Source organism: Psychroflexus sediminis, assembly GCF_900099815.1.
In the GTDB taxonomy this organism is placed as follows: domain Bacteria; phylum Bacteroidota; class Bacteroidia; order Flavobacteriales; family Flavobacteriaceae; genus Psychroflexus; species Psychroflexus sediminis.
Genome location: NZ_FNCW01000001.1, coordinates 236,618 through 294,288 on the forward strand (window position 1 = coordinate 236,618; position 57,671 = coordinate 294,288).

The window sequence follows — 57,671 nt, forward strand, 5'->3', positions numbered from 1 at the left end:
TCACATTTATTATCTCCACGTTATCTCTATTATTTTCACCTTTGATGGCAGAACCCAATAAGTCGTTCTCATTAAGCATCCAAGGATAATATTCCTCCGTTCCATTAGTATTGGATATCTTTATGTCAAGATTATTCACGAGCTTACTCGTAGTATCGTTCAATTCACCGCTGCCTGACTGTCCAGCCGGATCATTCCAGACTAATCCAACGGTTATTTCTTGATTTTGTGAAGTAGTAAAATTTATCTCAAATCTTGAATTTTGTGTTGTTAGTTGACTTTCATAAATTGATTTGGTACTACTATTATTTATTATTAGTTCTGCTGCTTTTTTAGCGTTAACTAAACCCCAACCGTTTTCAATATCTGGTCCATTAATTCCAACATCAGAAGCTGTTGAACATAGTAATGCTTTTACTGTTGAAGCTTTCATGTGCTTGTTATTCAAATTGTAATATAGTTCTTGTAGAAGTATAATAGTTCCAGACACGTTAGGTGCTGACATTGATGTACCTTGTAGTCTTGCGTAACTATCTGTAAATTCATTTGTAAGGGTGTCTTTTATTACAGAGGCTGAGTATAGTGATTCTCCTACTCCTAAAAGGTCAGGTTTTATCCTTAAATCATCTGTTGGACCTTGACTACTAAAACCGCTTACTATATTTGCATTGCCAAACAAAGAAGGAATTATATTTCCCTCACTATCTAAATTAATTTTCTCAATATTTCCACTCCCGACGACTAATGTATTTTTAGAATTTTTTGCACCAATTAATTTTCCATAATTAGGAATTATCCCATCTTCAAATTCTTCATTCCCATCGTTTCCAGCAGAAAACACAGGTAAATAGTATGGTAAACTATTTGCTATAACATCCCATTCTTCAGCACCTACATTATACTTGCCTGGTAACCAGGTATTACTGCCAATATTCCTTAATGGAACACCATAAGAGTGATTTGATACTAAGATTGCAGTAGTTAGACCTAAATTCAAAGCTTCATCACTATCATTGTCTGCATTATATACATAGGCTCTTGATTTTGGTGCCATGCCTTTAGCATCTCCAATAATACCTGACGCTAATATTGTTCCAGTTACATGTGTTGCATGTACACTGGGTGTGTCTTCCTCATCTGATAATATAATCTTATTATCAATGTTTAAGAATTCAACATGATCAGGTTTTGCAATGCCACCAACCTCCCATATTCCAATAAACTTATTCTCACCCTCCAGATTTAAGTTTAGACTTCCATTTGGTTGTAGATAATTTGTTCTTGAGCCTTTAGCAGCTTCTGTATTAAAGTTTTCCTCATAAATCACCTCTCCGTTTATGACGTCATATATCTTTTTTGAGTTGTTCTTACTTTGAAATCTTTTGATCCTGGATTTTCTTGCATCTGATATTTCTTTTTGTCTTTTCAACAAACTCTCCAATCTATTTTTGTCAATAGTTTTGGTATAATTAGTTTGAGCATAGCCACTACAAGAAAAAATTAGAAAGCTTAAAATTAAAATTTTCATATTTTTCAAATTAAAAAAGCCCGGCATAAACCGGGCTTTAAAATTAAGCAAATAATAGATTAGTTCTTAGTCAAAACTTCATTATATTCTCCAAATGTTCCTGCCGCGACAGTAAATTCTAAGATCATATTCATTTCTCCGCAAGTATCCAGAGTTCCTCCGCCTTCAATACTTAATAAGCCGTAATTTACTGCAAATGTAGCATTAAACGCGCCTTGCTTTTCAACGTTTAACTCAAAGGTTGTATCATCAATTTGTACAACATTTATGATTATATCTTGAGTATTTGGAAAGCCTGTTGGTCCATACAAATCTTGGGCTATATAAGTGAATTCATCCTCTCCTGCAACAATATTTACTGTATACGATGTATCCCAGAATTCACTGTTTAAAGTCCATTCACCAACCAAGCTAGCTTGACTATATTCGCAAAACCTGAAAAATGTTAATTCAAATTGATTGTCAAAATCTGCAATTGAAGATCCATTGATTTCAACAAGATCTATAACAATTGACTCGCCGTCAACAACATTATCAAAATTTCCATTGACCACTACTTCGCCTATATATTCTCCAGCTTCAATAGTAAATGTGTTTTCAAGTGAGTAAGCATTAGGAGAAGCAGTTGTTTCTTCTTCATTTACACTAACCGTAAACTCTCTATCAACATCAGATGCATCTGTTACGCCAACTTGTATTCTGTATTCACTTTGTCCCGGTGCAACAAAATAATTTGCTGAAGTGGATTCTGTAAAATAAGTAAGGCTTTCAGACTGATAAATATCTGGGTCTGCATTTTGCTCACAGGATATTAATCCTATAAAACCTAAAATTATTAGTATTTTTTTCATTTCTATTGAGTTTAATAGTTTCTATTTTGTTCTATGTTTTCGTTGGCGAAAATCTCTTGCTGTGGTATAGGAAGTGCAAATAAATGACTGTCGCTTTCTAGATCACATGCTCCTGCGGCATTATCACAATCTTCATCCAATCTACTAACGCCTAAATCATATCTTTTTAAATCAAACATTCTATGTCCTTCATAAGCTAACTCAAATCTTCTTTCGTTAAGAATGTCATTTAAACCATCTGCCACATCTGCGTAATCTTCTCTAGGAATGACATTATCATTTCTTGCATTCTTAAGCGTTTCCATATCGATAGCAGCTGCTTCCAAATCTGGATTCTGTTTTCTTAAGTTAGCTTCAGCTCTTATTAAATATTGCTCAGAGGTTCTTAACAATTTAATATCATTAAGTCCAGGATTAGCATCGGTACCTAAATATTTTCCAACTATTAGATTATCTAATGATTCTGAATTATCAAAATCTACAATTACGCCATTTCTGTAATCTCCAGCGTTTAATTCACCATATAACTCAAGCGATACATTGAAGAAAATATCCCCATTGGTATCAGTAAATAATGTACCTATTCTTCCTTCTCCAGCATTTCTAGATAATTTGAAAAGAACTTCTTCATTATAGGTATCATTCCAGATTCCCAGATAATCTGTTCTAGTAGTTGCAATTGTGCTATTGTTGATTACCTGAGTAGATAAAGCCACAGCCTGCTCATAATTACCAGCGTATAAGGCTAGTCTAGCTCTTAAAGCTTTTGCAGCAAGTCCAGACATAAATTCATTAGAATCTGGCATTAAGTCTAGTCTAGATTCAGCTTCAATTAAATCTGCTTCGATAAAATTCAGAACCTCTTCAACAGTATTTCTAGACGGTTGATCAAAAACAAATACTCTGTCAACTATTGGGATAGATAATGCATTGAGCTCATAGCTTTGAGAAAACATTCTATAAAGGTCAAAATGAGATAAAGCTCTTAGAGCATAACACTCTCCCAATATTCTGTTTTTTCTTGCTATATCAGCGTCATTTTCTGTTACAATTCTATCAGAGGCCTCAATTAATCTATTTACCCGATTAATAACTCTGTAGATATTATTCCATATTCCAGCAGGTTCATTAGTACTGGCTACTATTGACCAAGTGAAAACTTGAATTCCTTGACCTCTATTGGAAGCGGCTATTTTAAGATCATCTGTAAATCGAGAAGAATAGCCTATCACATTTGATCCTGAAACTGCCGAATATGCTCCAATTAAACCACGCTCCAAATCATTAATTGTATTCAAAGCATTTTCTTCCAAGACTTCGTCGTCTGGTTCTACTTCATATGCATCACTGCAAGAAGTCATTACAAATCCTGTTAAAATTAGGATGTATAAAAATTTTATATTTTTCATTTTTTTTTATTTAAAAAGTTAAATCAACTCCAAAAGTGAATACTCTAGGTGTAGGATATTCAAACTGTGCAATATTGTTATCATCCTCTGGGTCAAAACCTGTAAACTTTGTCCAAGTGTAAAGATTTTGAGCCTGACCATAAACTCTCAAGTTTGAAATACCTATATTTTCTAAACTTTCTTGAGAGAAGTTATATGCTAGTGTTACATTTCTCCATCTTATAAAAGAAGCATCCTCGATATCTTTTGATGAAAACTCTCTATTATATCTAAAATTTTGTATTTCAGTTATATCTCCAGGCTGTTGCCACATAGTCAACATTTTATTAGACAAATTGAAATTAGCAAAATTTGGGTTTTCCTGGAAAAAACTTTGATTGTTAAATCTGAAATATTCTGCCTGATATGTAAATAGAGTGTTTAAAGTCCAATTTTTATATTTTATATTTCCACCAAATCCACCAACATATTCTGGATTAAATGAACCAAAGTCTGCTCTTGCTTCATTTGGTAAAAATTGGTTAGTCACATTTCCTTGCGCATCTGTGTAAAGGGGTTCCCCATTAGCAGGATTTACTCCCGACCAGCCTACGACGTAATGCGTTCCTAGAGGTAATCCAACTCTTATAATTGAGGTACCAGATTCAAATTCATTAACTTGACCTAAGTCAGTAATCTCATTTTTATTAAAGTTCAGGTTACCATTTAAAGTTATTAATAGATCCTCTGTTCTTACCAAAACACCTGATAGTTGTAAATCAATTCCTTTATTTACCATTTCTCCATCGTTACTCTGTATCGAGTTACTACCTGAAGTTGCGCTAAGCGTTCTGGTTATAAAAAGATCAGTAGTAAGGTTATTGTAATATTCTAGATTACCACTTATTCTATTTTCCAGTAAACTGAAATCCAGACCTATATTGAACTGATTAGATTGTTCCCATGTTAAATCTGGATTACCTAAACCTCCTGGTGCTAGACCAGAAGTGCCATCATAAGTTACTTGTCCGTATCTTGTCGCGTAAGCATAGTCTGGTATGGCATCCTGGTTACCAGCTGTTCCATAACTAGCTCTTAATTTTAAATTGTCTATAAAATCAATATCATCCATGAAATCTTCATTCGATATATTCCATCTTGCCGCTACTGAAAAGAATGTTCCCCATCTGTTAGCTTCTGCAAATTTTGATGATGCATCCCTTCTTATAGATCCACTAAAACCATACTTTGAGTCAAAATCATAATCAGCAAGTCCAAAATATGAAAATAAACCTCTTTCAACAACGCTACCACTAACTGTAGGAATTAATTCATTACCGACTGTCCCTGGTGAAATCCCTGCAGGATAACCTACAAGTAATGGGTTTATACCAAAACCTGTAAATCCGCTGGATCTAAAGTGAGTTTTCAGGTATTCGCTGTATGCACCAGCACTTAATGTGTGTTTGCCCCAAGTATTGGTGTAATTTAAACTTGTAGTTGCTGTTATATTTGCAAAATAGTTATTACCCTCACTATATAAACCTTGTTCTCCTGGCTGCGTAGTGCTACCTATTCGTGTATTAGGGTCACGAGAGGTAATTGTGTTTCGCTGTCTGAAGTCAGCTCCTAAGTTGATTTTGGCAGTTAAATTCTTGACAATTTCTCTTTCAACAAATGCAGAACCCACAAATTTAAAATCATTTCTTTCTCTAATGTTTACCAACAAATTTTCAAGTGTATTAGCACCAGTTCTTCCACCTCCAGTTAAAAAATTACCATCATCATCATAAGGTCTATTGTAAGGAGATCCTAAATATGCTGCAGCAAAAGGATTATATAAGGCAACAGCAGCTTCTGAGCCTATTCTATTAGATTTCGAATAACTAGTTGTGGTATTAATACCAACTTTAGTTTTATCATTTGGTCTATGCTCAAGGTTCATTCTTAAACTAAATCTTTGAAGATTTGAATTTGGACTGATACCTTCTTGATCAAAGTATTGAATACTATTAAAAAACCTTGTTTTTTCAGAACCACCGCTCATACTCAATTCCTGACTTTGAGTAACTCCAGTTCTGAAAAAGACTTCACTCCAGTCTGTATCTACCTGAGACAATTCAGTGATTTCTTCATCACTTAATCCTGCACCTCTATTTCTGTTGATTGTTCTTTGAAATTCTAACAATTCACGTGAATTCATCATTTCAAATCTAGCATCACCAACCTCAGTAACTCCATATTGAGACCTTAACGTAACATTCGTTTTAGTGTTAAATGTTCCTTTTTTTGACGTAATTACTATTACACCGTTTGCGCCTCTAGATCCATAAGGTGCAGTTGCTGCTGCATCCTTTAATACAGATACGTCATCAAAATCATTTGGGTTTAAATTCGCGAAATCACCAGCTGTTATTTGAATTCCGTCCAAAATATATAATGGTTCATTGCTTCCATTAATAGAGCCATTACCTCTAATTCTTACTCTTGAAGGAGCACCTGGCTGTCCTGAACCACTTGTGACCTGAAGTCCGGCAGCTTGCCCTTGGAGAATTTGATCAAAAGATGCAAATGGAACTGATTCAATTTCTTCTGACGTTACGGAAGATATAGATCCAGTATATTTCTCTTTATCAACATTTGAATAACCAGTAATTACAACTTCATCCAATTCACCGGATTTAAGTTCCAAGGAAACATTAATCCTATCTTTATTCCCAACAATCACTTCCTCAGTTGCAAATCCAATGTATCTAAATACTAAAGTCTGCTCTGGAGTTGCTCTGATTGAATAATTTCCATCAAAATCAGATTGAGTACCTGTGCCTTCACCTTTTACTAAGATGTTGACACCGGGTAGTGGTAAGCCTTCTTGATCCGTCACATTACCTGTGACAATTTTGGTTTGTGCAAATCCTATTTGCACCACTAACGCCAAGAATAGCGTTAAAATTCCATTAATTTTAAATTTCATGTTTTTATTTATTTGAATTAGCCAGTGCCAAAAATGAAAATATAAAGTTAATCTCACAAGAACTATTGGGTTTATTTTAATATAACAGCTGTTAAAACTTAACATGCAGGTAACATTTAATTTTAAAAGCATTGAATCGAGTCTCACATTTAATACTACAGAGTCTCTGGATTCTGGTGAGTTATTTTTTTAGGCTTTTATTATTTCTATTTGTTTTGCTTTCAGTTTATCAAATCTCCCCCTCAACCTTCAGCATATTTGAAACGTTTTAAGTCTATCTTACATTTTTTACCTCTCTTTTTGAAATATGATTGTATTAATCAAAGAGGTTTATCTTTCTAATTTAATTGTTCAGGACGGCATCCTCATCATAAAATTTCGCATGAGTTGTATGCCTTTGTGAGTTTCACCACGAATTATACCTTGTGTTTTGAACAAAAAAAAGCTGCTGGATTTATCCAGCAGCTTTGATTATTTTAAAATAATTTAAATTTAATTCACATCCCAGAACAAGGCGGTTTGTTGAGTATCTCCACCTATGGCTTGAGAAGCAGCTTGATAATTTGCTTCGTTCAAGTTTTGTTCATTGATGGGATAGGTATATCTTAAAGGCACTGGATTTCCGGTGGATCCAGGCAGGTTTAGGCTCGGTTCATCATATTTTCTCCATACAGACCAGCCTTCCAATGGATTATCAAACATAGCTATCCAAAACTGTGTTCCTATCAATGCATTAGAGTTTACAGAATTATAAACGACATCTGGTTTTGTCAGATAAGCACTTATTACAGTCGGATCCTCAATACCAGCGTAGTTCATAGAGGCTGTAATTCCATTGTTATAATGCGTCATAGCATCACCAAAGACATTGTAATTGAGTTCTGATGCCGTTGCTAAATGGAATGACACCTCAGCAAAATCCAATAGTATGCCGGGATGCGTTGGATTTTTAAAGCTTTCACCAATATGTGTGGATCCTGAAAATGGATTTTGAGCTCCATAAATACCACCTTCATAAACACCTGCGCCTAGATTTTCATCAAAATAATACATGCGTCGTGGGTCTTCCAAATCGTTCATGATATCCACGATTGTATTGGCAGCCACATAATCTGAACGTCCACTCTGTACCAGGTCCTCCCATAATGGATTAGTATTAGGGGGTGAGCTTTGGTAATTGAGAAGAGCGTTGTCTTCGTTTCCTGTTAAAACGCCTTTGCTGGCAGCATCCTCTGCTGCACTTTGAGACAGGCCAGGATTACTGTCAGAAATTCTCATGGCTAATCTTAGTTGCAATGAATTATTGAACTTCATCCATTTATTCATATCACCGCCATAGATGACGTCAGCACCAGAAAAACCCTGTCCGGAACTTAACAATCCACTTGCAGTTTGCAGTCTTTTGATAAGATCTTCATAGATTAATTCTTCTGCACTATCATAAGCGGGTAAGAAATTGCCATCATTGGCTTCCAGTGCTTCTGTATAAGGGATGTTACCAAAAGTATCAGCCAATACTTGATAAGTATAGACTTGTAATACTTCGATTTGACCTATTCTAGCGTCTTTCTCACCTTGAGTAAGCAATTCATTAGTGTTAACATTAGATTTGGCATCTTCTAAGTCTAATAATACATCGCGATATAGTTCAGACCATTGGGACTGAGGAATATTACGATTTGTTAAATCGTAGTTAGGTTCATCAACATAGGTTGTCGCCGTTAAATACTGACTGATAAATCTAAAGATGTTAATATTGACATTAGGGCTTGCCATAAAATCACTTAAACTGACAGTTGCCGATGTAAATAAAAAGTCTTCAGAAACTTCAACTGGATTTTTTGGATCGATATTAAGTCTTTCATATTTTTCGTCGCTTGCGCAGGAAAATAAAAGACTAAGCGTTAAAAAGCTTATTATATATTTTTTCATTTCTATTTATGTTTAAAAATTAAACTTAAGGTTTACTCCATATTGTTTCATAGCCGGGTAAGCTCCAGACTGGTAGCCTTGAATATTACCGGAACTTAATCCAGCTTCTGGGTCAGAATATGGTAGATTCTTATCTATAATCCACAGGTTTCTACCTATCAATGAAAGAGATGCATTGGTGAATGGTAATTTATCTAAAGCTTCAGGACCAAAATCATAGGTTAAGCTCATTTCTCTTAACTTGATAAATGATGCATCATACACATGGCCTTTGTTGGCATCGCGAGCATATCCATACGGATTGGCATAGGTGTCAAAAGGGACTCTAGTTTCATTTTGTGCACCATCCGCATTGACTCCGGGAAGAATAATACCACCACTATCAGGACCATTGGTTAAGGGTGCTCTCATTTCGTTTCCTAAGTCATTGATACCAGCGGTTACGTCATAAACTCCTGTTGCCATACCGTACCAGGTGTCAAGTGAAAATATATCTCCACCTTGCTGAATATCCAGTAAAAAGCTGAATCTGAAATTTTTATAGGTCAATGTGTTCGTTATACCTGCATTCCAGTCGGGCTGGATGTTACCAATAATATTATTGTTGGACGATGTGGTCTCATAATACCCACTGCTATTCACAATTTTATTACCGGATTCATCATAGACATAATCCGAACCTCTTATCGCACCATAAGGTTCTCCTGGAGCTGCATTAATAGATACACCACCTTGAAGACTTGCTAGCTGAAGGTTTTCTATACCCTTTGTTAGGCTTATGACCTCGTTGCGATTTCTAGACCAGTTCATAGATACATTCCAGCTGAAATCATCCAATTTGACAGGAGTACCACTTAATAGGACTTCAATACCTTTATTTTCAATTTCTCCAGCGTTTAGGAGTTTTCTCAAATATCCTGAAGCATTGGAAATGGGCACTGGAGTAATTTGATCTTCTGTTCTGGTTCTATAGTAAGAGAAGTCTAAATTAAGTCTGTTGTCCAAAAAGCTTCCTTCAAGACCAACTTCATAGGACTTTGAGGTTTCAGATTTTAAATTCAAGTTGTTTAATGTGCTAGGGTTACTTGCAATACCTTGACCATCAAATGGAGTGGTCATATTATAGGTGTTGAATACATTATAAGGTTCTGTAGCACTACCTACCTGGGCATAATTAGCTCTGAATTTGGCAAAGTTTAACCAGTCCTGATCTATGATATTTGAAAGTAATACACTTGTTGAAACGGATGGGTATATATAGGTATTATCTGATTGGGGTAAAGTTGAAGAGCGGTCTCTTCGAACAGTGGCCTCCAGAAAATACGTGTTTAGGTAGCCCAAACTTGCACGGGCAAATAAGCCGTCCACCATTTGGTCTGCTTCATATTCAATAGGTGGGTTTATCGGATTTCTACTGTTGCTTAAAGCATATAAACCAGTTTCAAATAGTCCGCCATTAGTTGCTGCTCTGATAAAGGTTTGCTCATTTCGTCTTAAGTTGAAACCAAGATTACCGTCAAGATTAAGATCATCAGTTAAATTTTTATTGAAATTCAAAATCAGATCATAATTATATTCAGCAACTCTGTTATTAAATCTAGAGTAACCTGATACACCCACAGATCCAACATTTTTACGCTCTTCCTGTAATTCGCTGTAAGTATCAAATGTAAAACGTCCTAACAAGCTAAACACATCATTGATTTGGTAAGTCAGATTGATGTTACCAAAATAACGATTACGCGTATCGGTTTGATAATTTTCATATCTCGTAAAATAAGGATTATCGGTGTATATTGGGCTCAAGTTATCAGGTCCATTTGGGTTCCAGGTAATGTTTCTTCCTGTGGCAAAATAGGCGTCCCGTTGTTTATAGAGGTCAACATTGGCTTGATTCCACTGTCTGAACGACTGCATAATATTCAATGCATCGTAGCCTGTTCCGTATCTACCTTTACCATCTGTTTTAATAAAGTTGAAATTGGAAGCTACTTTAAACTTATCAGTAAAGTCATGAGTTGCTGAAAGATTTATATTATTTCTTGTAATACTACTATTTGGGAGACTTCCTTCTTGATCTAAATTTGTAAACCCGATTCTATAGGTGCTTTTATCAGTCCCTCCATCTAAAGCAACAGAGTTGATCATGGTGTAACCGGTTTCCCAAATGTCATTTGGAGTATGCTCTGCAGCATCCCATGGTGAAGCCTGCTGATACGTATCCAATCCAGGATAGATAGAGTTCCACTGATAAATCATTCTGTCTGGATCAAAAGCTGCTCCAAAAGAGGCATCTTCCGTAAACGGGGTAGTCTCATCTAAAGTACCATCACCATTCACGTCATAAAGATTAAAATAGCCGTCATCCGATTGATAATAAGGTCCGTAACCAGCACCATATTTCTGCTGGTAATTTGGTAAGGTTTTTTCATCAGCGTTCGAAAACATCACAGAGGATCTTATACTCACCCCTATTCCTTTGTTTTTTTGACCTCTTTTGGTTTCAATAATGATAACTCCATTTGCAGCTCGTTCTCCATAGAGTGCAGAAGCTGCAGCACCACGAAGGACGTTGATGGATTTGATGTCGTCTGGGTTGATATCCGCTGCGGCATTACCATAATCGTATCCGCCACGACCGGCTCTTTGTCCTGCTGTATTCGTATTTTGATTAATAATCGGTGTTCCATCCACTACAAATAAAGCCTGGTTGCTACCGGTTAAAGAAGCATTACCTCTAATGACTACGTTGGTAGAACCACCCATGGTACCAGAGGATTTTACTTTAAGTCCAGCTACCTTACCAGATAAAGCATTGGTGAAATTCTGAGTTGCAACATCAGAAACTTCATTACCATCCACCTGTTGTGTGGCATATCCAAGAGATTTCTTTTCTCTTTTAATGCCCAGTGCAGTTACAACCACTTCGTCAAGCTGTCCTGTTGCCGGTTTAAGCGTCACATCAATGGATGCCCGATTGTTCACAGGAATGCGTTGCTCTTTCATCCCTAAATAAGAAAACACTAAAACAGCAGCTTCACCAACTTGAATAGAGTATTCTCCATCAAAATTAGTTTGTGTGCCGTTAGCCGTTCCTTCTTCGATTACATTGACACCCGGTAAGGGTAAACCAGTGTTGTCAACTACGGTTCCTGTTACTTCTTGATTCTGCGCAAACCCCACCTGGGAGATGATTGCGAAAATGAATAAGAAGATCCAATTTGCATTTTGTTTCATTTGTTATTTGTTTTTAGAATTAGCCGAGGCTAAACTAATGCCCCAGAAAGGGCTTGAAGATTGCCTGACGTTAAAACCTGCATACCCCCTAAACATTTACACAATCTCACCTTTATCGGCTTGGTTCTGTTTTTATACATCTAGACTTCAGAGCTATGAAGAAGCCATTATATTTTGAGTATTTAACACGGAATTGTGATATCCCCGTCAAAACCTTCTTTCTTGCCAATAATCAATAAGGTTTTGAATCTTGTATAGGATTTTTAAAAGAAAATCAGTCAGGCAGGAGCAGGGATAGCTTAATCATTTTCTTTTAACTTTAATTATGAGAACTTCCATAAATAAAGTCTGATCTATTAAGAAAAACTTCGTTTTGAATTCAGGTCAAAATGATAATCGGCCCGTTTAGCCCTTAAAATAAGGTTTACAGAAATCCGGATTTTTTAGGATTGACCTTTTGGTTTAATCAGATTTCAAGCGGAGATTTTAGTGGTGTGTTGCCTAGAAATCCTCTCAGTTCTTTCTTGATTATATCCTGTCTAAGAGAAATATCTCAGTTGAGATATTCGGTTTCTTCGACTACCTGAAGCTTAAAAGAAAGCGAGTAATCTTTTTGGGATCGTTTTGTATACCCCGTCTCTGTTGGCTTTTTCATTACTCTAAGTTTTAGTATATCGCTATTTTAGGACGGGACATTATTTAAAACAAAAAAGGCTGCCTGAAAGGCAGCCTTTATACTTAGTAATTTTTAAGTGTTTTAATTTTGATCGCTAGGACTAATCTCTGGATTAGCATTAATTTCATCAAATGGAATTTTAAAAATCCAGTCATCGTTAATTGATGGTCTTTCTTGGAAGTAACCATCTTGATAAAGGACTTGAGAAGCACCAGAACCCCCATCTGCAGCATGGTCAATACCTTCATCCCAGCGGATGTGGTCTGTGTAACCAAAACCTTCTCCCCAAAGTTCCAAGCGTCTCTGGAATTTGATTTCTTCCATCAATTGTTCTCTGCTTGTAAAATTTGTAGCATCAAACGCGGAATCGCGAGTACCAACAATAGCTTGAAGCGCATTTTGTGCTGGGACAATGTTCTCTAACATCGCTTCAGCTTCGGCTTCAATTAAATACATTTCAGCAGTACGCATGTAGATAATATCATCTGGATCAATACTACCAGGATTCTGTTGTTTTAACTTAAAGGCCTGATATGGGTGTGTGTTATGACCAGATACTAAGCCGTACTCTGCTTTTATACTAGCTATAGCGTTTTCAAATTCTTCTTCAGTTTGGTAAAGGGGATTGGTGTTATTCTCCCAACCTCCTTCGCCATTGGCTGCAGATGTATTTGAGTTTGGTGCATCTGGTAAAAATACGTCCCCTCTGTAATCTGTAGCTGGTATAGCGTCAACTAATCGTCTGTCGGCAATTTTTGGATTATTTCTAATATGGCTACCATTAAAGGTATTGCTGGCAATATAAAAATAAGAACGGAAAAAGGTTGTTTCTGTAGAAATCACATTACTACCCCAAATTACCTCAGATAAATCGTTGGTATTGAATCCGGACTTCCATTCGGCTTCACTCATTAATGGAAACCCATCACGAGCTAAGGCTGCATTATCTGCAGCTGCTCTCCAGTCGCCTTTAGATAAAGCCCATCTTGCTTTTAAGCCATAAGCCACATTGATGTTTAATTGTGATTTACCTTTGGTACTATTTTCTCTTGGTGCAGCATTTTGAAAAGCAGCAATGGCATCATTTAAATCTATTTCAATTTGATCGTAGACTTGTTGAACAGTTCCTCTAGGTCCGGATTCATAAGGTACTGTAATTACAGGAACTCCAGGGTCTGTTGCAGGATCGCCAATTAGATATCCTTTGCTGTAATGTTGTACTAAGGATAGCAAAGCATAGGCTCTGTAAGCATAAGCCTGACCCTTTATAGCAAGTAGCTCAGGTGTTTCCACTAAATCGCCTTCGGCTATACGTTCTAATATCAAATTAGCATGTAAGATGATATTATATCTATGATACCAAAGAAGTTCAGTGGTTATGTCATCAGGGAGTGTATGGTTATTCCATTGTACCTCATCTCTTAAACCAAGGTTGTTTGCATTTGCTGAATGGATGATACCTCCTGTTAAAAGATCACCCATTGGTACCCAGTAATGATTGTTTGCTCTAGCTGTATTTCCTCCAGGGAATACAGTTTGTGACTGTGAAAAAAGGCCACGATGGATACCGTTTATCACTTTTTGCATTTCGTCCTGATTTTGTAAAGCAACCGCAGGAGTTACCGCATCAGTCGGGACTGTTTCTAAAAATTCTTCTTCACATGATGTTAAGGTAAAGAATAATATTAACAGTGGCAGTTTTAATATTTTATAATTCATAATTAATTTGTTATTTGTTAAAATCCAATATTAAGTCCAAATGAAATTATTCTAGAGGGATTAAAATCATTTCCAGATTGTGTACCGGCTAAATTATACTGCGGGTCAAGACCGTCTCTCTTGGTTAGCAATAATAAGTTTTCACCTGTAATAGAAAGGCTTAAATTACCAACACCTATTGCATCAGTAACGCTATCATCAAAAGTATAACCAAAGCTTACGTTTCTTAAAGATAAGTATGAAGCATCTGTTAAAAATCTATCTGATAAACTTATAACTAAGTCTTGGTTACCGTTTTCTAGTCTTGGTACGTCAGTAATATCACCAGGTTGTCTCCAGGCATTTAAAATATCTGGATGTTGCGAGCGTCCAAAGTCACTGCTACTCATCATTGCAGCATAGGCGTAATCTATAATTTTACCTCCAAGCTGGTAAGTCACTAAAAAGTCTAATGTAAAGCCTTTATATCTCAAACTATTTTGAAAAGATCCAATTAAGTCAGGTATAGAAGAGTCCCCGGTGTAGGCACGTTCAGTTTCTGTCCAGTCGTTAGTGACTTCATGATTACCATCAGCGTCTAATACAGGTATGCTTTCATTGTTTTCGTCGAATTCATACAAAAAGAAGAGTTGATCTCCCGTATCAGGATCTACGCCGGCTGTTCTTCTCAAAAAGTAATCAAATCTAGAAACACCTTCAGCCCATCGTTTGGAACCAGTAATTACTGGATCTGGTATGGATGTAATTTCATTTTTTAGTGTAGATGCCAAGGCTGTAAAATCCCAACTGAAGTCATCTGTGTCAATCGCATGTGTTGTTAAACTGAATTCAAACCCAGAGTTATACATGTCTGCAATATTATTAGGTTGTACATTAATACCAATACTTGGTTGTAATGGTAAATCAAATAATAAGTCTGTAGAATTTCTTCTGTAATATTCTATAGATCCATCAAATAGATTATCAAAAAGACCAAACTCTAATGCGATATCGAAGTTTTCAATGGTTTCCCATTGTAGTAAAGGGTTTCCTAAATCATCCAACTGGTAAGCTGGATCTGTAGCGTTAGAGGTAATTCCAAATCTGGCTTGGTATAAATAAAAATCACCCCCAATTTGATCATTACCAACTTCACCCCATGATGTTCTTAATTTTAATCGATCTATGAAGGATACATCTTCCATAAAACTTTCTTTATGAACGTTCCAGGAGGCACCTACAGAATAAAAAGTACCCCATCTGGATTCTGTATCAAATAAAGAACTACCATCTCTTCTTACAGAAGCACTTAAGTAATACTTAGCGTCAAAATTATAGTTAATTCTAGAAAAATAACTTTCAATACGCTTATCGGTTATAAAACCCCCAAGAGACACGGGATTAGAAAAATTTTCAAATACTGTTAAACCTGGAACGGTTTCTATAGTTCCAAGGGCATCAAAATTTGAAAAATTTCTGTCAAAAGATTCATGACCCAAGGTAACATCAATATTATGAAGGTCGAAATTGTTATTGTAGGTTAATATTTGATTAAAGTTTTCAACAGTTCTTCTGAAACGGTTTTCATTAAATCTACCATCAGGTTGAGCATCTCCTATTATAGCATTCTCATAATCTTTTGAGATGCCATCATTGATGTCTCTACCATAGGTAACTTTCAGATTAAGACCATCGATGATTTCTACGTCCGTATACATCCTCAAACCGTAGGTATTATTCAGGTCTCTTTCATTGTTTAGAAGTAATTCCTGCAATGCGTGACGACCCTGATTTCTTGGTCTTGTTCCAACATTAAAGTCCGGGTAACCTTCTCCATTATCAAAAATAGGGTTTCCGAATGCATCCAGGACGAGGTTACCTTGTCTGTCATTAAGATAGACCGGGTAGATTGGACCCATGCCCTGTGCAAAACCAAATGGGTTAACAATGCTTCCGGTACCTGCAGATGTAGGTCCGCCGGATTCTGTAAGTGTTAAGTTAGCGCTACCACCAACTTTAATCTTATCGCTCACATCAAAATCTGCATTCAATCTTGTTGTTAGACGGTCAAAATAAGAAGTAACAATATATCCTTCTTCCTCTAGGTAAGAAGCAGAGAAGAATACTTTGTGATTATCACCTCCACCCGCTACATTAACATTATAATTTTGCCTAAATCCTGTTTGTTCCATGAACTCAAACCAATCTAGTTTTTGATAAACTACATCTGCATTAGGGTTTAATAGTCCATCAGTACCAACTATTTGATCATTAGGAACATTAAAAGGATTATATCCTAATTGGTTGTAAATATTAGCTGATGAATAAGAAGGGTCTCCCCCGGCTGCATCTGTATTTCTAAGGGCTTCCCACATAGTTTCATAATAATCTCCAGGACCTATCCTGTCGTGAAAAGGAACAGCACGGTCAACAAAACCAGTTTGAGCGGTAATGTTAACTTTTATTTTACCAGCTGTTCCACTTTTTGTGGTTATCATTATAACCCCGTTTGCTGCACGAGATCCATAAAGTGAGGTGGATGCCGCATCCTTAAGAACAGTAAAAGAAGCAATATCTTCCTGGTTTATTGTGTTCAGTGCACCTTCATATTGAATTCCATCCACAATGATAAGTGGGTCTGAACTACCGTTAAGCGTTCCAACGCCACGTATGACAATATTTGGAGATGAGCCTGGTTGTCCGTTAGTTGAGGTAAACTGCACCCCGGTTGCTTTACCTTCTATGGCGGAAATTGGAGATGTTACGTTTCTGTTTTGTAACTCTTCAGAACCTATCACACTAGCAGAACCTGTAAAAGACTCCTTAGTTGCAGTACCATAGGCAACAACAAATACTTCGTCTAAAGCCTCACCTTTTTCCAACTGAACATTGATTTCAGATTTATCACCTACACGAATGCTTTGATCAGCAAAACCAACATAGGTAAATACAAGTGATTGATTTGATGCAGCTTCAATAGTATAGTTCCCATCAAAATCTGTTTGGGTTCCTTGTGAAGTTCCCTTAACTACTACATTTACTCCCGGGAGTGGCATCCCAAGATCATCAGTCACAGTACCTGTGACAGTTTTCGTTTGTGCAAAAATTACCTGCACAACTAACACCATAACTAGTGTTAAAATTCCATTTAACTTTGTTTTCATTTTAATTTTGTTAGAATTAGCCAGTGCCAATTTAATGGAATTTTATTTTTTAACAAGTTAACAGGGTTAAATTAACATAATAAAGCCTGTTTAAAGTTAATTTTTAGTCAAATATAGATATGATAATAATTAAAAAATTAATGAATATCTTTTAATTTTTATTTTATTTAATATGTTTAATTAAAAAAATACTACTAATATCATAAATATTCGAATATCTGTAAAATCTCATAATTAAACCTTTTGTAAAGATTTTTGTTAAGAAGTTAATATGTTGATAAGTTTCTGGATATTGAAAGTAACCAAGGAAATATTTTAAAAAATACTAGGATAGTAAGCCTTTGAGTCGCAATTTAACATAATAATTGGCTTTTTGATTTGCTTCTGATGTATCATTTGTTTAGAAAATGAGAGTAAGATTTGTGGTGGTTTCATTACTGAAATGAACCTAAGAAGAGAAAATTTAAAAATTGATTTAATTGAAATTTACTGGTAACTTCTGCCACAATAGTCTACAAGTTCATTATCAACAGCAGAGTTAACATTTTCGTTAACAACATTACCATTAGCTGCCGTTATTTGGAAAGTAACTTCCGAATCCCAGGATCCAACTGTGTACTATAGAAATTGTTTCAGTAGAGGATAGTACTTCAAAGGTTTCTGTTTTTTCAGCCCCGTCTAAAAACTCAATTTCAATTTCGGTCTCAACATCTAATGTAACAAGATGGGTTCCGCCGTTACAAACGTCACCAAAGGAATCTTGCATATCGACTGTCCAGGTTCCGGAAGCTGGAACATCCCGGATGGCATCCAAAACTCACATTGATCTGGAAATGCGATCGGTAGAAGGCACCTCCAGAAACTATGCTATTTAAGTTGGTGCTGGTAAAGACTCTGCCGTCATTCATTATTAACTCTATCCTTAAGTTGATACGATCTTCACCTTTACAGCCACCTTCTGTAAGGTTGAAAAAGTCTTCAAATTCTTGAAGAGTCAGTTCGAAATCTAAAACGGGATATTCTCTGTCTGTATTTAAATTTCCTTTAGGAAAAGATCTTAAGAATTTTTCATCTTTAGAGTTGTTATCTGGATCATCGCTTTCTATTTAAATGTCAAAGTAAGACACAAGTATATCCATCCCGTCAAAACCTTCTTTTCTTGCCAATAATCAATAAGGTTTTGAATCTTGTATAGGATTTTTAAAAGAAAATCAGTCAGGCAGGAGCAGGGATAGCTTAATCATTTTCTTTTAACTTTAATTATGAGAACTTTCATAAATAAAGTCTGATCTATTAAGAAAGACTTCGTTTTGAATTCAGGTCAAAATGATAATCGGCCCGTTTAGCCCTTAAAATAAGGTTTACAGAAATCCGGATTTTTTAGGATTGACCTTTTGGTTTAATCAGATTTCAAGCGGAGATTTTAGTGGTGTGTTGCCTAGAAATCCTCTCAGTTCTTTCTTGATTATATCCTGTCTAAGAGAAATGTCTCAGTTGAGATATTCGGTTTTGACCCCCGAAGGTTTTTGGGTGGCTAGATATTCTATGTATGTACTCTACTTTTTAATCATAAAAAAACCGCCTCGTATCGAGGCGGTTTCTTACTTGTTAATTTGGTATAACGACTTCTATTGATAATTTCGGTTACAATAGTTGATAAGTTCAATACCAGCTGGTGGATTAGGACCGGCTTCTATAATTGCATTACCGTTTGAAGCGAAGACCTGAAAGGTTACTTCACTATCCCAGCTTCCTGAAGCGTACACGATCGAAATTGTGCCGGCCGAAGATGGGACATCGAAATTAATTGTTTTGGAAGTACCGTCGTCCATCGTGTAAGAGGTTTCATTGCCATCTATGGATACAATGAGTTCCCCGCCGTTCCATCCGTCACCGTAGGAATCCTGCATTTCAATGGTCCAGGTTCCGGATGCCGGAGTATCTGCAGGACAAACAAAATTCACGTTGTACTGGAATGGGGAACGGTAGAAAGCACCACCAGATACCACGTTGTTCACGTTGGTACTGGTAAATACTCTTCCATCATTCATCACCAACTCTAATCTTACATTGATACGGTCTCCTCCGGTATAATCATCTGCAGTTAAACCAAAAAAGCTGTTAAACTCATCACCGGTAAACCTGAAGTCAAATACAGGATATTCACCGCTGTTATCCAGTTCACTTGCGGGAACTGAAGTATACAATTCTTCAGGAATAGAGTTATTGATGGGGTCGTTAATATTGGTCTGATTATCAAAAAAAGACATATAAACATCTATTCGGTCTACATCTTGTCCTCTTTGGTCTATCACTTCAGCGGCGACGGTAACCAGACTTTCTCCACCAACATTAAATTCTAAGCTGGTCTGCTCATCAATTGTTTTTAGAACAGTTCCTCGAGTCGTTCCTTCAAAAACTTCATCGATGGTTTTTTCTGTATCACTACACCCTATGATAAAGGCCAGGATTGTGATCAGACTTATTTTATTTAAAAGTGTTTTCATTTTTTTTTGTTTTAATTATTTACAGGAAAACCACTAATTGGATTATCATCCCAAAAAACTCGTATAGTCAAATCTTCTTTCTGAGAAACATTTGGATTTGCTGTGACTTCGCCCGCCGGATACCACAATGTTCTAGGGAACGGTCCTGGGTTTGGCTCAATATTAGGCTGAATATCTCTAGGCGCACCAGTTCTTCTGTAGAAATTATAAGCATCGGTTCCATTACCTATCAAAGATATAAAGAATTGATCACCCAAAATATCTAATTTTCTCAGGTCATTAGTAGAGCTAGTGAAATCTGCTATAACTTCAGCTATGTAAGCAGCATCCTGTGATTGATCCGGAATAGTGGATTCATCAAAATCCTGAGTGCTTCTGCTGGTGAAGCTTCTCACGTAATTGATGTGTTTGGTCATAGCGCTCTCCAGAAATGCCTCTGCAGATCCTGAGCCACCATACAATGCGGCTTCAGCTCTCCAGAAGTCAACACTAGAAGCTAGAATAATAGGGGTGACTCCGTTACCTTCGGCACCATAATTATTGCCGTCTATGATTTCAAAGCTACTGTCATCAAATCGTCCTCCTGCAGGGTATATACCAAAAGCGGTTCTCAAGAATCCATCTGGTGGAATACCTTCATTGCTGCCATGATCTCTTCCCCAAAGTCCTCTGTTATTGTCTGGATAACAATATAAAATATCGTTATTGTCATAATGAGGTGGAATGGTTTGGATCACACATCTTTTTTCTTCTCCAGTATCTGGATTAACATTAGACAGGACGTCATCCACTTGTCTGTAGAAATAGTATCTGATTCGTGGATCTTCAACACTTTGTCCATTCCTCATTCTATCCATTAGCCAGTTGGACATATACCAGGTTGCTGGTCCTCCAGGAGAATATTGCGCATTATACAACGGATGTCTGGAGTTGGGATTGTCTATATTACTTCCCCAGTTGAAGACAAAATCTTCTCCTTCCTGAATGTAGTTGCCAGTTGTAGCTATGTCATCAAAACTACCAATGGCAGCAGGGTTAACTAAGCGCTGTTGGATGTAGATTTTCATCTTCAAAGTGTTCGCTAATCTCACCCATTTGCCGTAGTCATTATCATAGTAAAAATCATTGGCCAGGCTAACTGTCGTAGGCTGCTCAAATTTTACAATGGCATCATCCAATAAATCTAAGGCTGCCTGATATACAGTGCTTCCTTCGTCTACTGCCGGATTTAAAATGGATGGATCCAAGGCTTCGGTATAAGGAATCTTTCCGAAATAATCAACAAGCGTAACAATGAGATAGGCTTCTACGACTTCACCTACAGCTTTATGCTTTTCAAAGCCACCTTCTAAACCGTCAATTTGTGCATTCATCCCGCGTATATCATTCATGATATCGGCATAAGCCTGGTTCCAGACACCGTTAAAGGTTGCAGGACTATATACATTCAGATAATTGACACCAAACATGTTTCTGATTCTTGTTAATTCAGAGCCGTAAGTTCCTATGGTATTGGTAAAGGATCCTGTTCTGATAAGAATGGCATTCATCGTTAAGTCGATATCGGCTTGAGTTGGACTTAACGCATTTGGGTTTTCTCTTTTGTCTAATTCTACTGTTTCACAAGAGTGAAGTGTCAGAAGACTAACAGCCAGAATTATAAAATATTTTATGTTTTTCATTTTTATAATGTTTTAAAATGTTGCTCTTAAAGTAAATCCGTATCGCTTTCCACTAGGACCATTTAAGAAGTCAAAGCCTCTACCGTTACCAACGCCTGTTCCCACAATGTTAGGATCAAAATTGGTGCCTTCTGGCGTGTTTGGTGCATTAAAATATAGGTTATATCCTGCAACTGACAAGGATAAGTTACCGAATGGAGTGGCTTCCAGCCAGTCTTTAGGAAAACTATAACTTAAGGACACTTCCGCTAAACGGATAAAACTGCCGTCATAAACATTAAGTTCATCCGGACCGAAGCCTGTATTTTGAAAATAATAGGTCGAGTTATTGATCTGAACGTCGTTAGGGGCACCAGTTGTTTGATTGACACCAGGTAAAATGAACGTATCTAATCTGTTGTCTGTATCGGTGGTCACACCTCTGGCAAGTAGTGCACCTATGGTTTGGGAGTAAATGTCTCCTCCGTGCTGATAGCTGACTAAGGCGTTGAATGTAAAATTCTTGTAGGATAATGTAGTCGCATAGTTCATCAAGAAATCTGGTGTAGCGTCTCCAATGACATTTGGACCTTGATCAAATACATAATTACCCTGAGAATCCACCAATAAATTACCTTCATCATCTCTTGCCACAGTTGAACCTATCATAGTACTAAACGGGAAGCCCTCTATAGCAGCGTTACCAAGGTTTGAGAAACCTGAATAAGGAATCGCATTATCTACAGGGTTATCTCCTGTTTCTAAACCTAAATCGACAACATCAGATCTAATTTTAGTGTAGTTGATATTGACATCCCAGTTCAAACCTGTTCCTTCATTTTGAATCACTCTTAAACCTAAGGCACTTTCAAAACCGTAGCCCTCAATTCTACCAATATTGAACTGAGTTGACGTAAATCCGGTAGAGGCCGCCAGAGGTCTGTTGATGATCAGGTCTGTTGTATTTCTTTCGTAATAGGAGAAATCCCAAGACACTCTGTTGTCCAGTGCTCTTGCTTCAAAGCCGACTTCGATTTCCTCATAGAGTTCGGGTCTGATTGATTCATTAGCCAAAACTCTGGATAAAGAATTGACGGCTACCGGAGAACTTGCTCCCGGAGGCTGGAAAAACCTGGAATCAAGTGATAAGGTATTTACGGTTGGAAAGCCGGAGGCAAATCCAGCTGAAGTTCCGTAACCAGCTCTTAATTTTAAGTAGTTTAATCCATTCTTACTTCTCAAGTCCGAAAAGGCAGAGGTAGGTAAGAATGAAACACTTGTACTCGGATAAAATTGAGAGTTGTTGACTTGATTGGAGACCCAGTCGTTACGGGCAGATAGGTTTAGATATAAGTAATCTTTATATTCTAAATCTGCAACACCATATAGACCAACTATATTTTGAAATGTTTGGAATTGAATTGGAGATTGTTCTCTAAAATTAAAGTGTCTAAAGACATCAAAAACAATTTGTCCGGAACTGCTTACACCGTCTCTGTCATATTTATTATACCTTGATGTAGCTCCTGCGGTAAAATTAATATTTAAATCTGGAGTAAACTCATAATTTCCGTTCAGCTGAAAGTTGTGATCCCATACAATGTTTGTGTTGGTATAGGTAGAATAGGCTCCAAGGATTGGTCCGGCAGTGGCTCCAATATTGGTACCTGTTTCATTTCGCTCAGAGTAAACATCCAGTCCTACACGATATAATAAATTCAAATTATCATTGATATCATAGGTTATGGTGTTGGACGAGTTCATTCTGGACGTTGTCTGTCTTACATAACTGTTGTTGGCCACCCAGTTCGGATTTGGGATGGCTTCATCGTTTCTGTAGTATACACTAGCTCCGGTTACTGGATTTTGAAACGGTAATTCCATTAAAGGAATGTTTCTAGGCGTGTAAAAAACATCTGCAAATACAGATAATCCTGCTCCTGAAACTCCGGAACCTGTACTACGCGCAATAGGAGGTGTTTTAAAGTCAGTCCTAGAGACATTTATGGTACTGTTTATTTTGAATTTATTAGATAACAAAGCTCTACCACCTACAGAAAAGTTGGTTCTGGTAGTGCTGTTGTTTGGCGTAAATCCTTCGTCATCCAAATGCCCAAAGTTGACATTATAAGAAATTTTACCATCCTCTGAAGTACTGGCGATATTGACAGAAGTGTTTCTGACAATTCCAGTTCTAAAGAAATCTTTCACATTATCAGTTTGTGGTGCCCATTCTAATCTTTCTCCCTGAAATTGAGGAAAAACATTGGCCAGATTGGCTCTGTTATAAGGATGGCTGTAAGTTCCGTCATCTGCTATACCGCTTGAAGGCGCTGCCCAGCCTCCAAAGCCCTCTTCATAAAATCCTGGACCCCAGTTGGAAAAGAAATTACCGAAAGATCCGTCAAATCCGTTACCGAAACGCTCTGAGTAATCTGGTAAGGATGCGATTTCATTAAAGAATACACCTTGAGAAACCGAAATTTCATTTTTCTTTTTAACATCTCCTGCAGACCCTGCTTTAGTGGTAATCAGAATAACTCCATTTTTACCGGCAGATCCGTAAACGGTAGCTGCAGCAAAACCTTTCAAAACAGAAACGTTTTTGATAGAGTTCGGGTCCAGATCCAAAGATCTTGAGGATCCGGCATTACCATCCTGAAAGCTGCCCACAGCATTGGTATCATTGGAAATAGGCACACCATCTACAATAAAGAGAGGCTGGTTACTACCGTTGATGGAAGTATACCCTCTAATGTTGATGTTGGTTGCAGAACCAGAGACCCCGCTTGAGTTGTTGATAACAACACCGGAAACTTTCCCGTTAAGCACACGGCCAAGATCTCCTTCAGCTCTTTCTTCAAGACCTTCAGAGGAAACTTCACTTACCGCGTACCCCAGAGATTTTTTCTCTCGAGATGTACCAAAGCCAACAACAACCACCTCAGAAAGGGATTCGCCGGACTCCATCTGTACGTCGATAACTTCCTGGTCACCAACGGTTACAGTTTTTGTTGCAAAACCAATATAGGTAAATACAAGCTGCTGATCCGGACTCACCTCGATAGAATAATTTCCATCAAAGTCGGTTTGAGTACCTTCAACAGTCCCCTTTACTAAAACGTTTGCTCCTGGAAGGGGTAGCCCGGAGTCGTCAGTCACCGTTCCCGTGACTGTCTTTGTTTGTGCAAAGCTTAGTTGCACAACTAACACTAAGAGTAGTGTCAAAATTCCATTTAACTTTGTTTTCATTGTTAGATTATTTGAATTAGCCAGTGCCAAAAGTCAAAAAATAAAGTTAAACTGACAACAAAAATTGACTTTTATTTCACAGAATTATTTTTAGTTGTTAAAAAATAAAGAATAACCAATTAAAAAAAGGAGGTAAAGCTGATGTGAACTTTGGAGCTAGAGAGGGAGGTTGGTTGATTGTCAGATATAGAATTTGCTAGGATCAGCCTGAATAAACCAGCTTTGGATTTCAGGCCTAAACCAATTCCGTAGCCTAGTAAATTCTCGTTAATATTTTGAATATTATTTTCATAATACCCTAAATCTAATACGGTATTCACAAAAATATTGGAATCCAGCACATATCTATACTCGGTTTGAAGGACGGCATACCTGTTGGCAAACAGCGAGTTTTCTACAAAACCGCGAATGGAGTTAACACCGCCAAAACGAAATAATTCATTGTTAAAAAAAGTATCTGAAATTAAGATTTCACCGTTAAGGTTAACATAAAGCTGGTTTCTGGTGTTTAATGCAAACTGATGCTGACCGCTTAGCGTGAATTTATACTGCTCTGATGTTTCACCTGTTTTTCTTTGGCCTAAAGCTGCTTTCAGGTGTAAAAAAGTGTCTTCGTTAAAGCCCTGTCTTGATTTTAAGTTGTAATAATTAAATCCCAATCCGTAAAATGTAGAATTAAAGCCAGTAATCTCTGATGAAGAAGCCAATTCTCCTTCTAAATTCGTAGACTTGGTAAATTCAACTCCGCCTTCCAGGCTGATGTTTTTATCGATTTGATAATTCAAGTTTAGAAGTTGTGAAGCGTTGGAAAACGAAGAATCTCTTCTGAATAGGCGCAAGCCTGCTTCCAGGCTTAAAGGAGATTTAAAAAGAAAAGGGAGCCTGAGGTGTCCTTCAAATCTTTGCTGCCCTGTTCCGTCGTTTTTATATTGGATGTTGAGTCGTTCTCCGAAATCGAGATTATTCAGCAATACCATATTTAGATAGCCATTCAGCTGTAAATCATTTTCATCGGTACTGGCAAAGCCTAAAAATCCATCGAAACTGTTGGAGTTTACTTTTTCGAGATAGATGAATAACTCGGTTGAATCTTTTTTGAATAAAACCTCGGTTGGTTTCTTTAGGTTTATGAAGGCTATAGTGTTGAGTTGCTCGGTTTTGTTTTGAATGTCGGACTCTATGAATATGTCCCCTGTTTTCAAATTTGAAAATCGAGCTATGTACGTTTTAGACAAAGCTGAATAGCCTTTGATGTGGATTTTGTCGATAGTTCTTTGAAGTCCTGTCTGAATCCATAAATCAGCTTCGATCACAGCTTTGCCTGTGACCTTAATATTGGTGAGGGATGTTTTTCCGAAGGAGGAGCCTTCGTTTTTCATGTTATAAACGATAGTCTCAAGAAAGTTATCCGCTTCAGAATAAGCTATATTTGCCTGATTGTTCTTAAGGCGTAAGTCTTTGGGTAAAAGAGGGGCGTGTTTCTCTTCGATGTTGATAATCAAGGAATCTATTTTTTGATTTAAATCAAGAGATACAAATAACGCATTGTTTGTGATTTTTCTTTCTTCGCTAAGAAAAGGATAGCCTGTTTGCTTCAGACTATCGAGTTTGGATTTAAGCAGGCCTTCGGCTTCCTCAAATGAGTTGAATTTTAATGCGGTCCTGTGGATTGTGGAATCTGTTTTGGTCTCCAGATGAAGAGAGACGCTTTGAGCCCATAAGGCCTTGGAAATGCCAAGAGCGATAATAAAGAAGAGTAAGTGCTTGCTCATTGGAGGGTTTAGGAAATTTTGAATAGATTCTGAATTGATTGCATAAAAACGAAGATGTTGCTCCTATATTATAAGGACCTTCCTGCTGATTTTACGGCGACCGGGGGATGAAGGCATTTTTAATTTGTCTTAACTACTGAAAATTAATCGATTAAAATTTGTTATTTAAATATATATATCTACATTTGCAAACCTTAAAAATAAGAGATTTTTTTAAACAATTTAAGTAAAACTATGCCAACAATTTCACAGTTAGTAAGAAAAGGAAGACGCAAGATGACTAAGAAGAGCAAATCGGCGGCTTTAGATTCTTGTCCTCAAAGACGTGGAGTTTGTACGCGAGTTTACACAACTACACCAAAAAAACCAAACTCGGCAATGCGTAAAGTTGCCCGTGTAAGGTTGACCAATGGTAAGGAAGTAAACGCGTACATCCCAGGTGAAGGACACAATCTACAGGAGCACTCGATAGTATTAGTTAGAGGCGGGAGAGTAAAAGATTTACCTGGTGTAAGGTACCATATTGTTCGTGGTGCTTTGGATACAGCAGGAGTTGAGGGTCGTCTGCAGCGCAGATCCAAGTATGGAGCAAAAAGACCTAAAAAATAATCAGAGTTAAAGTAAAGACATGAGAAAAAGACAGGCCAAAAAACGTCCCTTACTACCAGATCCAAGATTTAATGATCAGTTAGTCACAAGATTCGTTAACATGATGATGTGGGACGGAAAAAAATCGATTGCTTTTAAAATATTCTATGATGCTATGGATATCATAGAGGAGAAAAAGCAAGATGACGAAAAAACCGCTTTAGAAATCTGGAAAGAAGGTTTATCCAATGTGATGCCTCACGTTGAAGTAAGAAGCAGACGTGTGGGTGGTGCAACATTTCAGATCCCTTCACAAATTCGTCCAGACCGAAAAATATCTATCGCCATGAAATGGTTGATCAGTTATTCGAGAAAGCGAAACGAAAAGACTATGGCAGCAAAACTTGCTGGTGAATCCATGGCGGCTGCAAAAGAAGAAGGTGCGGCAGTTAAGAAAAGATTAGATACACACAAAATGGCTGAAGCCAATAAAGCATTTTCACATTTTAGATTCTAAATAATGGCACAAAGAGATTTAAAATTTACTAGAAATATTGGGATTGCTGCTCACATTGATGCTGGAAAAACAACAACAACGGAGCGTATTCTTTATTATACTGGTATAAGTCACAAAATAGGAGAGGTTCATGATGGTGCTGCCACCATGGACTGGATGGAGCAGGAGCAGGAGCGAGGTATTACTATTACTTCTGCTGCAACGCATTGTACATGGCCTTATAGAGATCACGAGTATATCGTGAATATTATCGATACACCGGGACACGTTGATTTCACTGTTGAAGTTGAGCGTTCTTTACGTGTACTTGATGGTGTTGTTGCTTTGTTTAGTGCTGTAGATGGTGTTGAGCCTCAGTCTGAAACGGTTTGGAGACAAGCCGATAAATATAAAGTTCCACGTCTTGGATTCGTTAATAAAATGGATAGACAGGGAGCTAATTTCTTCAATGTATGTAACCAGGTAAGAGAAATGTTGGGTGGAAATCCAGTCCCTCTTCAGGTGCCAATTGGAGATGAAATCGACTTTAAAGGTGTTGTGGATTTAATTTCCAAAAAAGCAATCATCTGGAATGAAGAAGATTTCGGAATGACTTACGAGGAAATTGATATTCCGGCGGAACTGGAAGCAGATGTAAAAAAATACAGAGCTGAATTGGTTGAAGCTGTTGCAGAATACGATGAGGAGTTGATGGAGAAATTCTTCGAAGATGAAGATTCTATTACGGAAGACGAAATCATCGCCGCTCTAAGAGCTGCTACTATCGATATGTCTATCATACCGATGATGTGTGGTTCTGCATTCAAAAATAAAGGTGTTCAGGCTATGCTTGATGCTGTGATGAGGTATTTGCCTTCTCCGGTTGATGTAGAAGCTATTGAAGGTGAAAATCCTGGTACAGGTGAAGTTGAAACAAGAAAGCCACATGTGGACTCTCCGTTTTCTGCTTTAGCATTTAAAATTGCGACAGATCCTTTCGTGGGTCGTTTAGCTTTCTTTAGAACTTATTCAGGTAGACTGGAAGCAGGTTCTTATGTTTTGAATAACCGTTCAGGTAAAAAAGAACGTATTTCAAGAATGTACCAAATGCACTCTAATAAGCAAGAGCCTATTGATTTTATCGAAGCTGGTGATATTGGTGCTGCAGTTGGATTTAAAGATATTAAAACAGGAGATACGCTTACAGATTTAGATCATCCTATCGTTCTGGAATCTATGTCTTTCCCGGAACCCGTAATTGGTATTGCTGTGGAGCCAAAAACCAAAGCTGATGTTGAAAAGCTAGGTGTTGCACTTGGTAAATTGGCCGAAGAAGATCCTACTTTCCAGGTGAAAACCGATGAAGCTTCAGGACAAACTATCATCTCCGGTATGGGAGAACTTCACATTGAAATCTTAGTAGATCGTTTAAAACGTGAATTTAAGGTGGAGGTTAATGAAGGTGAACCACAGGTAGAATACAAAGAAGCTGTCACAAAAACCGCTGAAGTTAGAGAAGTTTACAAAAAACAATCTGGTGGTCGTGGTAAGTTTGCCGATATTGTTTTCGAAATGGGGCCCGTTGATGATGATTTTGAAGGACCAGGATTGCAATTTGAAGACAAAATCAAAGGGGGTAGAATTCCAAAAGAATTTGTTCCTTCCGTAGAGAAAGGTTTTCAGGAAGCTATGAAGAATGGACCTTTAGCAGGGTTTAGAATGGATACGTTGAAAGTAACTCTAAAGGATGGATCTTTCCACCCTGTGGATTCGGATCAACTCTCTTTCGAACTTGCTGCAAAATTAGGTTTTAAATCTGCTGCTAAAAGCGCAGGTGCAATTGTACTTGAGCCTATTATGAAAGTAGAAGTGGTTACTCCGGAAGAAAATATGGGGGATATCGTTGGCGACCTGAACCGAAGAAGAGGTCAGGTGAACAACATGTCAGACAGGTCCGGTGCTAAAATCATCAAAGCAGATGTGCCGCTTTCAGAAATGTTTGGTTATGTGACGACACTTAGAACATTATCTTCGGGTAGAGCAACATCGACAATGGAATTTTTAAGATTTGAAGAAACACCTGCAAGTATTTCTGAGAAAGTTATCAAAAGTGCTAAAGGTTTAAACGAATAATTATAGCTTATTATGAGTCAAAAGATAAGAATTAAACTGAAATCATACGACTACAATTTGGTAGACAAGTCTGCTGAGAAGATTGTAAAAACGGTGAAGACGACGGGTGCGGTGGTTACTGGTCCAATACCATTACCAACCAAACGTAAAATCTTTACCGTATTGAGATCTCCTCACGTCAACAAGAAAGCTAGAGAGCAATTCCAATTGGATTCTTTCAAAAGATTGCTGGATATCTATAGCTCTTCATCCAAAACTATTGATGCTTTGATGAAGCTTGAGTTGCCAAGTGGTGTAGAAGTAGAGATTAAAGTATAAGTAAATTCCCGTGAAAACGGGAATCACAAAATTCCTGCGCTGCAGGAATTAACATGTCCTGAGCATTTGACGAGGGAAAAACGGAAGAAAAATACATTCAGGGCGAAGTGTTTTTTGTCCTGAATTTTTTTTAAATAAATAGTAATAATCAAAAATTAATTATGTCTGGGTTAATAGGAAAAAAAATCGGCATGACTAGTCTCTTCGACGAGAACGGAAAAAACATTCCGTGTACTGTTATAGAAGCTGGTCCATGTGTAGTTACCCAAGTCAGAACCAACGAGGTTGACGGGTATGAAGCGCTTCAACTTGGTTTCGATGACAAATCAGACAAAAATGCCACTAAAGCTGACCTAGGTCACTTTAAAAAAGCTGGTACTTCTGTCAAACGTAGAGTCATGGAATTCCAAGGATTTAAAGAAGAGTATAAGTTAGGTGATGAAATCACCGTAGACTTATTCAAAGAAAATGAATTTGTAGACGTAAGTGCTACATCTAAAGGAAAGGGATTCCAGGGGGTTGTAAAACGCCATGGCTTTAGTGGTTCTGAAAGAACTCACGGTCAGCAAAGTATGTTGAGAGCTCCTGGTTCTGTAGGTGCTGCCTCATATCCGGCTCGTATTTTCAAAGGAATGAAAATGGGTGGACAAATGGGAAATGTAAAAGTAAAAGTTCAAAATCTAAAAGTGTTGAAAGTTGTTCCTGAAAAGAACTTGATCGTGATCAAGGGCTGTGTTCCTGGACACAATAACACTTATGTAACTATTCAGAAGTAATGAAAGTATCAGTTTTAGATATTAAAGGAAAAGAAACAGGCAGAGAGGTCGAACTTTCTGAATCTGTTTTCGGATTGGAACCTAACGATCACGTCGTGTATCTTGATGTTAAGCAGCATTTGGCTAACAAGCGTCAGGGAACTCACAAGGCTAAAGAAAGAGCTGAGATTGTTGGTAGTACAAGAAAGATAAAGAAGCAAAAAGGAACGGGTACAGCTCGTGCTGGTAGCATCAAATCTCCTATTTTTAAAGGAGGTGGTAGAGTTTTCGGTCCAAGACCTAGAGACTATCATTTTAAGCTCAACAAAAAGCTTAAGCGATTGGCTAGAAAGACGGTTTTGTCTCAAAAATTCAAAAACAATCAATTGATGATTGTGGAAGATTTTGGTTTTGAAACTCCTAAAACAAAGGAATTTCTTAATGTTCTTGATAATCTGAAGATTAGAGATAAAAAATCTTTACTTGTCTTGGATGAGTCGAATAAAAACGTATATTTGTCGTCCCGTAATTTGAAATCTGCTAAAGTTGTAAATGTCTCAGAATTAAACACTTACAATATTTTAAATAGCAATGTTTTATTAATTACTGAAAGCAGATTAGAAGAATTACAAAATAATCTCAACAAATAGTAGCTATGAGCATTTTGGTAAAACCAATTATTACAGAGAAAGCAACAAATGAAAGTGAATTAAGAAACGCTTTTTCATTTGTCGTAGATCGTAATGCCAACAAAATCCAAATTAAGGAGGCTGTTGAGTCGGCTTATGGCGTTACGGTAGAAAAAGTACGTACATTAAATGTGATTCCTAAAATCAAATCGCGTTATACAAAAACGGGTATGGTGACAGGTCAGACATCGGCGTACAAAAAAGCTATAATTAAAGTAGCTGAAGGAGAAACAATTGATTTGTATAGTAATCTATAAGCTTAAAACATGTCGGTTAAAAAATTAAAACCAAACACACCAGGACAGAGATTTAAGATAGCTAATGGCTTCGATGCCATTACTGCTAGCAAGCCGGAGAAATCTTTGCTTGCATCTCGAAAACGTTCAGGTGGACGAAATAACCAAGGAAAGATGACCATGCGCTACATCGGTGGTGGTCATAAGAAGCGTTACAGAATTATCGACTTCAAAAGGGATAAAAAAGATATCCAGGCTGAAGTTTTGACTGTAGAGTATGATCCTAACAGAACTGCATTTATCGCTTTGTTGCAATACGAAGATGGTGAAAAGAGATATATTATTGCGCCTAGCGGAATTAAGGTAGGTCAAAAAATAGTTTCTGGAAGTTCTCAGGTTCCAACTGAAATAGGTAATGCTATGCCATTGTCTCAAATTCCATTTGGTACGATCATATCCTGTGTTGAATTAAGGCCAGAGCAAGGAGCTGTAATGGCAAGAAGTGCTGGTACATTTGCACAATTGATGGCTAAGGAAGGTAAGTATGTGACTATCAAACTTCCTTCGGGAGAGACCAGAATGGTATTGGCTTCCTGTATAGCTACAGTTGGTGCAGTATCCAATAGTGATCACCAGTTAACTATATCAGGTAAAGCTGGTAGAAGCAGATGGTTGGGAAGAAGACCTAGGACCAGACCTGTAGTGATGAACCCTGTAGATCACCCTATGGGTGGTGGAGAAGGTAAATCTTCCGGTGGTCATCCAAGATCAAGAAATGGTATACCTGCTAAAGGTTATAAAACACGTTCTAAAACGAAGTCTAGTAATAAGCACATCATAGAGCGTAAAAAGAAATAAGATATGGCACGTTCATTAAAAAAAGGACCTTTTGTCCATTATAAATTAGAAAAGAAAGTTGGTCAAAACCTAGATTCAGGTAAAAAATCTGTAATCAAAACTTGGTCAAGAGCATCCACCATTACTCCTGATTTCGTTGGTCAGACTTTTGGTGTCCATAATGGAAGACAATTCGTACCTGTTTTTGTGACAGAAAACATGGTGGGACATAAACTGGGAGAGTTTTCTCTTACCCGTACTTTCAGAGGTCACCAGGGTTCCAAGAATAAAGGAAAAAAATAATTGAACAATGGGAGTAAGAAAAAGAAATAGAGCAGAAGAGCTCAAGGAACAGAAAAGTCAACTTGCTATTGCAAAATTGAACAACTGTCCAACATCTCCGCGTAAAATGAGACTTGTTGCTGATTTGGTGAGAGGTAAGGATGTTGGTCATGCACTGCAGATCTTAAAGTTTAGCACCAAGGCAGCTTCCGGTAGATTGGAAAAATTAGTTCTTTCTGCTATCGCAAACTGGCAAGCTAAAAATGAAGATGCAGATATTGAGCAGGCTGGCGTTTTTATAAAAGAGATTAAAGTAGATAGTGGCAGTATGTTAAAGCGTTTACGCCCGGCTCCGCAAGGCCGCGCACATAGAATTCGTAAGCGTTCTAATCATGTCACTCTCATACTGGGAGAAAAAAATAACACTGAAAGCTAGATAGACTATGGGACAAAAAACAAATCCAATTGGCAATAGACTTGGTATCATCAAAGGATGGGAATCCAACTGGTACGGAGGCGAGGATTACAGTGAAAATCTTGTAGAAGATTACAAGATTAGAAAGTATATCCATGCCCGTTTATCTAAAGCTAGTGTTTCACGCGTAATCATTGAGCGTACGCTTAAACTTGTAACCGTTACTATCACTACTGCCAGACCTGGTATCATTATCGGGAAAGGTGGCCAAGAGGTAGACAAGTTGAAAGAAGAACTCAAGAACATTACGGATAAGGAAGTTCAGGTAAACATTTTTGAAATCAAAAGACCCGAATTAGATGCTCATCTTGTAGCTACCAGTGTGGCAAGACAAGTTGAAAACAGGATTTCTTATAGAAGAGCTACAAAAATGGCAATTGCAGCAGCTATTAGAATGAATGCAGAGGGAATTAAGATTCAGGTATCTGGACGTTTAAACGGAGCGGAAATGGCTCGTGTTGAAACTTATAAAGAAGGACGAATTCCTTTGTCTACTTTCAGAGCTGATATTGATTATGCTTTGGTAGAATCTCACACTACTTATGGTAGACTGGGTATCAAAGTATGGATCATGAAAGGTGAAGTTTATGGAAAACGAGAGTTATCTCCATTGGTTGGCCTGGCTAAGAATGAGACTAAAGGAAAAGCGAGACGACCTAAAGCACGTCGTAGAAAATAATCATTTAAAGATTAAGATAAGAAATGTTACAGCCTAAAAGAACAAAATTTCGTAAGCAGCAAAAGGGTCGTATGAAAGGGGTCTCGCAAAGAGGTCACAGACTTTCAAATGGAACTTTTGGAATCAAATCTTTAGATTCTTCTTTTGTTACAGCAAGACAAATCGAGGCCGCACGTATCGCAGCAACGCGTTACATGAAAAGGGAAGGTTCTATCTGGATTAAAATATTTCCGGATAAACCTATCACGAAAAAGCCTCTTGAAGTCCGTATGGGTAAAGGAAAAGGTGCAGTAGAATATTGGGCCGCTGTTGTTCAGCCAGGTCGTATTCTATTTGAAATCGGAGGTGTGCCGCAAAGTATAGCTAAGGAAGCCCTTAGACTGGCAGCCCAAAAATTACCTGTTAAAACAAAATTTATAGTCGCTAGAGATTATCAAGAATAAATAAAGATGAGACAATCTGAAGTAAAAGAATTTTCGGTAGAAGAATTGCATGAAGAATTGGCAAATCACAAGACAAAATTGTCTGATTTGAAAATGACTCACGTTCTTTCTCCTTTAGAAAATACTTCTGAAATTAAAAAAATCAGAAGATCAATTGCGAGAATCGCTACCGAAATTACAAAAAGAGAATTAGATTAATTCTACTTACAATGGAAAAAAGAAATTTAAGAAAAGAACGTATCGGTGTTGTGACAAGCAACAAAATGGATAAATCCATTGTCGTTTCTGAAGTCAAAAAGATAAAGCATCCAATGTATGGTAAATTCGTTTTAAAAACGAAAAAATACGTTGCGCATGATGAAAAAAATGACTGCAATGACGGCGATACAGTAAGAATTATGGAGACAAGACCTCTTAGCAAAACAAAACGCTGGAGATTGGTTGATATAATTGAAAGAGCTAAATAACTATGGTACAACAAGAATCAAGATTAAAAGTAGCAGACAACACTGGTGCTAAATCAGTTTTAGTTATTCGTGTCCTTGGGGGTACGAATAGAAGATATGCTTCGGTTGGCGATAAAGTTGTAGTCAGCGTTAAAGAAGCTACTCCAAATGGGAGCATAAAGAAAGGTGCTGTTTCTACGGCTGTAGTTGTCAGAACAAGCAAAGAGGTAAGACGTCCGGATGGATCTTACATTCGCTTCGACGACAACGCCTGTGTTTTGTTAAACCCAACAGGAGAAATGAGAGGTACACGTGTATTTGGACCAGTTGCCAAAGAACTTCGTGAAAACCAGTTTATGAAAATTGTTTCACTTGCACCTGAGGTGCTTTAAATCTATCATGATGAAAAGAAGTAGAATTAAAAAAGGTGATCAAGTAAGAGTAATCGCTGGAGATCATAAAGGAAAAGAAGGTAAAGTACTAGATATACTTGTAAAAAAAGATAAGGCTATCGTTGAGGAAGTCAATATGATTTCTAAACACCAAAAGCCCTCTGCAACAAATCCACAAGGTGGAATTACTAAGAAAGAAGCTCCTATACATATTTCAAATCTGTCTCTTATCACTAAGGATGGAGAGACGACAAGACTTGGAACTAAAATAGAAGATGGCAAGAAAGTAAGAGTTGCTAAGAAAACAAATGAAGTGATTTAATTATGAGTTACGTACCAAGATTAAAAGAGGAATACAACAGCAAAATACTTCCGGCTCTTCGAGAAGAGTATAGTTATTCAAATACTATGGAAGTTCCAAGACTCAAGAAAATCGTTTTGAGTAGAGGTGTTGGCGCAGCTATCGCAGATAAAAAATTGATAGATCACTCTATCGAAGAATTTTCTATGATCACTGGCCAGAAAGCTGTTCAGACTATGTCAAAAAAGGATGTTGCTTCTTTCAAATTAAGAAAGGGAATGCCAATTGGTGTTAAAGTAACTCTTCGTGGCTATAGAATGTATGAGTTTTTGGATAGATTAATTACATCGGCATTACCACGAGTTAGAGATTTCAACGGTATCAATCCAGATGGATTTGATGGTAGAGGAAATTACAACCTGGGTATTACTGAACAAATTATTTTTCCTGAAATAAACATTGATAAAGTGAATAGAATCTCAGGGATGGATATAAGTTTTGTGACTACAGCAGATACTGATCAGGAAGCAAAATCATTATTAACCGAATTGGGATTACCATTTAAAAAGAAATAATTATGGCAAAGGAATCAATGAAAGCCCGTGAGGTGAAACGCCAGAAAATGGTTGAGAAATATGCTGAGAAAAGAAAGGCTTTGAAAGAGGCTGGAGATTTTGAAGCTTTACAAAAACTACCGAAGAATGCTTCTCCTGTGAGACTGCATAATCGATGTAAGCTTACAGGTAGACCAAGGGGGTATATGAGACAATTTGGACTTTCTAGAGTTACATTTAGAGAGATGGCCAATCAAGGTCTTATCCCGGGGGTTAAAAAAGCAAGTTGGTAATTAATTTAAAAAATGCAATAAAATGAATATTGATCCAGTTGCAGATTATTTAACTAGAGTTAGAAACGCAGTTTTAGCATCTCATAGAGTTGTTGAAATACCGGCTTCTAACCTAAAGAAGGAAATCACAAAAATATTGTTCGATCAAGGATATATCCTGAGCTATAAGTTTATCGATGATGAGACCCAGGGTGTCATCAAGATAGCCTTAAAATACGACAAGTTTACAAACGATCCTGTAATCAAGAAATTACAGAGAGTAAGTAAACCTGGCTTGAGAAAATATTCCGGTTCAGATGATATTCCAAGAGTGCTTAATGGCTTGGGTATTTCTATCGTCTCTACTTCTAAAGGAGTGATGACAGGAAAACAAGCTCAGAGAGAGCATGTTGGAGGTGAAATCCTTTGTTACGTATACTAATATAAAAAGACAAAAATTATGTCAAGAATAGGTTACAGTCCAGTTAGTATTCCAGAAGGCGTTACAGTCGATTTAACAGATGATACTATTACAGTAAAGGGTAAGCTTGGCGAGTTGAAACAAACTTTCAGTGAGATTACCATCAAAATTGAGGACAATGAAATCAGTTTTGAAAGACCTTCAGATAGGAAAACACACAAAGCCAAGCATGGTTTATACAGATCTCTTGTATACAATATGATCGAAGGTGTTACTGAGGGCTTTACTAAGGAACTTGAACTTGTAGGAGTTGGTTACAGAGCTTCCAATCAAGGTCAAAAATTAGATATCGCTGTTGGCTTTTCTCATAACATTGTTATAGATTTGGCGCCTGAAGTAAAGTTGGAAACTATTTCAGAAAAAGGTAAGAATCCGATTATAAAATTATCGTCATTTGACAAACAACTTGTTTCACAAGTAGCTGCTAAAATTCGTTCATTTAGACGACCTGAGCCTTACAAAGGAAAAGGTATCAGATACGTAGGTGAATATATAAGAAGAAAAGCAGGTAAATCAGCTTAATTATGGGATTTTCTAAAGAAAAAAGAAGACTTAAGATACGCAAGCGTGTTAGAAAAACAATTACCGGAACTCCGGCTAAGCCCAGGCTTTCCGTGTTCAGAAGTAATAATGACATCTATGCGCAATTGATTGATGATGTCAATGGAGTTACACTAGCTTCAGCATCTTCAAGAGATAAAGAAATTGATGTTACCGACAAAACAAAGTCTGAGGCTTCTGTTGTTGTTGGTGAAGCCATTGCTAAAAAAGCACTGGATAAAAATATAGATTCAATTTCTTTTGATAGAGGTGGTTATTTATACCACGGAAGAGTAAAATCATTAGCCGAAGGTGCTCGTAAAGGAGGCTTAAAATTTTAAAATATGTATCAAGATTATAAAAATGTTGAAACAGTAAAACCAGGTGGACTGGATCTTAAAGATCGTCTAGTTGGAGTTCAACGTGTTACTAAAGTTACAAAAGGTGGTAGAGCATTTGGTTTTTCTGCTATTGTTGTTGTAGGTGATGAAAACGGTGTAGTAGGACAGGGTCTTGGCAAATCTAAAGAGGTTGCCGACGCTATTTCTAAAGCTGTAGAAGATGCTAAGAAAAACTTAGTCAGAATTCCTCTGTATAAATCTACCTTGCCACATGAGCAGTTAGGAAAGTATGGTGGAGCAAGAGTTTTCTTACTGCCTGCTTCAGAAGGTACTGGTGTGATTGCCGGTGGACCAACACGTATGGTTTTGGAAGCTGTAGGAGTTCATGATGTTCTTTCGAAGAACCAAGGTTCATCTAACCCGCATAACATGGTGAAAGCTACTTTTGATGCCCTTTTGAAATTGAGAGGTGCAGAGCAGATCGCTAGACAAAGAGGAATTACCCTCGAGAAATTATTTAATGGTTAAGACCCTTATTATGGCTAAAATTAAAGTTACAAAAACCAAGAGCGCTATCAAGCGACCAAAAAACCAGAAGCTTACTTTAGAAGCGATGGGTTTGAGAAAAATCGGCCAGTCCAACGAATTTGAAGTTTCAGATTCTTTGATGGGTATGATTAATAAAGTTAAACATTTAGTTTCTGTACAAGAAATAAATTAATATTATGGAATTACACAATTTAAAACCTGCCAAAGGTTCTGTAAAAACCACAACCAAAAGACTCGGAAGAGGTGAAGGTACTGGAAATGGAGGAACAGCTGGTAGAGGACATAAAGGAGCAAAATCCCGTTCTGGTTATTCTAGAAAGATTGGCTTCGAAGGTGGACAAATGCCGTTGCAAAGACGTGTTCCTAAATTTGGATTTACAAATCCGAACAGAGTTGAGTATCAAACGATCAATTTGGATCGTCTACAGGAATTGGTGGACAATAAGTCTATTTCAAACGCTGTGGATTTTGGTACCTTACACGCTATGGATCAAATCAATAAAAACCTGCCTCTTAAAGTTTTAGGTAGAGGTGAATTGAAAGCAAAATTGAAAGTTTCTGCACACAAATTTTCCGCTTCAGCAAAATCTGCAATTGAAGCAGCTGGTGGAGAAGCTATCACTATTTAACTCATCACCTTATGAAGTTTTTTGAAACATTAAAGAATATTTGGAAAATAGAAGAATTGAAAAATCGAATTCTTCTCACTTTAGGTTTGTTGCTGGTTTACAGATTTGGTGCTCAAATCGTATTACCTGGAATTGATGCTGCTCAATTGGCTAGTTTATCTTCCCAAACCGATAGTGGAATTCTTGGTTTACTCAACGCTTTCACAGGTGGTGCATTTTCTAATGCCTCAGTTTTTGCATTAGGGATCATGCCTTATATTTCTGCTTCCATTGTTGTTCAATTGATGACGATTGCTATTCCTTATCTTCAAAAACTTCAAAAAGAAGGCGATAGTGGAAGAAAGAAGATTACACAGATTACAAGATGGCTGACCATTGCGATCACTTTAGTTCAAGGTCCCGGTTACATCATTAATCTTTATAATACTTTGCCTCCCTCTGCATTTTTGATGGATAGCACATTTACCTTCGTCGCTTCATCTGTAATTATTTTAACTACAGGATGTATTTTTGCGATGTGGTTAGGTGAGAAAATTACAGATAAAGGCATAGGTAACGGAATTTCATTATTGATCATGGTTGGTATTATAGCCACACTTCCTCAGGCTTTTATTCAGGAATTTGTTTCTAGAGTATTTGAATCTAATGGAGGTTTGATCTTAATATTAGTCGAACTGGTAATCTGGTTTGTTATAATTCTTGCTTCTATTATGCTGGTAAGAGCTGTAAGACAGATACCTGTCCAATATGCCCGAAAGAATGCCTCAGGTAAATTTGAGAAAGCGTCTATTGGCGGTGCCAGACAGTTTATTCCCCTAAAGTTGAATGCCTCTGGTGTTATGCCTATCATTTTTGCCCAGGCTATTATGTTTATTCCTGCCGCAGTAGCTGGTTTATCAGATACTGAAATGGCTCAGGGTATCACAGCTGCATTCCAAAATATTTTTGGTTTCTGGTATAATTTGGTGTTTGCTCTTCTGATTATCGTATTTACTTATTTCTATACGGCGATTACGGTGCCTACTAATAAAATGGCAGAAGATCTGAAACGAAGTGGAGGTTTTATTCCTGGGATAAGACCGGGTTCCGAAACTGCAGAATACCTGGATAGGATTATGTCACAAATCACTTTACCCGGATCTGTATTTTTGGCAATGATTGCAGTATTTCCTGCAGTCGTGGTATCACTTTTGAATGTTCAGCAAGGCTGGGCACTCTTCTTTGGAGGTACTTCCCTGCTTATTATGGTAGGCGTGGCCATTGATACAATTCAACAAGTGAATTCGTTTCTTTTGAATAGACATTACGATGGATTAATGAAATCTGGTAAAAATAGAAAAGCAGTCGCATAATTATGGCAAAACAACCCTCGATAGAACAAGATGGAACTATTATTGAAGCATTGTCTAATGCAATGTTTCGTGTAGAACTTGAGAATGAGCATATTGTTACTGCTCATATATCTGGTAAGATGAGAATGCACTATATCAAACTTTTACCAGGTGATAAAGTAAAATTAGAAATGAGTCCTTACGATTTATCCAAGGCTCGTATAACCTATAGATATTAAATACTATGAAAGTAAGAGCATCAATAAAAAAGAGAAGTGCTGATTGTAAGATCGTTCGTAGAAAAGGACGTCTTTATGTCATCAACAAAAAGAATCCTAAATTTAAACAAAGACAAGGATAATTATGGCTAGAATTGCAGGTGTAGATATACCAAAACAAAAGCGCGGAGTTATAGCTTTAACCTATATCTTCGGAATCGGAAAGAGCAGAGCTCAAAAAATTCTTAAGAATACCGGTGTAGATGAAAGTACCAAAGTCTCAGACTGGGATGATGATCAGATCGGTAAGATCAGAGAAGAAGTTGGGAAATTTACTATTGAAGGCGAGTTGAGATCTGAAGTGCAAATCAACATCAAGCGATTGATGGATATTGGTTGCTACAGAGGAATAAGACATAGAACTGGACTTCCATTGAGAGGTCAAAGAACTAAAAACAACTCCCGTACAAGAAAAGGAAGAAGAAAAACAGTTGCTAACAAGAAAAAAGTAACTAAATAATAAGTAAAAATGGCAAAGTCAACAACAAAAAAACGTAAAGTAGTTGTAGATGCATATGGCGAAGCTCATATTTCTGCCTCTTTCAATAATATCATCGTTTCGTTAACCAACAAAAACGGCGATATTATTTCCTGGTCATCTTCTGGTAAGATGGGCTTTAGAGGTAGTAAAAAGAACACTCCTTATGCTGCACAATTATCTGCTGAAGATGCGAGTAAAGTTGCACACGAAGCAGGTTTGCGTAAAGTAAAAGTTTATGTGAAAGGTCCTGGAAACGGAAGAGAATCCGCTATCAGATCTTTGCATAATTCAGGTATCGAAGTTACGGAGATTATCGATGTAACGCCAATACCACACAATGGATGCAGACCTCCAAAACGCAGAAGAGTCTAATTATAAATAATCCGTATTACTATTATCGAAGGATAAGACCTTAATTCATAATAGAGATATAATAAACACTTAACAATGGCAAGATATACCGGTCCTAAAACCAAAATAGCAAGAAAATTTGGAGAAGCCATTTTTGGCGACGACAAGTCTTTCGAAAAAAGAAATTACCCTCCTGGACAGCACGGGAATAACAGAAGAAGAGGCAAGAAGTCTGAGTACGCTGTTCAGTTGATGGAAAAGCAAAAAGCTAAATATACCTATGGTATTTTAGAAAAGCAATTCCGTAATATGTTTAATAAAGCAAATAGATCTACCGGAATTACCGGTGAGATTCTACTTCAATTATGTGAATCCAGATTAGACAATGTTGCGTTTAGATTGGGCATCGCTCCATCTAGAAGTTCGGCTAGACAATTGGTTTCGCACAAGCACATCACAGTAAATGGAGAGCTAGTAAACATACCATCCTACCAAGTAAAGCCTAATGATGTTGTTGGAATAAGAGAAAAGTCAAAGTCTCTTAATGTAATCCAAGAATCTCTTTCAAATAATAAATCTGTTCATGAATGGATGACATGGAATGGTGAAAAAATGGAAGGTACATTTGTAACCATACCGGAAAGATCTCAGATTCCTGAAAAAATTAATGAGCAATTCATCGTTGAATTGTACTCTAAATAATAACTGACAACACTCAAATTTATGGCATTATTTAATTTTCAAAAGCCCGATAAAGTTATCATGATCGATTCTACCGATTTTGAGGGCACTTTCGAATTTAGACCATTAGAACCTGGATACGGTCTAACAGTAGGTAACGCTTTGCGTAGGGTGCTGTTATCATCGTTGGAAGGTTTTGCAATCACATCAGTAAGAATAGAAGGAGTTGATCACGAATTCTCTACAATAGAAGGAGTTGTTGAAGATGTTACTGAAATCATATTAAATCTAAAACAAATACGGTTCAAGAAAAGAGCTGAAGATGTGGACAACGAAACCGTTTCCATTTCTTTCTCAGGAAATGAGAAAATGACCGCAGGTGATTTTCAAAAATACCTTACCGGATTTGATATTCTAAACCCAGATTTAGAAATCTGTACCATGGATAAAAAAGTATCTCTAAACTTAGAACTTACAGTTCAAAAGGGTAGAGGTTACGTTCCGGCTGAAGAAAATAAAACCTCTAAAGCACCTATCGGTACAATTTTCACTGATTCTGTCTTTACACCGATTAAAAATGTAAAGTATAGCATCGAGAACTTTAGAGTTGAGCAAAAAACCGATTATGAAAAATTGGTTTTCGAGATAAGCAGTGACGGTTCAATCCATCCTAAGGATGCCTTAACCGAAGCGGCCAAGACTCTAATTCATCACTTTATGCTGTTCTCCGATGAGAGAATCACCTTAGAAACTGAAGAAATGTCTCAGGCAGAAACTTATGATGAAGAATCCCTTCATATGAGACAGTTGCTTAAGACCAAACTTGTAGATCTTGATCTATCTGTTAGAGCATTGAATTGCCTAAAAGCAGCAGAAGTTGAAACTTTAGGGGATTTGGTATCTCACAACAAAAGCGATTTGATGAAGTTTAGAAACTTCGGTAAAAAATCACTTACTGAACTAGAAGAACTTGTTGAAAATAAAGGTCTGGACTTTGGAATGGATCTTTCAAAATATAAACTTGACAAAGACTAGCTTTGTTAAGCTCAAAATACATTAATCATGAGACATAGAAAGAAATTTAATCATTTAGGAAGAACTACCTCACATAGAAAAGCGATGCTTTCTAACATGGCCTGTTCCCTAATTGAGCATAAAAGAATAAATACGACTGTGGCCAAGGCTAAAGCTTTGAGACAGTTTGTAGAGCCGTTAATTACTAAATCTAAATTGGACACTACCCATAATCGTCGTTTGGTTTTTTCTAAACTGAAAGACAAGTATATGGTTGCTGAACTTTTTAGAGAAGTAGCTCCCAAAGTAGGAGATCGTCCAGGAGGGTATACCCGTATCATTAAACTCGGTAATAGGTTAGGTGATGCCGCTGAAATGGCAATGATCGAATTGGTGGACTTTAATGAGGTTTACACACCTGGCGAAAAACAAGCTAAAAAGAAATCTACCAGACGTGCTGGTAAGAAAGTAAAAGTTGAAGACCAAGCAGAAGATACTTCAAACGATTCTGAAACTAAAACAGATGAAGCTTAATACTTCACACATATTATTATCAATCAAAGGGATAAACTTTTACTAGTTTGTCCCTTTTTTTATATTTACCCTTATGAAATACAATCTAAAAACACCAGCCGTCCTTCTTCTTGCCGATGGAACTGTTTTTCATGGAAAAACAACCGAGAAATTCACTTCCAACAGATTAGGAGAAATCTGTTTCAACACCGGAATGACGGGCTATCAGGAAATTTTTACAGACCCTTCTTATTTTGGTCAAATCATGGTGACTGCCAATGCTCATATTGGTAATTACGGAACCAATTCCGATGAAGGCGAATCCGATTCTGTTAAAATATCGGGCCTGATCTGCAAGAACTTTTCATTTACCCCGTCTCGGGTCAATTCTGATTCATCCCTGGAATCCTTTCTTGATGAAGCCCATTTGCCGGTTATCTTTGATGTGGATACCAGAGCTTTGGTTTCTCATATCAGAAAACACGGGGCGATGAATGCTATTATGTCAACTGATACTGAAAACCTGGAAACTCTGATGGAAGAGCTTAGTCAGCATCCTTCGATGAAGGGTCTGGAATTGGCTTCAAAAGTATCCACCAAGGAGGCTTATACCTTGGGCGATAAATCCTCCGATCATAGAATTGCTGTTTTGGATCTGGGAACTAAACAAAATATCTTAAGACGGCTTGCGGATCGTGGGGGATTCATAAAAGTATTTCCATATGATTCTTCCTTTGAAGATCTAATGGAATGGGATCCTACGGGAATTGTCATCTCCAACGGCCCAGGAGATCCCGAACCTCTGACTTCTGCCATTGAGTTGGCAAAGCAGTGTATTGAACATGAAATGCCAACATTTGGCATTTGTCTCGGTCATCAGATTATGGCCTTGTCGGTAGGAATACCTACCTTCAAAATGCACAATGGCCACCGGGGTATCAACCATCCTATTCAAAATTTGAAAACAGGTAAAAGTGAAATCACCTCACAAAATCATGGGTTTACGATTGATAAAGATGCTACAGTGAGCAATTCGAAAGTTGAAATATCCCACATTCATCTCAACGACCATTCTGTAGCAGGTATCCGTATAAAAGACAGACCCTGTTTTTCTGTACAGTACCATCCTGAAGCAGGACCTGGTCCGAATGATGCCACCTATTTATTTGACGACTTTTTCGATATGATGACAACTCATAAAATTGGAGCATAAAAAAAAAGTGGGCAAATGCCCACTTTTTTTATTTCAGTCAATCTCAAATTAAGGTAATAAGACAGTATCTAAGACGTGAATTACACCATTGGATTGATTGACATCTGTTACCGTTACGGTGGCTACATTGCCCTTGGAATCCATAATTTTCACCTTACCATCATCCAGCATAGCGGTAAGGATACCTCCGCTTACGGTCTTGAGCTCAGCTTCACCTCCGCCGTTCTGAATAGCAGCAATAACATCTTTAGCATTAAATTTTCCGGCAATCACGTGATAGGTTAATACCGTCTGTAGTTGCTCTTTGTTTTCTTGCTTTAGCAAACTAGCCACAGTGCCTTCCGGGAGATTTCTAAAAGCTTCGTTGGTAGGGGCAAACACTGTAAAAGGTCCCTCACTGGATAAGGTTTCAACAAGTTCTGCCGCTTTTACGGCAGCTACCAACGTGGTGTGATCTTTCGAATTCACTGCATTCTCAACGATGTTCTTGCTCGGATACATTTCTGCGCCTCCTACCATTTTGGTTTGAGCATAAGACAGCGTGGTTACCAGTACACTCATAATCAATACCAGTTGCATTTTTAAATTTTTCATAGCATTTATTTTTATATGTTGCTTAAATGTACGTAAGTAAGACAGCTATGGTTTTTAAATTCTCATTATTTAACTAGACATTGTAAGTGATTCAATAGTAATTTTCTTAATATTATTAATCAACTATAACGTTCCAGTCGTTGCTCTGCTGTATAGGAAATGATTTAAGTAAACTTAAATTTCGTAAATTGCAATAAATCAAAATATATATAAAAATGAGTGCAATTTTAGACATACACGCAAGACAAATATTTGACTCCAGAGGAAATCCAGCTCTTGAAGTTGATGTAGTTACAGAAACGGGAACTTTAGGAAGGTTTGCAGTTCCGTCCGGAGCTTCAACCGGAGTGCATGAAGCTGTAGAATTAAGAGATGGAGGCAAGGACTATATGGGTAAGGGAGTTTCTAAAGCAATTGAGAATGTAAATACAACGATAGCTGATAATCTTCTGGGGATTTCTGTTTTTGAACAATCTGAAATCGATCAAATCATGATTGATTTGGATGGTACAGAAAATAAGTCTAAGCTTGGTGCCAATGCTATTTTAGGGGTTTCCCTGGCAGCGGCGAAAGCAGCGGCCAATGAATTGAGCCTGCCCCTGTACAGATACATAGGTGGGGTTTCTACAAATACTTTGCCTGTACCCATGATGAATATCATCAACGGGGGTTCTCACAGTGATGCTCCTATCGCCTTTCAGGAATTTATGGTTATGCCTGTAAAAGCTGAAAACTTTACCCATGCCTTAAAGATGGGGACTGAAATCTTTCATCATTTGAAAAAAGTTTTAAAAGATAGAAATTTAAGCACTGCAGTTGGAGATGAAGGAGGTTTTGCTCCAAAACTCGATGGAACCGAAGATGCTTTGGATTCTATCAAATTGGCTGTTGAAAATGCCGGATATAAATTTGGAGATGAAGTGATGATAGCTTTAGATTGTGCTGCAGCAGAATTTTATGAAGACGGTAAATACAATTACAAGAAATTTGAAGGGGATGCTGCAAAAACTATGTCTTCTGAAGAGCAGGCAAGTTACCTTGCCGAGCTTTCAGAAAAGTATCCAATCATTTCTATAGAAGATGGAATGGATGAAGATGACTGGGAAGGATGGAAAATTCTTACAGAGAAAATTGGCGATAAGGTTCAGCTTGTTGGAGATGATCTTTTTGTGACCAACGTAAAACGCCTTCAGAAAGGAATTACCAATAATATCGCTAATTCCATCTTGATAAAAGTTAATCAAATCGGTACACTCACAGAAACCATCGCAGCCGTCAACTTAGCCCATAACGCAGGTTATACCTCTGTGATGTCACACAGATCCGGTGAAACTGAAGATAATACCATTGCAGATTTAGCCGTGGCGCTTTCAACAGGTCAGATCAAAACAGGCTCGGCCTCCAGAAGTGACCGTATGGCAAAATACAATCAGTTATTAAGGATAGAAGAGGAATTGGGAGATAATGCTTATTTCCCGAAATTAAAGGCCTTTAAAATCAAAAAGTAGCGGCAAAAAGCAAGCTGTAGGGTTTTTACTAAATTAACTTAAGATTAAGCGTTAACAGGCACTAATAGTGGTTTGTTAACGCTTTTTTAAGACCCTTTTTTGTAACTTCGTAGATCAAACCAAATCAATTAAAAAATACACTATATGGATGCTAAAATAAATTTTGATGGTAAGGATTATTCCTTTCCTGTAGTTAAAGGTACTGAAGATGAATATGCTATAGATATTTCAAAATTAAGGAGTTCTACAGAAGGTCTTATCACCCTGGACAGAGGTTTTAAAAACACGGGTTCCTGCGAGAGTGCCATCACCTTTCTGGATGGTGAAAAAGGTATTCTTAGATATAGAGGTTACGCGATTGAAAACTTAGCAGAAAATGCTACTTTTCTGGAAGTTGCCTACTTATTGATCTTTGGTGAATTACCTACAGAAACTGAATTGGACAGCTTTCATGCAGATATTAAAAAAGAATCTCATGTTGATGAAGAGATGAAGAAAATCCTTGACGGATTTCCTAAGTCCGCACATCCTATGGGTGTTGTGTCTTCTCTGACCAGTGCCTTGATCGCTTTCAACCCTTCATCTGTCAATGTGGATTCGAAAGAAGACATGTATCAGGCGATTGTGAAATTGCTTGCTAAATTCCCGGTTATTTGTGCCTGGGCCTTGAGAAAGTCTAAAGGCCAGCCTTTCGATTATGGGGATAACAAACTGAGTTATGTGGACAATGTCTTAAAGATGATGTTCAAAAAACCCAACGAAGATTACGAAGTTGACCCGGTTGTTTCTTCAGCGCTCAACAAACTGCTAATCTTACACGCAGATCACGAACAAAATTGTTCTACCTCTACCGTAAGAATAGTAGGTTCTTCTCATGCCGGTTTATTCGCCTCGATTTCTGCAGGTGTTTCAGCCTTATGGGGACCACTTCATGGAGGTGCCAACCAGGCTGTAATAGATATGCTGGAAGGAATCAAGGAAGATGGTGGCGATACCAAAAAATACATGGCTAAAGCCAAGGATAAAGATGATCCTTTCAGATTGATGGGATTCGGTCACAGAGTTTATAAAAACTTTGACCCAAGAGCCAAAATCATTAAAAAATCTGCCGACGAAGTTCTGGGTAATCTTGGAGTTCAGGATCCGGTCTTGGATATCGCTAAAGGTCTTGAAAAAGAAGCTTTGGAGGATGACTATTTCGTAAAACGAAAATTATACCCTAATGTTGATTTTTATTCAGGGATTATTTACAGAGCTCTGGACATACCAACAAATATGTTTACTGTGATGTTTGCCCTGGGCAGACTCCCGGGCTGGATTGCACAATGGAGAGAAATGCGCTTGATGAAAGAGCCTATTGGAAGACCAAGACAGGTGTATACCGGTGAAACGCACAGAGAAATGAAGCCTATTGAAAAAAGATAAATTCAAGATTAAAATTTAAACTATGAAGAACATATTCATGTTATTATTTTCTGCAGCACTTCTGATAAGTTGTGGTGGGGAAGGTAAAAAAGAAGAGAAAAAAGAAAATTCTATAAAACTCAGCTCCAATTCTTCCGAGCCTAAAGAAGTAAAGGAAGACGGTATTTCTAAGGTATATCTCACGGGTAATGACCAGATGCGATATAACAAGACTGAGATCAAAGTAAATGCCGGTGATAAAGTGGTATTGACTTTTGAGCATGTGGGGACGATGTCCGAGGCAACCATGGGTCACAATTTTGTCCTTCTCAAAAATGGGACAGACGTGCAGGAGTTTGCTCAAAAAGCGGTGGAATTCAAAGAAAACGAATACATACCCGGAGACACTGAAGCCATAATTGCGCATACTGAAATGCTTGGTGGCGGTGAGAAAACGCAAATTACTTTTCAAGCTCCGGAAAAGGGAGAGTACACGTATATCTGTAGTTTTCCAGGTCACGTAGCCCTGATGAAAGGTACCTTTATAGTAGAGTAATTCCTAAATTAACAGAATTAAAAACGCCTTTCAGGACTCCTGAAAGGCGTTTTTGCTTGTAGTCTTAAATCCTTAGTATTTTATAGGAGCATTGACCTTGGGTAAACTGTTTTTGATGAATGCTCTGAGATCTTCATTAGCTGCTTTTAGATCATCTCTGCGCAGGTACATCATATGTCCGCTTTCATAGGTTTTGAAATGAAGCCTATCCTGCATCTTACCGCTTTCATCGATATGCCACATGGTATATTTGGCATTGAAATAGGTTGTGGCGCCATCAAACAATCCGGTCTGAATCATCACCTGCATGCTTGGATTTTGAGCCATGGCCTGTCGCAGCTGTTTGCCGGTATTATTAGGTGTTCTTTCCCAGGGATACACATTCCCAAACATATTGTACTGTAAATCGGTCTGGTAATTCAGTTCATGTTTTAAGTAATGATTTATAGCCGGGGTGAAGGAATGCAGCCAGGAGGTTAATTCTGAATTATAATCCGGTCGGGTTCCAGCTTCTTTTTCATCCAGACCTAAATATCTGGAGTCCAGTCTGCCCACGGTATAGCCATCATCGATTTTCAGGGTTTTCCAAAAGGCGTTAAAGGGTAACTCTAAATTGTTTTGAAGATAAATGCTTTCGTCTACGCCAGAATAATAAGACATTTTTTCAGCCATTTCCATCCTTAGTTCAGAATCTAAAAAGCCTCCCTTGGTCAGTGCCGGAATTAACTCCTGAATCGTAAAGTATTCCACTTCATCCAGCAACTCTAAAACGGGTTTGCTTTGGAGCTCAGGTGTGAGTTTATCATGATACCAGGCCGCAGCTGCAAAATAAGGTAACCTGTTGGCTACTTCGACAGGGCCGTCTCTTTCAATTCCCAATTCGGTAGGGGAAACGAGGATAACCCCGTTGATATACATCCAGTGTGAATTTTGAAGTTCATTGGCAAGTCCTGATACACGCGTGGTACCGTAACTTTCCCCAATAAGGTATTTTGGAGCAAGCCATTTGTCTTTTCTGGACACAAAGGTGTTGATCCATTCCGCTAAATACTCGATATCTGCATTCACTCCAAAAAAAGTTTCCTTGTCAAAATTTCCTTTTTCATCCAGTACTGGTCTTGAGTGACCGGTATTGACCGGGTTGACGTACACAATATCGGCAACATCCAAAATGCTGTATGGATTTTCTTTATAGCCGTAAGGCTGAACGGGGAAACCTTCGTCACTAATGTTTAAGGTTCTTGGTCCGGTATAGGCTAAGTGCATCCAGACAGAGGCAGAACCAGGTCCCCCATTGAAAGAGATAACCAAAGGGCGATCCTTGTTATCTCCTACTTTGTAGTAAGTAAATTGTAAACCTGCAATAGGATCTCCTTGCTCATCCCAAACGGGTTGCATCCCGGTTTCTGCTGTATACTTAATTTTTTCTCCGTCGATGGTGACCTCATGAGTTGTAATCACCGTTTCATCAACCTTGAATTCAACAGCTTGTGAGAAAGCTAGAGTTGAACTTAAAATTGTAATAAAGGCTAGTATTTTTTTCATGTTTATAAATTTTTGCCCTAATATAATTAAGGCATTTATAATTATCTACAATAAGTCTGCTATTTTATTTGGTCTGGCTTTTTTACTGATATAAAATCAGCCCTGCTTAAGCGGCAGCATTTGTCTGGCTTCTTTGCGTTTTAAGAATCGCAGTATCTACACCTTTCAGATTTCAACCGGATTGATCAACTCCTGGTTTTCTTCAAATTGAGAAATATCGCTTAAAACCGATTTTGAAATTTCGTTGAGTGCTTCTTCGGTTAAGAAAGCCTGGTGCGAAGTGATTAACACGTTAGGGAAACCTATTAATCTCAGGATCAGATCATCGTCAATAATATGTTCAGATAAATCTTCAAAAAACAGCTTTTCTTCCTGCTCATACACATCTATACCCAAATAACCAACTTGTTTCTCTTTTAAGCCTTTAATAACGGCTTCAGTATCGATAAGAGCTCCTCGGCTGGTATTGATCAGCATACAATTGGGCTTTAATTCTTTTAAGCTGTTTTCATTGATTATGTGTTTGGTCTGCTCGGTCAGTGGGCAATGAAGCGAAATGATATCACTTCTCCGAAACAAATGATCCAGTTCAACGTAATTTACCCCTGAATTTTCCAAAGCCTGGTTTGGATAAGGATCATAGGCCAAGACATCACAACCCAGAGCTTTCATGATTTTACAAAAGGCTTGTCCAATTTTCCCTGTGCCAATGACCCCTATGGTTTTATTATGAACATTGAAACCCACCAGGTTAGTTAGAGAAAAATTACATTCTTTAACGCGGTTATAGGCTTTATGAGTTTTTCGATTGAGTGTCAAAATCAGGGCCAGGGCATGCTCGGCAACGGCTTCTGGAGAATAGGCCGGAACGCGAGAGACTTTAATGCCATATTCATCTGCAGCTTCTAAGTCTACGTTATTAAACCCTGCACATCTCAAGGCAATCAGTTTTATACCGTGCTGATGAAGCAGCTTGATGACCTGCCTGTTTATGTGGTCATTTACAAATACACAAACCACATCAAAACCACTTGTCAAGTTACAGGTATTCTCATTTAAACGCGTTTCAAAATAAACGATATTCTGGGTTTGGTTGTGAGCGTTGAAGTAGGTTTTGTCATAAGGTTTGGTGCTAAAAAAGGCTACTTTCATAGGATTTAGGTTTTTGCGGAGAGATTTGACATCAAATTTAAGCTAGAAAACTGTGATTCGAATAACTTTAGAATAAAATATCGACAGCAGGTCTAAGATTCGTCAAACGCCTGACATGAGATCTGTTATCACTAAGTTAAATCAGGATAGGCCTCAAAAAAAAGCCGCTTCTAATGAAAGAAACGGCTTAAGATTTATGTTTTATGGGTGATGCTTACATCATTCCGGGCATTCCGCCTCCCATTGGTGGCATTCCGCCGCCACCATTATCGTCTTCCTTTATGTCCACAAGAGCGCATTCTGTAGTGAGAATCATTCCTGCAACAGAAGCTGCGTTTTCTAAAGCGATACGCGTGACCTTTTTAGGATCGATGATACCAGCTTTGAGCATATCTACAAAAGTATTTGTTTTGGCATCATAACCAAGATTGCCTTCCAGTACTTTGTTGATAACTACAGAAGCTTCGCCCCCAGCATTTTCCACAATGGTTCTCATTGGAGATTCTATGGCTTTAGCGATGATGTTGATTCCTGTTTGCTCGTCAGCATTTTCGACTTTAAGACCTTCCAGGGCTTTTAAAGTTCTGATCAGTGCAACGCCACCTCCGGCTACAATACCTTCTTCAACTGCGGCACGTGTAGCGTGCAGGGCATCATCCACTCTGTCTTTCTTCTCTTTCATTTCCACTTCTGAAGCTGCACCTACATAAAGTACACCAACACCACCAGAAAGTTTGGCCAGGCGTTCCTGTAATTTTTCTTTATCATAATCGCTAGTCGTAGATTCTACCTGAGCTTTGATTTGGTTCACTCGGTTGACGATGTTGTCTTTTTCTCCGGCACCATTCACTATAGTTGTGTTATCCTTGTCTATAGTAACGTTTTCTGCAGTTCCCAACATGTCAAGAGTAGCATTTTCTAAAGTAAATCCGCGTTCTTCAGAAATCACTGTCCCGCCTGTAAGTATGGCGATATCTTCCAGCATTGCCTTTCTGCGGTCTCCAAATCCCGGAGCTTTCACAGCAGCAATTTTTAAAGAACCTCTGAGTTTGTTAACGACAAGTGTAGCTAAAGCTTCACCTTCTATATCTTCAGCAATAATCAATAAAGGCTTGCCGCTTTGTGCAGCCGGTTCTAATACAGGAAGCAAATCCTTCATTGAATTGATCTTTTTGTCCACGATTAAAATATATGGATTTTCAAGATCTGTCGTCATTTTTTCACTATCGGTAACGAAGTAAGGCGACAAGTAACCTCTGTCAAACTGCATACCTTCTACAACGTCCACATAAGTTTCGGTTCCTTTGGCTTCTTCTACAGTAATCACACCTTCTTTGCCAACTTTACCAAAAGCTTCAGCGATCAATTCACCGATTTGGTCATCGTTATTAGCTGAAATTGAAGCCACCTGTTTAATTTCTTCTGAAGTGTCTCCTACGGTTTTTGCCTGCTTTGTCAATTCTGCAACAACAGCCTCTACTGCTTTATCAATACCTCTTTTCAAATCCAATGGATTTGCTCCTGAAGCTACGTTTTTCAAACCTTCTTTTACGATGGCTTGAGCAAGTACAGTAGCTGTAGTCGTCCCGTCACCTGCAAGATCGTTGGTTTTGGAAGCCACTTCCTTCACCATCTGAGCACCCATGTTTTCCAACGGGTCTTCCAGTTCTATTTCTTTGGCTACACTTACGCCATCTTTGGTTACCATAGGAGCTCCGAAGGATTTCCCTATAATCACATTACGGCCCTTAGGTCCTAAAGTTACTTTTACAGCATTAGCTAGTGCATCAACACCTCTCTTTACGCCGTTTCTTGCTTCTATATCAAAAATTATATCTTTTGCCATTTTATTTAGTTTTTGTTGATTATATGATTAAACGATTGCAAGGATGTCATCCTCTCTCATGATGAGGTAATCCTGATCTTCATGCTTGAGTTCTGTTCCTGAAAACTTTCCGTAGAGCACCATATCTCCAACTTTCACTGTCATTGTATGGTCTTTTTTTCCGCTTCCTACAGCTACCACTTTACCGCGTTGAGGTTTTTCTTTTGCTGTTTCTGGAATAATAATTCCGGAAGCTGTTTTGGTTTCTGCGGCCTGAGGCTCTACAAGCACTCTATCTGCCAAGGGTTTAATGTTTACTGCCATTATAAATAAGTTTTTAGGTTAAATTTTCTAAATTATAGTCCAAAAGTGTGCCAATAGAAAAGAACTGTCAATAAGCAAAAAAAAATGCCAGCTTGTCATAAGCTGGCATTTTTAATTATAAAAATCTTATTTTATTCCTGATCAACAGGAGGTAAATCGTTGGGTTGAGTATTTTCAACAGGAACCTGATTTTCATCGAGCAACTTAGAGTCCTGACCAGTTCTGTTGTTTATGATAGTTACATTGGATAGTAATATCAATATCAAAAGCAGGGTAGCAAGTGCCCAGGTGCTTTTATCTAGGAAATCTGAGGTTTGTTTTACGCCTCCGACTTGCTGAGAGCCGCCACCGCCAAACGATGAAGATAAGCCGCCGCCTTTAGGATTTTGAACCATGATGACAACGATTAGTAAAAAGGCTACGATTACAATTAGGATTAAAAATATGGAAAATGTACTCATTATAATTTATTTTCTTTAAGTCTTTCTATTTCTTGAATTTGGTCTGCAAAGAAACTACTTTTTTCGGGATTATTCAAAATTAATATCTTAAATGCTTGAATGGCTTTGTCATATCGTTTCTGCTCTATATAAACTCTAGCCAGAGTCTCAGTCATAAGGCTGGAGGAGGGTTCGTGTCTCGCTTTTATTTTCTCGGAAGTTTCATAAGATCTTGTGGGTACAATTTTGGGATTGTTTTTGATAAACTCGTCGATCACCTGGAACTGAGGATTCTCGGTAAACTGTTCCCGGACCTCTTTCTTTTCTTGCAGAGGCTGAATTTGAGTGAGCTTCAACCATTCTTTAAAGGAATGCGTTTCAGAAGCATTAAAATCCAAAGGCCTGCCTGTTTCTGCAAGGCTTGACGGATCTTTCTCAACAAAGAGCTCGGGATCGTTTATTTGAGTGGCCAGCTCCTCATTGATTTCAAATTCGGTATTTGCTCTTTCGTGCTCAATCAATAAATCAATTTGATTAGCAATTTCCAGTTGAGAAAATTCTTTAGAAGTGATAAAATCGAAAAGTACCGCCCTGTCTTGGGTTCTTGCTGCCGTCTCTTTCAGAAATCTATTGTAATGGAAACTTCCATAATGTTTTAACAGCTTCAGTTTTATAGCGTAAAGCGACTGGAAGTAAGGGTACTGCTCAATGACTTCATCTATGGAATTCAAAGTTCTGGTTTCGAATTGCATGGGAGATTTGATAAGATTGAGTAGAGTTTCTTTATCCATTACCAGTTGGTTAGTGAAGCATTAAAAACATCCTGTGTTATCCTTAAAAATATTTCCTCGATAGCCTCTTCCCTTACAGCTCCCGTTAATAGGGCGTTTGCGGGGTAGTCGTAATAAAATGAAAACCTCTTCTCAAAATCTTTTTCCGGGTCCAAAGTATTGTAGAATCTGACGTTTACCTCTATGGTCAGTCTGTTCTGAGCCGCCCTGCTATCTGCAGTCGCGGTCATAGGAGCAATATAATATCTCGTGATTTCTCCTTCATAAATCAAGTCCCCGTTCTCATTTACCAAACTCAAATTGGTTTGATTTTGAATTAGATCCTGGAGTCTTAATGTGAAATCTCTATCTATTCCTGGCTCTACCAGCTGAGCATTATTTTGAAAGAAATTGACTTGAAAAGTCTCAGCATTTCCGGTATCTGCTCCGGTAAAAGAGTAATACCCGCAGGATTGCAGGCTTAACAGAACGAGTAGGGCTGTAAGGAATCGTATTTTCATTATAAATCGTATTGCTTAATTTTTCTGTACAGGGTTCTTTCGCTGATTCCTAGTTCGTCTGCCGCGGGCTTGCGTTTTCCATGATGGCGATCCAGAGACTTTTTGATGAGTTCCACCTCCTTGTCCTGTAAGGACAGCGTTTCTTCTTCCTCAATATCTTCGGCGTAGTCATAGGGATCTTCAAGTTTTGGTTCCGTCTCTTTCGGTTGTTTTTGATTGGGAAACTGCAAAATTTCCAACTGCTCCTCATGAGATTCATCAGAAAATTCTTTTTCAGTAGCAGTTTCGCCGTATACTTTCTTAATCAGGTTGATGTTGTCCTCCTTAAAGGTTTCATCATTTTCCTTTTCCATGAGCTCCAAAGTCAGCTTCTTGAGATCATTCAGGTCATTTTTCATGTCAAAGAGTACCTTATACAGGATTTCTCTTTCATTGCTAAAATCGCTCTTTCCCTTTTTTTCTTCTGAAATTACTGAGGGCAGATTAGAGCTTTTAGGCAAATAATGGAGCAGGGTTGCTTCATCGACCTCCCGTTCGGTTTCCAATACTGAAATTTGTTCGGTGACATTTTTGAGCTGACGGATATTTCCGGGCCAGCTGCAATTTTCTAATGCTTTGATGGCTTTTTCGGACAGCCTTATCGTTGGCATTTTGTATTTCAAGGCAAAATCCGAAGCAAATTTCCTGAACAACAAATGAATATCCCCGCGTCTTTCCCGCAAAGGCGATAAATGAATTTCCACGGTGTTCAATCGATAATATAAATCCTCTCTGAATTTATTTTCTTTGATCGCCTCAATCATATTCACGTTGGTGGCAGCAACAATCCTTACATTGGATTTTTGAACCTTGGAAGAGCCTACTTTTATGAACTCTCCGGTTTCCAGCACCCTCAGGAGTCTCACCTGAGTCGTCAAAGGCAATTCTCCAACTTCATCGAGGAAAATGGTTCCGCCATCGGCTTCTTTGAAGTAACCGTCCCTGGCCTGATTGGCGCCTGTAAAAGCGCCTTTTTCGTGGCCAAACAATTCACTGTCGATAGTGCCTTCCGGGATGGCGCCGCAGTTGACGGCGATATATTTGGCGTGTTTTCTATGCGATAAGGCGTGGATAATTTTAGGCAAGCTCTCTTTTCCAACACCGCTTTCTCCAGTGACTAAAACCGAAATATCTGTGGGAGCCACCCGTATGGATTTCTCAATCGCTCGGTTGAGACTCGCATCGTTTCCTATAATTTCAAATCGCTGCTTGACAGCTTGTGTTGATTCCATACTCAGGTTTTATTTAGGATAAAGTGGATTGCATAGGTCCATAACCTACGGCCTCACCAATGAGAGTCGCACTTGTGCATTCATTCATTTTCACCAGCACGTAGTCCCCGACTTTGTAATTTTCTTTAGGAAATACAACCGTTGTATTTTGTGTATTCCTGCCACTCCATTGCAGGTCAGATTTTTTGGACTCCTTTTCGATGAGCACTTCCTCCACCTGTCCGAGGTGTTTTTCAGTGGTCAGGCGAGAGTGTTTTTGCTGTAAATCGATAATTTCCTGTAGTCTTCTCTTTTTGGTAGATTCCGGAATGTCGTCTTTAAATTTCTTAGCGCCCAGGGTTCCCGGTCTCTCAGAATAGGCGAACATATAACCGAAATCATACCTGACGTATTCCATAAGCGATAAGGTATCCTGATGATCTTCCTCGGTTTCTGAAGGAAACCCGGTAATCATATCCTGGGAAATACCACAGTCCGGGATAATAGATCGGATATCGTCTATCAGTTTAAAGTACTCTTCCCGGGTATGTAAGCGATTCATTTTTTTCAAAATTCTATCGCTGCCGCTTTGCACCGGTAAATGAATATAGTTGCAAATATTATGATGCTTAGCCATGATTTCTATAACATCCAGCGTCATGTCCTGTGGATTGGAAGTTGAAAAGCGAATTCGCATGCCTGGCTGAGCTCTGGCGACCATATCGAGTAAGCTGGCAAAATTGACAGCGGTTGCCTTTTGCATTTCGGTAGCCTTTTTGAAATCTTTCTTTAAGCCGCCGCCATACCACAAATAGCTGTCTACATTCTGTCCCAAAAGAGTGAT

Annotated in this window: 59 protein-coding genes (2 of these 59 running past the window's edge); 36 read left to right on the top strand and 23 right to left on the bottom strand. The window is 38.0% G+C overall.

All coding sequences use genetic code 11. From position 1 onward, the window contains the following. From BLP81_RS01045 to BLP81_RS01105, 13 genes are all read right to left on the bottom strand, one after another. Positions 1-1,528 carry the 5' portion of a S8 family serine peptidase gene (locus BLP81_RS01045; RefSeq protein ID WP_176752659.1) on the bottom strand. It extends 377 nt beyond the left edge of the window, so the window shows 1,528 of its 1,905 coding nt (coding positions 1-1,528); its start codon is at positions 1,526-1,528; its stop codon lies beyond the left edge, outside the window. 59 nt (positions 1,529-1,587) lie between these two features. After that, on the bottom strand, positions 1,588-2,379 hold the full coding sequence (locus BLP81_RS01050) for a DUF4843 domain-containing protein (protein WP_093364481.1): 792 nt from the start codon (positions 2,377-2,379) through the stop codon (positions 1,588-1,590). An 11-nt stretch (positions 2,380-2,390) separates the two neighbouring features. After that, on the bottom strand, positions 2,391-3,788 hold the full coding sequence (locus tag BLP81_RS01055; RefSeq protein WP_093364484.1) for a RagB/SusD family nutrient uptake outer membrane protein: 1,398 nt from the start codon (positions 3,786-3,788) through the stop codon (positions 2,391-2,393). A gap of 10 nt (positions 3,789-3,798) precedes the next feature. Further along, positions 3,799-6,741, bottom strand: coding sequence for a SusC/RagA family TonB-linked outer membrane protein (locus BLP81_RS01060; protein WP_176752660.1), 2,943 nt, complete (start codon positions 6,739-6,741; stop codon positions 3,799-3,801). A gap of 492 nt (positions 6,742-7,233) precedes the next feature. Continuing rightward, positions 7,234-8,673 (bottom strand): SusD/RagB family nutrient-binding outer membrane lipoprotein, encoded by a 1,440-nt coding sequence (locus tag BLP81_RS01065; protein WP_093364489.1) that lies wholly within the window; start codon positions 8,671-8,673, stop codon positions 7,234-7,236. Positions 8,674-8,685: 12 nt separating this feature from the next. Beyond that, positions 8,686-11,910, bottom strand: coding sequence for a SusC/RagA family TonB-linked outer membrane protein (locus BLP81_RS01070; protein ID WP_093364492.1), 3,225 nt, complete (start codon positions 11,908-11,910; stop codon positions 8,686-8,688). A 757-nt stretch (positions 11,911-12,667) separates the two neighbouring features. Then, positions 12,668-14,305 carry a RagB/SusD family nutrient uptake outer membrane protein gene (locus tag BLP81_RS01075; RefSeq protein WP_093364495.1) on the bottom strand — a complete coding sequence of 546 codons (1,638 nt, stop codon included), beginning with the start codon at positions 14,303-14,305 and terminating at the stop codon, positions 12,668-12,670. Between the two features lie 17 nt (positions 14,306-14,322). Then, positions 14,323-17,448, bottom strand: a complete 3,126-nt coding sequence (locus BLP81_RS01080) for a SusC/RagA family TonB-linked outer membrane protein (RefSeq protein WP_093364727.1) — start codon at positions 17,446-17,448, stop codon at positions 14,323-14,325. Between the two features lie 565 nt (positions 17,449-18,013). Next, positions 18,014-18,262, bottom strand: coding sequence for a hypothetical protein (locus tag BLP81_RS01085; protein WP_093364498.1), 249 nt, complete (start codon positions 18,260-18,262; stop codon positions 18,014-18,016). 814 nt (positions 18,263-19,076) lie between these two features. Continuing rightward, the gene (locus tag BLP81_RS01090; RefSeq protein ID WP_093364501.1) at positions 19,077-19,955 is read right to left on the bottom strand and encodes a hypothetical protein; all 879 of its coding nucleotides are present in this window, start codon (positions 19,953-19,955) and stop codon (positions 19,077-19,079) included. A gap of 11 nt (positions 19,956-19,966) precedes the next feature. Further along, on the bottom strand, positions 19,967-21,637 hold the full coding sequence (locus BLP81_RS01095; RefSeq protein WP_093364504.1) for a SusD/RagB family nutrient-binding outer membrane lipoprotein: 1,671 nt from the start codon (positions 21,635-21,637) through the stop codon (positions 19,967-19,969). Between the two features lie 12 nt (positions 21,638-21,649). Continuing rightward, positions 21,650-24,868 carry a SusC/RagA family TonB-linked outer membrane protein gene (locus BLP81_RS01100; protein ID WP_093364506.1) on the bottom strand — a complete coding sequence of 1,073 codons (3,219 nt, stop codon included), beginning with the start codon at positions 24,866-24,868 and terminating at the stop codon, positions 21,650-21,652. Positions 24,869-24,987: 119 nt separating this feature from the next. Continuing rightward, the gene (locus BLP81_RS01105; RefSeq protein ID WP_093364509.1) at positions 24,988-26,640 is read right to left on the bottom strand and encodes a ShlB/FhaC/HecB family hemolysin secretion/activation protein; all 1,653 of its coding nucleotides are present in this window, start codon (positions 26,638-26,640) and stop codon (positions 24,988-24,990) included. A 234-nt stretch (positions 26,641-26,874) separates the two neighbouring features. On the opposite strand from BLP81_RS01105, the gene rpsL reads away from it, so the two are divergent. The 33 genes from rpsL to carA all read left to right on the top strand — a co-directional run bounded on the left by rpsL (position 26,875) and on the right by carA (position 44,938). Then, positions 26,875-27,249 carry a 30S ribosomal protein S12 gene (gene rpsL / locus BLP81_RS01110; protein ID WP_019039484.1) on the top strand — a complete coding sequence of 125 codons (375 nt, stop codon included), beginning with the start codon at positions 26,875-26,877 and terminating at the stop codon, positions 27,247-27,249. Positions 27,250-27,268: 19 nt separating this feature from the next. Next, the gene (gene rpsG / locus BLP81_RS01115; protein ID WP_093364512.1) at positions 27,269-27,745 is read left to right on the top strand and encodes a 30S ribosomal protein S7; all 477 of its coding nucleotides are present in this window, start codon (positions 27,269-27,271) and stop codon (positions 27,743-27,745) included. A gap of 3 nt (positions 27,746-27,748) precedes the next feature. Beyond that, positions 27,749-29,857 (top strand): elongation factor G, encoded by a 2,109-nt coding sequence (gene fusA, locus BLP81_RS01120; protein WP_093364515.1) that lies wholly within the window; start codon positions 27,749-27,751, stop codon positions 29,855-29,857. A gap of 12 nt (positions 29,858-29,869) precedes the next feature. After that, positions 29,870-30,175, top strand: coding sequence for a 30S ribosomal protein S10 (gene rpsJ / locus BLP81_RS01125; protein ID WP_019039487.1), 306 nt, complete (start codon positions 29,870-29,872; stop codon positions 30,173-30,175). 161 nt (positions 30,176-30,336) lie between these two features. After that, positions 30,337-30,951 carry a 50S ribosomal protein L3 gene (rplC, locus tag BLP81_RS01130; protein ID WP_093364517.1) on the top strand — a complete coding sequence of 205 codons (615 nt, stop codon included), beginning with the start codon at positions 30,337-30,339 and terminating at the stop codon, positions 30,949-30,951. Beyond that, positions 30,951-31,580 carry a 50S ribosomal protein L4 gene (gene rplD / locus BLP81_RS01135; protein WP_093364520.1) on the top strand — a complete coding sequence of 210 codons (630 nt, stop codon included), beginning with the start codon at positions 30,951-30,953 and terminating at the stop codon, positions 31,578-31,580. The genes rplC and rplD overlap by 1 nt, the downstream gene beginning before the upstream one ends. Positions 31,581-31,585: 5 nt before the next feature. After that, the gene (gene rplW / locus BLP81_RS01140) at positions 31,586-31,876 is read left to right on the top strand and encodes a 50S ribosomal protein L23 (RefSeq protein ID WP_093364523.1); all 291 of its coding nucleotides are present in this window, start codon (positions 31,586-31,588) and stop codon (positions 31,874-31,876) included. Positions 31,877-31,885: 9 nt separating this feature from the next. Further along, positions 31,886-32,713 carry a 50S ribosomal protein L2 gene (gene rplB, locus BLP81_RS01145; RefSeq protein ID WP_093364526.1) on the top strand — a complete coding sequence of 276 codons (828 nt, stop codon included), beginning with the start codon at positions 31,886-31,888 and terminating at the stop codon, positions 32,711-32,713. Between the two features lie 3 nt (positions 32,714-32,716). Continuing rightward, positions 32,717-32,995 carry a 30S ribosomal protein S19 gene (gene rpsS, locus BLP81_RS01150; protein ID WP_093364529.1) on the top strand — a complete coding sequence of 93 codons (279 nt, stop codon included), beginning with the start codon at positions 32,717-32,719 and terminating at the stop codon, positions 32,993-32,995. Between the two features lie 7 nt (positions 32,996-33,002). After that, positions 33,003-33,410 carry a 50S ribosomal protein L22 gene (gene rplV / locus BLP81_RS01155; RefSeq protein ID WP_093364531.1) on the top strand — a complete coding sequence of 136 codons (408 nt, stop codon included), beginning with the start codon at positions 33,003-33,005 and terminating at the stop codon, positions 33,408-33,410. 7 nt (positions 33,411-33,417) lie between these two features. Then, positions 33,418-34,128, top strand: coding sequence for a 30S ribosomal protein S3 (rpsC, locus tag BLP81_RS01160; protein ID WP_093364534.1), 711 nt, complete (start codon positions 33,418-33,420; stop codon positions 34,126-34,128). 23 nt (positions 34,129-34,151) lie between these two features. After that, a complete protein-coding gene (gene rplP / locus BLP81_RS01165; RefSeq protein WP_093364537.1) occupies positions 34,152-34,571 on the top strand; it encodes a 50S ribosomal protein L16 in 420 nt (139 codons plus the stop codon). Between the two features lie 6 nt (positions 34,572-34,577). Then, on the top strand, positions 34,578-34,769 hold the full coding sequence (gene rpmC, locus BLP81_RS01170; RefSeq protein ID WP_093364540.1) for a 50S ribosomal protein L29: 192 nt from the start codon (positions 34,578-34,580) through the stop codon (positions 34,767-34,769). An 11-nt stretch (positions 34,770-34,780) separates the two neighbouring features. Further along, positions 34,781-35,038, top strand: coding sequence for a 30S ribosomal protein S17 (rpsQ, locus tag BLP81_RS01175; protein ID WP_019039497.1), 258 nt, complete (start codon positions 34,781-34,783; stop codon positions 35,036-35,038). 2 nt (positions 35,039-35,040) lie between these two features. Next, positions 35,041-35,409 (top strand): 50S ribosomal protein L14, encoded by a 369-nt coding sequence (rplN, locus tag BLP81_RS01180; RefSeq protein ID WP_093364542.1) that lies wholly within the window; start codon positions 35,041-35,043, stop codon positions 35,407-35,409. Positions 35,410-35,419: 10 nt separating this feature from the next. After that, entirely contained in the window at positions 35,420-35,731 is a 312-nt protein-coding gene (gene rplX / locus BLP81_RS01185) for a 50S ribosomal protein L24 (RefSeq protein ID WP_093364545.1), read from the top strand. Between the two features lie 2 nt (positions 35,732-35,733). Next, positions 35,734-36,285 (top strand): 50S ribosomal protein L5, encoded by a 552-nt coding sequence (gene rplE, locus BLP81_RS01190; RefSeq protein WP_093364548.1) that lies wholly within the window; start codon positions 35,734-35,736, stop codon positions 36,283-36,285. A 2-nt stretch (positions 36,286-36,287) separates the two neighbouring features. After that, complete coding sequence (rpsN, locus tag BLP81_RS01195; RefSeq protein ID WP_093364550.1) at positions 36,288-36,557, top strand: 30S ribosomal protein S14; 270 nt, start codon at positions 36,288-36,290, stop codon at positions 36,555-36,557. A gap of 22 nt (positions 36,558-36,579) precedes the next feature. After that, entirely contained in the window at positions 36,580-36,978 is a 399-nt protein-coding gene (rpsH, locus tag BLP81_RS01200; RefSeq protein ID WP_093364553.1) for a 30S ribosomal protein S8, read from the top strand. A gap of 18 nt (positions 36,979-36,996) precedes the next feature. Then, the gene (rplF, locus tag BLP81_RS01205) at positions 36,997-37,539 is read left to right on the top strand and encodes a 50S ribosomal protein L6 (protein WP_093364556.1); all 543 of its coding nucleotides are present in this window, start codon (positions 36,997-36,999) and stop codon (positions 37,537-37,539) included. 2 nt (positions 37,540-37,541) lie between these two features. Then, positions 37,542-37,898 carry a 50S ribosomal protein L18 gene (gene rplR / locus BLP81_RS01210; RefSeq protein WP_093364558.1) on the top strand — a complete coding sequence of 119 codons (357 nt, stop codon included), beginning with the start codon at positions 37,542-37,544 and terminating at the stop codon, positions 37,896-37,898. A 3-nt stretch (positions 37,899-37,901) separates the two neighbouring features. Then, positions 37,902-38,426 carry a 30S ribosomal protein S5 gene (rpsE, locus tag BLP81_RS01215; RefSeq protein ID WP_093364561.1) on the top strand — a complete coding sequence of 175 codons (525 nt, stop codon included), beginning with the start codon at positions 37,902-37,904 and terminating at the stop codon, positions 38,424-38,426. A gap of 10 nt (positions 38,427-38,436) precedes the next feature. Then, positions 38,437-38,619: a 50S ribosomal protein L30 gene (gene rpmD / locus BLP81_RS01220; protein ID WP_093364563.1), complete on the top strand. Its 183-nt coding sequence runs from the start codon at positions 38,437-38,439 to the stop codon at positions 38,617-38,619. A gap of 4 nt (positions 38,620-38,623) precedes the next feature. Then, entirely contained in the window at positions 38,624-39,076 is a 453-nt protein-coding gene (gene rplO, locus BLP81_RS01225) for a 50S ribosomal protein L15 (RefSeq protein ID WP_093364566.1), read from the top strand. Positions 39,077-39,087: 11 nt separating this feature from the next. Continuing rightward, positions 39,088-40,428 (top strand): preprotein translocase subunit SecY, encoded by a 1,341-nt coding sequence (gene secY / locus BLP81_RS01230; RefSeq protein ID WP_093364568.1) that lies wholly within the window; start codon positions 39,088-39,090, stop codon positions 40,426-40,428. Positions 40,429-40,430: 2 nt separating this feature from the next. Then, entirely contained in the window at positions 40,431-40,646 is a 216-nt protein-coding gene (gene infA / locus BLP81_RS01235) for a translation initiation factor IF-1 (RefSeq protein ID WP_093364570.1), read from the top strand. Positions 40,647-40,651: 5 nt separating this feature from the next. After that, complete coding sequence (gene ykgO, locus BLP81_RS01240) at positions 40,652-40,768, top strand: type B 50S ribosomal protein L36 (protein ID WP_015361145.1); 117 nt, start codon at positions 40,652-40,654, stop codon at positions 40,766-40,768. A 2-nt stretch (positions 40,769-40,770) separates the two neighbouring features. Beyond that, a complete protein-coding gene (rpsM, locus tag BLP81_RS01245; RefSeq protein WP_093364572.1) occupies positions 40,771-41,145 on the top strand; it encodes a 30S ribosomal protein S13 in 375 nt (124 codons plus the stop codon). A gap of 9 nt (positions 41,146-41,154) precedes the next feature. Next, positions 41,155-41,538, top strand: a complete 384-nt coding sequence (rpsK, locus tag BLP81_RS01250; protein ID WP_093364575.1) for a 30S ribosomal protein S11 — start codon at positions 41,155-41,157, stop codon at positions 41,536-41,538. Positions 41,539-41,613: 75 nt separating this feature from the next. Next, a complete protein-coding gene (gene rpsD / locus BLP81_RS01255) occupies positions 41,614-42,219 on the top strand; it encodes a 30S ribosomal protein S4 (protein WP_093364578.1) in 606 nt (201 codons plus the stop codon). Between the two features lie 21 nt (positions 42,220-42,240). Beyond that, the gene (locus BLP81_RS01260) at positions 42,241-43,233 is read left to right on the top strand and encodes a DNA-directed RNA polymerase subunit alpha (protein WP_093364580.1); all 993 of its coding nucleotides are present in this window, start codon (positions 42,241-42,243) and stop codon (positions 43,231-43,233) included. A 27-nt stretch (positions 43,234-43,260) separates the two neighbouring features. Beyond that, positions 43,261-43,746 (top strand): 50S ribosomal protein L17, encoded by a 486-nt coding sequence (rplQ, locus tag BLP81_RS01265; RefSeq protein WP_093364583.1) that lies wholly within the window; start codon positions 43,261-43,263, stop codon positions 43,744-43,746. 73 nt (positions 43,747-43,819) lie between these two features. Beyond that, a complete protein-coding gene (gene carA, locus BLP81_RS01270; RefSeq protein ID WP_093364586.1) occupies positions 43,820-44,938 on the top strand; it encodes a glutamine-hydrolyzing carbamoyl-phosphate synthase small subunit in 1,119 nt (372 codons plus the stop codon). 48 nt (positions 44,939-44,986) lie between these two features. Here carA and BLP81_RS01275 read toward each other — a convergent pair whose 3' ends face one another. Beyond that, entirely contained in the window at positions 44,987-45,532 is a 546-nt protein-coding gene (locus tag BLP81_RS01275; protein WP_093364588.1) for a fasciclin domain-containing protein, read from the bottom strand. Positions 45,533-45,747: 215 nt separating this feature from the next. Between BLP81_RS01275 and eno the strand changes: the two genes are divergently transcribed. From eno to azu, 3 genes are all read left to right on the top strand, one after another. Then, the gene (eno, locus tag BLP81_RS01280) at positions 45,748-47,040 is read left to right on the top strand and encodes a phosphopyruvate hydratase (protein WP_093364591.1); all 1,293 of its coding nucleotides are present in this window, start codon (positions 45,748-45,750) and stop codon (positions 47,038-47,040) included. Between the two features lie 144 nt (positions 47,041-47,184). Beyond that, entirely contained in the window at positions 47,185-48,465 is a 1,281-nt protein-coding gene (locus BLP81_RS01285; RefSeq protein WP_093364594.1) for a citrate synthase, read from the top strand. Between the two features lie 22 nt (positions 48,466-48,487). Further along, on the top strand, positions 48,488-49,000 hold the full coding sequence (azu, locus tag BLP81_RS01290; protein WP_093364596.1) for an azurin: 513 nt from the start codon (positions 48,488-48,490) through the stop codon (positions 48,998-49,000). 72 nt (positions 49,001-49,072) lie between these two features. Here azu and BLP81_RS01295 read toward each other — a convergent pair whose 3' ends face one another. The 9 genes from BLP81_RS01295 to miaB all read right to left on the bottom strand — a co-directional run. After that, complete coding sequence (locus BLP81_RS01295) at positions 49,073-50,545, bottom strand: S10 family peptidase (protein ID WP_093364599.1); 1,473 nt, start codon at positions 50,543-50,545, stop codon at positions 49,073-49,075. Between the two features lie 165 nt (positions 50,546-50,710). Further along, on the bottom strand, positions 50,711-51,697 hold the full coding sequence (locus BLP81_RS01300) for a 2-hydroxyacid dehydrogenase (protein ID WP_093364602.1): 987 nt from the start codon (positions 51,695-51,697) through the stop codon (positions 50,711-50,713). A gap of 214 nt (positions 51,698-51,911) precedes the next feature. Further along, positions 51,912-53,543: a chaperonin GroEL gene (groL, locus tag BLP81_RS01305; RefSeq protein WP_093364604.1), complete on the bottom strand. Its 1,632-nt coding sequence runs from the start codon at positions 53,541-53,543 to the stop codon at positions 51,912-51,914. Between the two features lie 27 nt (positions 53,544-53,570). After that, complete coding sequence (locus tag BLP81_RS01310) at positions 53,571-53,846, bottom strand: co-chaperone GroES (protein WP_093364606.1); 276 nt, start codon at positions 53,844-53,846, stop codon at positions 53,571-53,573. Between the two features lie 131 nt (positions 53,847-53,977). Further along, entirely contained in the window at positions 53,978-54,307 is a 330-nt protein-coding gene (gene secG / locus BLP81_RS01315) for a preprotein translocase subunit SecG (RefSeq protein ID WP_093364608.1), read from the bottom strand. After that, positions 54,307-55,077 carry a hypothetical protein gene (locus tag BLP81_RS01320; protein ID WP_093364610.1) on the bottom strand — a complete coding sequence of 257 codons (771 nt, stop codon included), beginning with the start codon at positions 55,075-55,077 and terminating at the stop codon, positions 54,307-54,309. The genes secG and BLP81_RS01320 overlap by 1 nt, the downstream gene beginning before the upstream one ends. Further along, entirely contained in the window at positions 55,077-55,577 is a 501-nt protein-coding gene (locus BLP81_RS01325) for an LptE family protein (protein WP_093364612.1), read from the bottom strand. Before BLP81_RS01325 ends, BLP81_RS01320 begins: the two co-directional genes overlap by 1 nt. Further along, complete coding sequence (locus BLP81_RS01330; RefSeq protein WP_093364614.1) at positions 55,577-56,848, bottom strand: sigma 54-interacting transcriptional regulator; 1,272 nt, start codon at positions 56,846-56,848, stop codon at positions 55,577-55,579. The genes BLP81_RS01325 and BLP81_RS01330 overlap by 1 nt, the downstream gene beginning before the upstream one ends. A gap of 13 nt (positions 56,849-56,861) precedes the next feature. Then, a protein-coding gene (miaB, locus tag BLP81_RS01335; protein ID WP_093364616.1) for a tRNA (N6-isopentenyl adenosine(37)-C2)-methylthiotransferase MiaB crosses the window boundary here: on the bottom strand, positions 56,862-57,671 show its 3' portion. Its footprint extends 648 nt past the window's final position; 810 of the gene's 1,458 nt are visible here — the last part of the coding sequence; its start codon lies beyond the right edge, outside the window; the stop codon is at positions 56,862-56,864.

Coding starts and splice junctions, on each gene's coding strand:
- BLP81_RS01330 (WP_093364614.1), bottom strand. CDS start 56,848: ATGGAATCAACACAAGCTGTCAAGCAGCGATTTGAAATTATAGGAAAC.
- rplF (WP_093364556.1), top strand. CDS start 36,997: ATGTCAAGAATAGGTTACAGTCCAGTTAGTATTCCAGAAGGCGTTACA.
- rplQ (WP_093364583.1), top strand. CDS start 43,261: ATGAGACATAGAAAGAAATTTAATCATTTAGGAAGAACTACCTCACAT.
- rplP (WP_093364537.1), top strand. CDS start 34,152: ATGTTACAGCCTAAAAGAACAAAATTTCGTAAGCAGCAAAAGGGTCGT.
- BLP81_RS01320 (WP_093364610.1), bottom strand. CDS start 55,077: ATGGATAAAGAAACTCTACTCAATCTTATCAAATCTCCCATGCAATTC.
- rplE (WP_093364548.1), top strand. CDS start 35,734: ATGAGTTACGTACCAAGATTAAAAGAGGAATACAACAGCAAAATACTT.
- rpsE (WP_093364561.1), top strand. CDS start 37,902: ATGTATCAAGATTATAAAAATGTTGAAACAGTAAAACCAGGTGGACTG.
- rplR (WP_093364558.1), top strand. CDS start 37,542: ATGGGATTTTCTAAAGAAAAAAGAAGACTTAAGATACGCAAGCGTGTT.
- BLP81_RS01300 (WP_093364602.1), bottom strand. CDS start 51,697: ATGAAAGTAGCCTTTTTTAGCACCAAACCTTATGACAAAACCTACTTC.
- rpsL (WP_019039484.1), top strand. CDS start 26,875: ATGCCAACAATTTCACAGTTAGTAAGAAAAGGAAGACGCAAGATGACT.
- BLP81_RS01260 (WP_093364580.1), top strand. CDS start 42,241: ATGGCATTATTTAATTTTCAAAAGCCCGATAAAGTTATCATGATCGAT.
- BLP81_RS01070 (WP_093364492.1), bottom strand. CDS start 11,910: ATGAAACAAAATGCAAATTGGATCTTCTTATTCATTTTCGCAATCATC.
- rplV (WP_093364531.1), top strand. CDS start 33,003: ATGGGAGTAAGAAAAAGAAATAGAGCAGAAGAGCTCAAGGAACAGAAA.
- BLP81_RS01295 (WP_093364599.1), bottom strand. CDS start 50,545: ATGAAAAAAATACTAGCCTTTATTACAATTTTAAGTTCAACTCTAGCT.
- rpsN (WP_093364550.1), top strand. CDS start 36,288: ATGGCAAAGGAATCAATGAAAGCCCGTGAGGTGAAACGCCAGAAAATG.
- carA (WP_093364586.1), top strand. CDS start 43,820: ATGAAATACAATCTAAAAACACCAGCCGTCCTTCTTCTTGCCGATGGA.
- BLP81_RS01050 (WP_093364481.1), bottom strand. CDS start 2,379: ATGAAAAAAATACTAATAATTTTAGGTTTTATAGGATTAATATCCTGT.
- BLP81_RS01100 (WP_093364506.1), bottom strand. CDS start 24,868: ATGAAAACAAAGTTAAATGGAATTTTGACACTACTCTTAGTGTTAGTT.
- rplD (WP_093364520.1), top strand. CDS start 30,951: ATGAAAGTATCAGTTTTAGATATTAAAGGAAAAGAAACAGGCAGAGAG.
- rpsH (WP_093364553.1), top strand. CDS start 36,580: ATGAATATTGATCCAGTTGCAGATTATTTAACTAGAGTTAGAAACGCA.
- BLP81_RS01075 (WP_093364495.1), bottom strand. CDS start 14,305: ATGAATTATAAAATATTAAAACTGCCACTGTTAATATTATTCTTTACC.
- rplW (WP_093364523.1), top strand. CDS start 31,586: ATGAGCATTTTGGTAAAACCAATTATTACAGAGAAAGCAACAAATGAA.
- BLP81_RS01055 (WP_093364484.1), bottom strand. CDS start 3,788: ATGAAAAATATAAAATTTTTATACATCCTAATTTTAACAGGATTTGTA.
- BLP81_RS01285 (WP_093364594.1), top strand. CDS start 47,185: ATGGATGCTAAAATAAATTTTGATGGTAAGGATTATTCCTTTCCTGTA.
- rplB (WP_093364526.1), top strand. CDS start 31,886: ATGTCGGTTAAAAAATTAAAACCAAACACACCAGGACAGAGATTTAAG.
- infA (WP_093364570.1), top strand. CDS start 40,431: ATGGCAAAACAACCCTCGATAGAACAAGATGGAACTATTATTGAAGCA.
- rpmC (WP_093364540.1), top strand. CDS start 34,578: ATGAGACAATCTGAAGTAAAAGAATTTTCGGTAGAAGAATTGCATGAA.
- rpsK (WP_093364575.1), top strand. CDS start 41,155: ATGGCAAAGTCAACAACAAAAAAACGTAAAGTAGTTGTAGATGCATAT.
- BLP81_RS01310 (WP_093364606.1), bottom strand. CDS start 53,846: ATGGCAGTAAACATTAAACCCTTGGCAGATAGAGTGCTTGTAGAGCCT.
- BLP81_RS01065 (WP_093364489.1), bottom strand. CDS start 8,673: ATGAAAAAATATATAATAAGCTTTTTAACGCTTAGTCTTTTATTTTCC.
- azu (WP_093364596.1), top strand. CDS start 48,488: ATGAAGAACATATTCATGTTATTATTTTCTGCAGCACTTCTGATAAGT.
- rplN (WP_093364542.1), top strand. CDS start 35,041: ATGGTACAACAAGAATCAAGATTAAAAGTAGCAGACAACACTGGTGCT.
- rplX (WP_093364545.1), top strand. CDS start 35,420: ATGAAAAGAAGTAGAATTAAAAAAGGTGATCAAGTAAGAGTAATCGCT.
- rplO (WP_093364566.1), top strand. CDS start 38,624: ATGGAATTACACAATTTAAAACCTGCCAAAGGTTCTGTAAAAACCACA.
- secY (WP_093364568.1), top strand. CDS start 39,088: ATGAAGTTTTTTGAAACATTAAAGAATATTTGGAAAATAGAAGAATTG.
- rpsS (WP_093364529.1), top strand. CDS start 32,717: ATGGCACGTTCATTAAAAAAAGGACCTTTTGTCCATTATAAATTAGAA.
- BLP81_RS01325 (WP_093364612.1), bottom strand. CDS start 55,577: ATGAAAATACGATTCCTTACAGCCCTACTCGTTCTGTTAAGCCTGCAA.
- rpsQ (WP_019039497.1), top strand. CDS start 34,781: ATGGAAAAAAGAAATTTAAGAAAAGAACGTATCGGTGTTGTGACAAGC.
- fusA (WP_093364515.1), top strand. CDS start 27,749: ATGGCACAAAGAGATTTAAAATTTACTAGAAATATTGGGATTGCTGCT.
- rplC (WP_093364517.1), top strand. CDS start 30,337: ATGTCTGGGTTAATAGGAAAAAAAATCGGCATGACTAGTCTCTTCGAC.
- rpsD (WP_093364578.1), top strand. CDS start 41,614: ATGGCAAGATATACCGGTCCTAAAACCAAAATAGCAAGAAAATTTGGA.
- BLP81_RS01275 (WP_093364588.1), bottom strand. CDS start 45,532: ATGAAAAATTTAAAAATGCAACTGGTATTGATTATGAGTGTACTGGTA.
- rpsG (WP_093364512.1), top strand. CDS start 27,269: ATGAGAAAAAGACAGGCCAAAAAACGTCCCTTACTACCAGATCCAAGA.
- rpsM (WP_093364572.1), top strand. CDS start 40,771: ATGGCTAGAATTGCAGGTGTAGATATACCAAAACAAAAGCGCGGAGTT.
- ykgO (WP_015361145.1), top strand. CDS start 40,652: ATGAAAGTAAGAGCATCAATAAAAAAGAGAAGTGCTGATTGTAAGATC.
- eno (WP_093364591.1), top strand. CDS start 45,748: ATGAGTGCAATTTTAGACATACACGCAAGACAAATATTTGACTCCAGA.
- BLP81_RS01095 (WP_093364504.1), bottom strand. CDS start 21,637: ATGAAAAACATAAAATATTTTATAATTCTGGCTGTTAGTCTTCTGACA.
- rpmD (WP_093364563.1), top strand. CDS start 38,437: ATGGCTAAAATTAAAGTTACAAAAACCAAGAGCGCTATCAAGCGACCA.
- BLP81_RS01080 (WP_093364727.1), bottom strand. CDS start 17,448: ATGAAAACAAAGTTAAATGGAATTTTAACACTAGTTATGGTGTTAGTT.
- rpsJ (WP_019039487.1), top strand. CDS start 29,870: ATGAGTCAAAAGATAAGAATTAAACTGAAATCATACGACTACAATTTG.
- rpsC (WP_093364534.1), top strand. CDS start 33,418: ATGGGACAAAAAACAAATCCAATTGGCAATAGACTTGGTATCATCAAA.
- groL (WP_093364604.1), bottom strand. CDS start 53,543: ATGGCAAAAGATATAATTTTTGATATAGAAGCAAGAAACGGCGTAAAG.
- BLP81_RS01060 (WP_176752660.1), bottom strand. CDS start 6,741: ATGAAATTTAAAATTAATGGAATTTTAACGCTATTCTTGGCGTTAGTG.
- BLP81_RS01090 (WP_093364501.1), bottom strand. CDS start 19,955: ATGAAAACACTTTTAAATAAAATAAGTCTGATCACAATCCTGGCCTTT.
- secG (WP_093364608.1), bottom strand. CDS start 54,307: ATGAGTACATTTTCCATATTTTTAATCCTAATTGTAATCGTAGCCTTT.
- BLP81_RS01105 (WP_093364509.1), bottom strand. CDS start 26,640: ATGAGCAAGCACTTACTCTTCTTTATTATCGCTCTTGGCATTTCCAAG.